The organism is Ruegeria sp. AP7, assembly GCF_056539905.1.
The window spans coordinates 115,108-172,778 of sequence record NZ_JBQFVT010000010.1 but is presented as its reverse complement, the minus strand read 5'-3'; the positions used below and the strand labels follow the sequence as shown (position 1 = coordinate 172,778).

The following is a 57,671-nucleotide window of genomic DNA, read 5'->3' as shown; positions in this document are numbered from 1 at the left end:
CTTAGATTTGAGCGCGAGTATCCAAATTCGGAACGGCGTTCGCGACTAATATCGCATTCCGATGCGCCATATATCGCCATCGCGACGGATGAAGAGACTGATCGGGAAACACTTGGAGCTATTGCATCGGACTATTTGGATAAAGTTGAAGATTATCTAACAAGTCATGGGCAATCGTTGAATTGGCCTGAAGGGTGGGGCGGAAATCAGTTTAATGACAACGCCAAAGCTGGAAACTGGGACTTGGTTCACTGGCTGAATATCTGGCCTCCGGTTGACAGCGGTGCGAATGACAACCCACCTCAAATTGCGTCATGGAACCTGTCCCGCGATGAACTCCACAGATTGCCAGCAACGATAGTCATGGTGGCGACAGAATTCATAAATGATCAGGGGGAACCTGCCGAGTTCTCTATCGGTGTCAGCATTCCTATGCTGGTGGAGGAAACAGATGGTGGTAAACTCCGCGTCATCATTCGCTCGTTCACAGCAGAATACCCGGTTGTATCGCAGCAGAGTTGGTCGACCGTGGATGCCAAGGCCGCATTTCCGTCTCGAGAGGAACGACAGATCGAACTTGGGGCACTTACAAATGATTTGGTAAACTATCCATCTGATATTCTAAATCAAATTGGAGCCGCGGCTTCTGTTGAACCGAGATCCATCGATCTAGAACAAATCTTTATCTTGTCCGATGTTGACCCGGATTTTCTGGAAGAACCGGTTGTGATCGAAACAGTTTCGAAAGCGCTTGGGGAAATTGAGCGATTTCCAAATCGCTTGAGCTATTCGGTGACCAACAAGATCAAGGCAATACCAATTGGCGGTGCGCAACAGCGACAATTCCACTTCGAATTGCTATCCACTGAAACCTGCCCACTGATCACCCATGTAGGTGAGGGCGAAGCAAAAATTTGGACTCAAGTTCCGCCTGCTTCGAAATTACCTTTTGATCCTGCAAATCCTGCATTGCCCTACGATTGGGATCGAAGGCGACCCACTCGTACAGATGATTTCCTTAATCGCTTCAGAGAGTTGGGGAAACTGACGAACGGGGATGAATTGACGCTGGAAGATCTGGGGTTTCGTGTTCGCCGATGCCCAGATTTTGTTCCGGGAGACCAGGATGGACTTGGCAATCCAGGACCGACCAAAGTTTTGAGACTACCTGCGAACAAGGAGATTTTACTACGAAGTAATGAGTATTCAGCGCTACTTGCCTATGTTAACTGCGTTGAATTTTTCGATTTGTTGAGATCGTTTGGAATTATCTTGGACGATTTCGTTGTTCGGGCAGAAAGGGACATTCAGATCTTTTACCGGTACGGTATTGCTCCGGGTCCCGGCAAAGATGGGCGAACGGTGAACGCGCAGGTCGCCTATGACTGCAAATCTGATGCTGCGACGTTGCCGACAATTCGAATGAATCTCGCTCTGGCGGAACTAACGCGTTGGGACCGGCCATTGAATAGCGACGGAGAGCGTACCTGGGCGCAACCTCTCGGCCTCGCGACTGACAAGCGCTGGATGCTTCATGAGTTTGGGCACTATTTGTTGGCTGCGCGTCTTGGGAAGCTTGAATTTGATTTTGCGCACAGCGCCGGTGACGCAATGGCCGCTATTGTTTGTGATCCGGATTCTAGGCTGGCTGACCCACGAAATGGCGTCGCTGAAAGCTATCGTGGAATCACATTTCCATTCGTCTTTTCAACGCGTCGCCACGACAGATCCCCCACGTTAGGTTGGGCGTGGTACGGAGAATTGAACCGGTCTGTTGTTGAGTCACCGCCGACTGGTTGTGATGACCTGAAGGGTTATTTGACAGAACAAATTCTTTCGACAACGCTCTTCCGGTTTTATCGCGCACTGGGTGGAGATTCGATGGATGCGGACGCACCGGATGTTTATCTACGCCAACGTGCCTCCTTTCTGACGATGTATTTGTTGGTAAGGGCAATCCAATCATTCGGACAATCACCATCAAGGGCAGAAATGCTGGAGCTCGCGATCGAACAAATTGACCGTTTGCAGGCTGGAGTGATTGAAATGCCTCCAAGCCCAGATCTACCAAATAACCTACCCCAACCGGATGGTTGGAAAGGGGGTATGGTCCACAAAGTGGTACGGTGGTCATTTGAAACGCAAGGCATGTTTGTCGAGAACCTTGAAGAGACGCATAATGGCATGGGCAAAGCGCCTGACGTCGATGTCTATATCGAAGATTCCCGCCCGCTTAGAGAAATGGTGAACGGCAGTTGGTTTATATTCGGTGTTGGCAGTTATTGTCCGGTCTCGCTAGATTGGCGTGATGATGCGCAATGGATAATGCCGGACCAGGTGATTTTCGGTAATCGTGGATCGGTAACGGCTGAGGGCTGCATGCTTCGCCGATGGTATGGGGTGGTCTTTAATCCAGAAGAGGATTGGGGCCTTTCCTCCATTATTATATGGCTTCCGCTCTTTTCACAGGAAGACAATTTGCCGGACATTGGAGCAGGCGACAGGCGGGTTCTGCCGTTCAACGATGAGGGCGAAGCCCTGGCAGAGATTGAGCGAATAGTGAACGCCGACCGACCGCAAGGTAGCACAGCATATGGTCTGGCGCTTTATGAAATCACTTGTCCAGACGATCGTGCCAATACAGATCCGCTGCAAAGCCTTGGGGTTGCTGTCGGGACAACAGCCAGCAACCTACCCAAAACACCCCGAGCGTTGACCGACCTCGTAGCTAATGACAACAACCTTGGGTTGCGGGTTATTCAGTTTATATGACTTCCGGCACAGGATCACTGTCCCATGGCGTGGGCCATTCGACTTTTGACGCGTCCAGCACCGTCATCAGCGTCGGACAATCGATACCCGCTATTGGATTTCCCTCGACGTCTGTGTCGTTGGCTCTATCAAACAGGGAATCCCAAATACCTGCAGCCAGATGGCGACTGGCCGTACTGTCGGTCGGGTAGTGCACGCCAATACGTTCTCGGTTCACTGCTATTCGATGCGCAATTGCAAGCAGTGGTGACTTTATGGGCGCGGTCCCTCGCAGGTCACTCCATCGTGGTTTCCGAAGCAGGTGCCCATCCTCGGGACTTGGAACAATATCCGCACCATCAATCGAAACTTTATCTTTCAGCACACCGTAGCGATAATAAATTCCCGGTATTTCAAGCAAAAGAAGCGAAATGAAATGCGCAAGAAATGAATGTCCGCTTGGGAATGCCGGATGTGCGGGTGGGCCGAACGGTACAGTCAGGCCGGGGCGGAGGATCGATGGTCGCGCTCTTTTGTAATATGCTTTGTAAGCCATGTAGATCACGTTACCGATTGCCAGCCCGACGTTTATCAGGTCGAGCGTATTGGGGTGATCAAACGAATTGATGCCCAGAAAATGAATGAGATAATCCGGTAGACCATCTGCCTGTACGTCGCTTTCCACAAGATAGTTCCACCTATCGTCCTCCATATAGATTTTGAGTTTCTCCAACTCGCCCTTGATAAAAAGGAACGCGGCCAAATTCTCAGCGGCTGTATCTCCGGGTTGCCATTTCAGGTCGTTTGCTTCCAGCCAACGCAGCTTAATCGGGTCGATACCTGGCGGGATGCGGCCAGGGGAAATCGGTAGCCATTTCCCGAATTGCCCGGCGATCTCAAGGGCTGCGAGCGTACCGGGCTCACTCCGGTCAGCGGCGCGCAGCCACTCACCCAATTGCGGATCAAACGGAAGTGTCCAGAAACGCAAATCCGGATCCCAGTCGGCGGTCGTCCATTCCAGCGGGTCACTGTTAGGTTGGTAGGGATTGATTATGAATTCGAGCGGAAATGGAGTTTCACCGGAATTGTCCGGTGTAAAGTTAAGCGACCAAGGCAACAGCGCCAGTTCAATGGGGGTAGCATAGTAGCTACGGACAAAGCCGATGCCACCGTCAGCTCCGACCGGGATCGCACCCATGCCCGTGCCGTTACCCATGCCCATGCCGTTACCCATGCCCATGCCCGTGCCGTTACCCATGCCCATGCCCATGCCGTTACCCATGCCCATGCCCATGCCGTTACCCATGCCCATGCCCATGCCGTTACCCATGCCCATGCCCATGCCGTTACCCATGCCCATGCCCATGCCGTTACCCATGCCCATGCCGCGACCCATGCCCATGCCCATGCCACTACCCATGCCGTTGGCTGTGTCCTTTCTAGAAGTCATTGGAAATCCCCCTATCGAATAATATGGACTTGAGATTTCGTCGGCTCAAAGTCCTCTAACGCGGCAAACCCGCAATAAATAACCCACTTTTTAGGGCCAATTTGTCTTCTCTACGTACAAATGGATACCACGAAACAAACCGATCCACCGAGAAATCTTTGTCGAGCCTTAGAAGCTCGGCTCCAACGGCCCGTGCCTTTTCCTCTTGACCGTTCATTGCAAGACTGGCCGCCAGAATTCTCAAGGTCGCAATAAAGCGAGAGTTGACCTGACGCGCCTTCTGCAACCAGGAAATCGCTTCAGAATAATTTCCGGAGGAAAACTCGGCGATTCCAACCCCGGTCCACCAAGTAAAGTTCAAGGTGTCAAACGGGCTTAGTTTAAATGCATTCTGAAACCGGGGTATCGCCTCGTCTCTTCGGCCTAAATACGACAATGTTACTCCACTGGTTGCCCAGCCGAGTGCATTATTTTGATCGAGGGACAGGGCCAGATCAAACATCGACATCGCTTGATGCGGATCACCCTCAATGAGGCTTGTCAGATGCCCAGCGACCACTTGGCAGAAAGGATCATCAGGATCCAATGCGATGGAATGTCTGGCATGCTCAACAGCCAGCAGTTTGTCGCGCTCAGGATTGTCGGAGCGTTCCTCGCCAACGAGGTAATTCAATCGCCAAGCGGAGTAAGCATAGGCTCTGGCATAGGTAGGATCCAGTTCCATAGCCCTTTGCAGCGCTATTCCGGATTGATGATACCCCTCATCTGTGAACCGATACAGTTCTGATGCCGCCTTGAGAACGCAATCATACGCATCAAGGCTATGGGTGGAGCGATTTCGAACGCGTTCAATTCCGTGCGCGTTCAGGCGGGGCTCGAATGAGCCGACAACTGCGGCAACTATTGTGTCTTGAAAATCGAACAGATCTTCGGCGGTCCCGTCGAACGACTCGGACCAGATTGATCGGTTCAAGGCAACATCAACCAATTCCGCTGTAATCCGAAGCCGATTACCCTGTCGGCGCACGCTTCCATCCATTACGTAGTTGACACCCAACTGCGACGCGATTTCCTGAAGATCAATCGAGCGTTTGGCAAAACGTAATGTCGACGCGCGAGCGATTACGTGAAATGCATGACTACGGGATAGACCGCTGATTATATCTTCGGTGATCCCTGATCCAAAATACTCTTCCATTTCATGGCCAGAAGACGCGCGAAATGGCAAGACGGCCACTGTAGGTCGCGATGTCCATTCAATAAAAGGTTGGTGCAGACTCGCGCTTTCTGAGGAAGAAGATTCCAATGGCACGACCTGAAACAAGTGGATAACTCGATTGATGTTTTTTAGCCGCGGCGTCCCAATATCTCTAAAGCGGACGTTGATCTTACTTCCTGCCAACTCTCGAACCAGCCCTGTCGCAACGATTTGACCCGGCGCTGCAGCGTCATGAATACGCGAGGCAATGTTGACGCCGTCACCCAATATGTTTCCGTGGCTCACCAAAACATCTTCGACATTTACTGCAATCCTTAGTTGCAGACTTTCACGTGTGCCCCTTTGCGCCTCTGGATGTGGTTTCTTCTGAGCGTCGACAGCCCATTTCAAGGCAGCCACCACGCTGCTGAATTCAACGAGGATCGCGTCTCCGATAGTTTCGACCAATCGGCCATCATATTGCTTAAGCAGTGGCAACAGCAACTCTTCTCTGAGCGATTTCCACTGGTTGCTTGTCCAAACATCGTCTTCTGCCATTAGGCGAGAAAAACCGGCAACATCTGCGAACGCGACAACTGCAAGCCTGCGCGTTTCAGAAATTGGAGGTTCGTTTTCACCCGCCATTGAAAGTCTTTCTGAAGAATCCTGTTCGTTGTTTATGAATGCTAACTTGAAGGCAGAGTAACGATAGGATTGTCTTCAGTCTATTGCCCCATCTAATGAATGGCGTCTTCTAACGGCTCTGACATAATCGATATGCTTCTTTTGCCGAACGTTTCGGCTTCTTTGACTTCCTGTTTGGTCATAGGGCGGATCATCTTGGAATAGAATCTAATTCTATAAAATCGTGCTGAGGCGGCGCGAGTACCTTCGACTAGCAGACCGATGCTTGAAGAAGTGGTCGGGGGCTTTTTGATTTGAGGCTTTAAGCCAGACATTGCAACCGTATTCGACAACGGCAGTTGCACCCTCCCGCAACCAAATTCCGAACAACCCGTTCGATCTACAAACAGTCCACCAAACTGCTTGCTTCACGATCAATCCTCCTCAGCACCATAATCTGAAACTCAGGCGGGCAAATGTAAGCGTTGCCTCTGCCCCCTTTGACAACTGACCTATCTCGCGGCATCGTCTCGCAATGGGCTATCCCTCCAACCACCCCCAACGACCCGACGACGCCGCCGCAGGTATTGATGTCACGAATGACTTTGAACGCTTCAACCAGCGTAATGATATATTTACCCGCGCTTTCTGGGATGAGCGTATCCGCAGCAAACAAACCGACGCCTTCTTTGCCTCGTACCGCATGGAAGCCATTCCGCGTCGTGGGGATGGTTTCACCCAACGCGACTTTGCGCTTAGAAACGCGGCTTGGTTGATTTCAGACTTGATCTCCGAAAGAGGAGGCGAGACCGGCAGGCGCGAGGGCTTCCAAGCCCCCATCAACAATGACACACCTGTGGCCCCGACACAGCACCCGATAGACGACCCTGTCGCGATGGCAAGGGAGGTCAAACGAATTGCGAAATTCTTTGGGGCCGATCTCTGTGGCATCACCTATATGGATGACCGTTGGCTTTACGCGGCCCGAGTTGACACTCGCGACTTCTCTGATGCGCCCAACGACCTGCCAGAAGGCACGACGTCCGTCATCGTGATGGGCCATCAGATGGATGAAGACCTTGTGGCTACATATCCGTCTGCCCTCGCGGGGGCTGCCACTGGACGCGAATACTCCCATGAGGCCAGTATCGTGATGCAGCTTGCAGCCTACATCCGTAATCTGGGCTATGAGGCCACGGCCTCTATGAATGACACCGGTCTCGTGATCCCTTATGCGATCAAGGCGGGCTTGGGAGAATATGCCCGCAACCAGATGGTGATAACACCTGAATATGGCCCGCGATTGCGGTTCTCCAAGATATTCACCAATCTGCCACTGGCACATGATCCCCCCAGGCCTTTGGGCGTACGTGCTTTCTGTAGCATTTGCACCAAATGCGCAGATGCCTGCCCGGTCAAAGCGCTCCCTTACGGAGAGCCGGAGACAACCGAGGATCCCTCGGCCATAAAGGGTGTGCGCAAGTGGACTTCCGACGCGGCTAAGTGCTTTGGGTTTTGGGCCAAACTGTCCTCCGACTGTGCAATTTGCATGCGCGTCTGTCCGTTCAACCGCGACTTTACGCTATTGCGCCATCGTTTCTGGTTGGCACTGGCGCTTTCACCCTTGCGCAGATTTGCCCTTTGGCTTGACCGTAACCGCGGCAAACGCGCCAAGCCGACCGATTGGTGGGAAAACCCCTGAGTTCAACATGAAATTTGGCCGATCACTGGAGCAATCGAATTGTGGTCCGCTCCGGTGCTCCCCAGACTGTTGGACACGTATTCAAGGGCGAAAGTCAGCAGTTTTGATCCGGGAACGAGGAGCCGACCGCCTCGAATACAATTAGCTCAAAGACTTAGCGGCAAAATTTTTTCCACGAGCCCGTTAGATATGATATCATAAAAATCGAATATATTAGAGTCACAACAGACTCTGGGAACTCGCTGAGTATTTTTTGCTTTTTGGGGGCACTATGTATCGAATTTCTGCTTGTTTTCTAACTCTTATTCTTGCGCCGACCGTTGTGCTTTCTGACGCTGTTCCAAGCGAACAGGCAGTCGAAGGTTTGTTTTCCAATCAACCATATTCGCCGTACGCACAGCGTTCTTTCCCTGAACGCCCGCTTTGGGGTGATACACATCTACACACCGGGCTGTCATTAGATGCGGGAGCCTTTGGAAATACCCTGCTACCCGATGAAGCTTGGCGTTTTGCAAAGGGAGAGCAGGTCATTTCCTCCACAGGGCAGCCCGTAAGGCTGGCTAGACCATTGGATTGGATGGTTCTGACAGACCATACGGACCTCATGGGCTTTGCTCCGGATTTGCAAGCTGGTAAACCCGGTGTTCTGGCTGATCCAAAAGGGTTGGAATGGTACGAAGGCTACAAAGCAGGAGGCGAGGAGGCCGGGAAAACAGCCTTCGACATAATTACCAATTTCTCGCAAATGACCCTGCCAGAAGTTCTGTTGGAGTCTTACAGCCCCGGTGCCGACGCATTTTCCTTTACCTGGGAACATATTGTCCTTGCGGCCGAGCGGCACAACGACCCGGGTAATTTTACTGCATTCATCGGGTTCGAATGGACTTCGGTGCCTAAGGGTTTCAACCTGCACCGGAACGTCATGCTGCGCGATGGGCCGATCCGTGCCTTGCAGATGGTGCCACCGGTCACACAACCACCCTACGGCGATACCGACCCAAAAGCACTATATGCTTGGCTTGAAGAATATCAGGAGAAAACCGGAGGACGCGCAGTTGCGTTTGCGCATAACGGCAACCTTTCAAACGGGTGGATGTTCCCAACCGAAGATACCTATCACGGTGGCAAGGTCGACGCGGATTACGTAGCCGCCCGCGCAAAATGGGAGCCTCATTATGAAGTCACCCAAATCAAAGGTGACGGCGAAGCGCATCCGTTCCTGAGCCCAGACGACGAATTTGCGGATTACGAGAACTGGGACGTCGGCAATCTCGACATAACCGAGCTGAAGACCGATGACATGCTAGCAGGGGAGTACGCCCGAGAAGCTCTGAAACGAGGATTGCTGCTGGAAGAAAAGTTTGGCGTGAATCCCTATAAATTTGGCATGGGAGGCGCGACGGACAGCCATACGTCTTTGGCCACTGCCGAAGAAGACAACTTCTTTGGCAAGTCGGTCAGCGTTGAACCGTCGGCCTCGCGGATCAAGCACCCTTTCATTGCGAATGATCTCGGTGAAATACCCGGCGACCTTTTGGTGGCATCCGGATACACGGCAGTTTGGGCCACCGACAATACGCGTGCTGCGATTTTCGACGCGTTTAAACGACGTGAGACATACGCGACAACAGGTCCTCGGATCGGTCTGAGGTTTTTTGGTGGTTGGGATTTCAGTGAAGCTGATGTTGAGACCCGTTTTCTTGCTAATGTTGGTTATACCAAAGGCGTTCCAATGGGTTCGGACATGCGCCCACGCGAGGGAGATGGTGCACCTTCATTCCTGATCGCTGCGCTGCGCGACCCTGTGGGTGCTAACTTGGATCGTGTGCAGGTGATCAAAGGCTGGCTTGATTCTGAAGGCGCCCTGCAGGAAAAGGTCTACGACGTTGCGTGGTCGGATGATCGTGTTGCAGATGATAGCGGAAAGGTTCCCGCTGTGGGAAATACAGTGGATGTTGAAGCCGCCAGTTGGGCCAACACAATCGGTGCCTCCGAGCTTGTGACCGTTTGGTCCGACCCTGAATTCGACCCAAATGCACGGGCATTTTATTATGTACGCGCATTGGAAATTCCGACTCCGCGTTGGATACTGTATGACAAGCTAAGATATGGTATCGACTTGCCCGAGGATGCGGTGCTGACGCATCAGGAACGCGCGTATTCATCACCGATTTGGTACACGCCGGCAGATTGATCAGCATTAATCACATTAGTATAAGTCGAGGTGGCGATAGTTACCTCGGCAGTTTCCTACACTTCTGCAGCGCGACAAGAGCCCACTTTATTGCAAAAACTAACTCGCTGATGTCAGCATTGGTACGTAGAACCAGATGCATTTCACGCAGGAGCCTGCATGCGCCTATTGAAAGAACCTTTGTTCCATTTCTTCCTGATTGGGGCGGCTATATTCATTTGGTTCCATATAGTCGCGCCGGAAAATGAGACCACCGAAAATCTCGTGACAATATCAATCGACAAAGATGATGTCGCGCTTCTGGTTACTCAATTTGAGGCCAGGTGGAAACGCCAACCAAACGAAGCTGAACTGCAAGCGTTGATCGATGCATCAATTCGTGAAGAAGTTTTGGTCAGAGAAGCAAGAAAGCTTGGGCTGGATCGCGGAGATAGCGTGATCAGATCGCGGCTAAGCCAAAAGATGGATTTTCTTACTGAAGCGATTGCTGCATCAGTTACCCCTGAAGACGAAGATTTGGAGGCCTATCTTCAGAAGAACCGTGAAAGATACGCGACGTCCAAAAAGGTAGCCTTCAATCAGATCTTTCTTGGCGAAGCGCCAGGTGACGCTGCGATCGCAAACGCGTTGAGCGCGGTGCGTGAGGAACAAGAGCTTCCTGAATTTGGGCGTTCAACATTACTGCCTGCCTCAATGCCTTTGACTGCAACTCGGGTTGTCGACTCGGTGTTTGGCGCCGGGTTTTCGAACGGTCTAACTGAACTCGAACGAGGTCAATGGGGAGGGCCGATCCAATCAGGTTACGGTGTTCATCTTGTTCAAGTGGTCGCTATCGAGCCTGCTCAAACACCGCCGTTATCAGAGATACGAAATGCGGTCCTACAGGATTGGCGTCGCACCATGAGTGCAGATCTGGCGCAAGCGCAATATGAGGCGCTTGCTGATGCCTATGAGATTGTGGTGCCCGACATCGCGGGACCAACCAAATGAGACATTTGGTCTGTATGTTAATTGCGTTGCTGTTCGTGTGGCCCGAAGCCGACGCCAACGCACATGCGCTTGATCCGGGATACTTGGAAATCCGCCAAATCGCGTCAAACACATGGAGCGTTCATTGGCGAAAGCCCGATGTGAATGGTCAGCCAATGGCGATTGATGCAGTGCTGCCAAATGGTTGCGCTCCTTCACGTGGTCCGGAAGCAACACTTGACAGTCGGGCCTGGGTTTCATCATGGGTCATGGAGTGTCGTGAAGATATTGCGGGGAAATCCATTGCGATTGATGGCTTGGAGGCGCAAAGAAACGATGTTTTGGTGCGCTTGCACCCCTTAGAGACCGCACCGACGACCCTTCGTCTCACCTCAGATACAGCAATCCAAACTATACCTCCTGAACAGACGACATGGTCAGTTTTCGTATCCTATTTTCAATTGGGATTTGAACACATACTGGAAGGCTGGGATCACCTTTTATTCGTGTTCGCGCTGTTTATTCTGGTCCGAGATGTCTGGAGACTGGTAGGAGCCGTAACAGCTTTTACACTAGCGCATTCAATAACTCTGGCGCTGGCGACCTTTGGTATTTTGAATGTTCCTGGGCCACCGGTCGAGGCAGTAATAGCGCTCTCAATCGTGTTTCTGGCGATGGAGATTGTCAAAGGTGGCGAAGGTCGCTTCCGACTTTCCAAGCAAAAACCGTGGATCGTTTGCTTTGGGTTTGGCCTTTTGCACGGCCTTGGTTTTGCAGGTGCCCTGGCAGAAATTGGACTACCACCAAACGATATTCCGGCAGCGTTGCTGGCATTTAATCTCGGTGTTGAGGCTGGTCAGTTGAGTTTCATCGCTGCGCTGGCCGTCTTCACTGCGATTTGGCGCTTGGTTGCCTCGCCGACTGATCGAGGACCGGTCGTTCTCACCGCCTATGGCATCGGATCGGTTTCAATGTACTGGCTTATCGAGCGCTTAAGCGGTTTCTAGTGTCTACGACCCCAATCAAGACGTCACCCTAGAAGTGCGGGTCAATAAGTAACACTGTAGGCTTGAACAAAGGACCACTCTCAGGGCGCTGAACACCAGTAGGCGATCCCGGAGGCCGACAATTCGAGAGAGCTGAGGCAAACGAGGGTCGAACAAGCAATTTAGCATCGCCAATTAAGACCATTGACAGATCGCAGGTGAAGCAAATGCATGCCCTGATCTGCGCAACAAACCCCGGCAAACGGCCGTACTATCCCATTGTTTTCGTTTTGGCGACAACATTAACCGAACATGAACAATGTATTTTCGCGACGTTCAACCGAGATGAGCCATAGTGCTCTATAGAGTTGAACGAGCGAATTATCGTTCAATTGCAAATGAGGGGAAACGCATGATCAAGTCTGCCTTTATGACTGAAGAGTCCGACACTGTTGCTGTGATGCCAACCTCTGGCAGTATCGCTGCGGACAAGTTGCCAACCAAACGCCCTACAATCAGCGGTCGCTTCCCTCCTATCGAAAATGCACTAACAGAAATTATAAAAAACAAGCGACTTTCTGATGCGCAAACCAACGTCTGAAGGTAGTTCAGTCGACCCTTGTTCAATTCCTGATACTCGTCCTAAACAACGGAATTGACAACAGAATCCCGCCTAACTTAGGCGGGATTCTTTCGTTTGGTACTATAAGAAATCGTGGGTTGTAGCTCACAAAGCATAGTTAAATGCCAGTAAACCAAGGGGCGGCCATTCCGCTTCTGATGAAGTAAATGACCGCCCCGGCTTATGGTGCTTCCGTGAGTTGTCTGCACCGTAAGAAAATTATACCTGAGATTTGAGGCTTCGATTACAAACCCAGAAGCGACTTGACCTCTTCTTCAACGGCATCGGTAACAGGTTTGTTGGCCGCCGCTTCCAAGGCTTCGCGCTCGGCTAATTCTTGTTCTTCAACAAGTTCAACCAGTTCCCGAACCTCTTCTGTCGCTTCTTCATATTCTAATGCTGCCTGACGTTCCTCATTGAGGTCCTGCGCCTCCTCAATTGAACCTTCCAGATCCATCCGTGCTTGTTCGAGTTGCTCTTCGATCACAGGGTCCTCTCCGTCGGCATCTTCCAAAGCCTGTTCAAGTTCTTCAACAAGCTCTTGATTGGTTTGAACATCATCCAATGCGACTTCTAAATCTTCTTCGATTTCTGCGACAGTACGCTCTGGTGGCTCCAGTCCGGTAAGCTCTTCCAACTGTTCTGCAAGATCCTCCCGCAAGAGATCTCCGGCCAGCACCGTGTCACGATATGTCGCTATTCTTCCGACACGTGAATTAGGTGAAGCATTGGCCAAGGCTGTCGCACTTGCGTTCGCAGCATTAAGCGCACCCAGTTCAGAAGGGTGGGCACCAAGAAGCGCCGCCATCCTGTTTCCCGTGGGCCGAATTGCAGGGCGAACAGATTCTTCGACAATCAAATATTCTGTAGTCTGCTTGTAGGTCTTGGATAATTGCTTTCCACCGCTGGTGGTCGTGCGCGTCCTGGAATTTGCAGCGCCTTTTGCTTTGCCGCTTCCATTAAAAAGATCTTTTAGTGAAAATCGACCGCGGTTCTCTGAAGTGGAACGCGAAGACTTGCTCTTTGAGTCGCCGAAAATGGATTTCCCGGAATTTCCAACATTGCGGTTTCCGTCAGACCCTTTCTTACTGTTATTGTTACCAGCTGAATCGCGATCGCCTTTGTCGGCACCACCATTGTTCCCGCTGTTCCCGTTTCCACCGGAATTGCCGCCGCCATTACCCCCGCCGTTGCCTTTTCCTTCTTTGGCAATGGCAACATCCGGCATTGCGACTGCAACAATAACGGCGGTCGATCCCAGCAAAGCGATAGCCACTGCAGAGGCTTTAATAGGGCTGAGGATAGAGGTTTTCATATCAGTCTCCTTGGTGGAACAACAGCGGCGCTTTATTCTAAGAAATGGCGCGCTGTGTTCGAATGCTGCAATTCACGTACGAATCGTCTGATCTCTCAATCATTTAACTTGAGAGCGCTTGAACGCAGGGCTAACTGCTTGTTCATCACCGGTTCACGTCGATTGACGTATCCTCTGACCTGCAAGAGTGAGGAAGTTGATGCGTGTAGCGGTTTTACTGGCGGTGGTAAGTTTGCTTGTTGCTTTACCTGTTAGGGAAGCAGCCGCCGACGTCCGTGAGCTTAAACAGAGCGAACTGCGCAAGGCGACCCTATCGGGAAATACAATTCGGCTTGCGCGGGTCATCAAAGGCGTTGCAAAAACTTACGGAGGCACCCCAGTTGATGCCCGCGCGTTTCAAGCGGGTGAGATCTATTATCGGATTCTTGTAAAAAAGCCGGATGGAAAAATCGTTAGCGTGATTGTGAATGCGCAGACGGGCGCCGTTGTGTCCAACCGGTCTGGGGTGGGTAACCAGATTTCGAAAGTTGCGCGCTCCAATTCGACCAAAGCCAATAGCAATCGTGGTAACCGCAATGGGCGCGGATCTGCTGCAAATCGTGATAATGGGAATGCGGGTGGCAATGGAAATGGTTCCGGAGGCGGCGGCGGAAATGCCGGTGGAAACAGCGGCAGTAACAGCGGTGGAAATTCTGGCGAAAACGGCGGAGGTAATGCTGGCGGGAACAGCGGTGGAAACGGCGGCGGCAATTCCGGTGGGAACGGGAAAGGCAGAAATTAGGACTTAAACCAACGCGAATGTGCCTGTAGTTTTAAGATATGAGAATACTTCTGGCTGAAGACGAATCCCAACTCTGCGAACAGATTAAAAAACTTCTGGGGGTCGAGGGTCATGTGGTGGATGTGGCCCATAATGGAACGGACGCTCTTCATATGGGCGCGACCGAACCATATGACATGATCATACTCGACATTGGGTTGCCTGAACGGGATGGAATTTCCGTTTTGCGCGAATGGCGCAGCTCAGGTGTTAAGACGCCGGTATTAATACTGACGGCCCGTGACGGTTGGAGCGAGCGTGTCGATGGTCTTGATGCGGGCGCGGACGACTACATGACCAAACCGTTTCACATGCCGGAACTGGCCGCGCGTGTGCGGGCAATTCTACGCAGGCAGAGTGGTCAGCTCAATCCGGTTATCGAAATGGGAGACGTCTCGCTGGATACCAGGAACGGGCGGGTTAGTGTTGCGGGGATTCCGGTCGACCTAACCGCGCAGGAGATTGCGGTTCTCACCTACCTTGCGCACAACTTGGGGCGCATGGTTTCCAGAACTGAATTATCGGAACATATATACGAATACGACGGTGACCGAGATTCAAACACTATCGCCGTATTCATTACCCGGCTACGCAAGAAATTGGGACCTGATCTCATCACTACGGTCAGAGGACGCGGCTATATGATCGATACCGCCTGATGCTATCGCTGCGCCATCGCGCCCTACTTAGTGGGCTGGCGTCTGCCACAGTGTCGGTAGGTGTCGGAACGTTAGTCGTTTTCTCCTACATCAATACGAGGGTGCTCCAGCAGTTTGATGAAACGTTACGTGACCGTCACACTCAGTTAGTTGTCGGACTAAGTGTCACCACCGACACTCCGGATGTCCTGAGAGAGCTGATATTCGACCCCGCATATGGTACGCCTTATTCAGGCAGATATTGGCAGGTGACGAATAACAAAGGCGACATCTATACATCGGCCTCATTGTTCGACGAAACGATCGCAGAGCCCACGCGTACTGGCAACGAAGCAACCATTTGGAACACGCTGGGACCAGACGATGAAGCTGTTCGCAGCATTTATCAGAAAATCAGCTTTGAAGACGGAACGGAATGGGGCGTGAGCGTTGCGGAAAGCAGGCTTGAACTGCTAAGCGAACGCCGGGCTGCACAATCAAACCTGCTTCCAGTCTTTGGGCTGGTTGGGCTGATTGGTGTTGCGGGCTCTCTTTTGTTGATGTCTGCGGTCATTGGCCCGCTCAGGAAATTGCGTGCTGACGTTGCCCATCGCTGGGACAACGGAGACGACCTGAAGCCGGATGATTATCCTGAAGAAGTATCGCCGCTTGTGGAAGACCTCAATCAGCTGTTGCATCGAAATCGCGAGATCGTTTCGAGTTCTCGACGACAGGCCGCAGATCTGGCCCATGCACTTAAGACGCCAACATCGATTCTCCGAAACGAGTTGTTGAACTTGTCGGAATCCGGATCCGATACCGGGCCGGCGGAAGAGGCGCTGACGCGTATAGATTCCCAACTTGGTCGAGCACTTGCACGCATGCGTGCGTCAAATACCGCCGAATTGACCCATTCGCGAACGGATATCTCGAATTCGGTCGAAAGGCTGTCTAAATTTTTTTCAATTATGGCAGAGCGCGAAGGCAAATCTCTAACTTCAGACTACAAAGCCGGTCTTTGGGTCAGCATCGACACTCAGGACATTGAAGAGGTGTTGGGTAACCTTCTCGACAATGCCCTTAAGTGGTGCCGAACGACAATTCACATCTCGGCACATCGTAGTGGGCGCAACATAAAAATCTGTATTGAGGATGATGGACCCGGCATTCCAGAAGAGGCGCAATCAGCCGTGCTACGATCTGGCGAGCGCCTGGATACCTCTGTCAGCGGGACTGGTTTGGGATTGGCTATTACTGTCGATCTGCTGAAGGCTTATGGTGGTACGCTTAAACTTGGCGTTTCGGAACGTCTCGGCGGTCTTGGTTGCGAAATACTGATACCTGAACGGAAGGACGACCGACATTTGAGTCGCATATAGCTTTCACTTTCAGGTATGAAATTCCACTCGCGCTCTCGATAAACAAGATACTTGTACCGAGGCTTGGATGAGCGGCGGCAGGTTAGGGGAGACTGGTAAGATTTTCGTATCTCGGGTCTACCGCTCCTTGCCCATCACAGATATATCCCCTCGCAACTGCATATCCACATGAGGCCCGCCATGAACTTTGACCGTTCCATCAAGATCGCACCGTCGATCCTGTCGGCAGATTTCGCAAACTTCGGACAAGAGATTCAGGCCATTGAAACGCAAGGCGCCGATTGGGTTCATGTGGATGTTATGGATGGGCATTTTGTGCCCAACCTCACATTTGGCCCCCCGGCGGTCAAAGCATTCCGACCACATGTGAAGACGGTTATGGATGTGCATCTGATGATCTCACCGGTCGATCCATACATTCAGGCTTATGCCGATGCTGGGGCTGATGTGCTCACAGCTCATGTTGAGGCCGGGCCGCACTCGCATCGCACGTTACAGGCCATTCGCGCCGCCGGGATGAAAGCAGGTATTGCCTTGAACCCGGGAACACCAGCTGAGGCGGTAGAGCATCTGCTGGATCTGACCGATCTGGTTTGTGTTATGACCGTTAACCCCGGTTTTGGCGGGCAAAAGTTCATTGATATGACCGCCAAGGTGCGCCGTTTGCGTCAGATGATTGGTGACCGCCCGGTGCATATCGAAATAGATGGTGGTGTCGATCCCAGCACCGCACCTCTGGTTGCAGCCGCCGGTGCAGATGTGCTGGTCGCTGGCTCGGCTGTTTTCAAGGGCGGGTCAGTTTCAAATCCGTCTGTTTATGGCGACAATATTCGTGCAGTTCGCGCAGCTGCTGAAGGTGTACTGAACTAATCCCAAACGCACCTGTCAGGTATTGGCGTTTCTTTGGAAACGCCTTCTCTTGCTCCGCCCGGCAACATTGGCAATTTCAATGTCGGGCGGGCAAGGAGGCCTAGATCTCAACTTGCTTTGTTGAGATCGTCAAAACAACGACCTTCGGTTGCCAGTTGTTCAAGCAAAGGCGCGGGCTGCCAATAATATGGATCTTCTCCACACCATCGGCGAATGTCATCCACCACGTTTGACAGTCCCTGCAAGTCGGCCCATTTCAATGGTCCGCCCCAGTATCGTGGGAATCCATAGCCATAAAGCAGCGTGATATCCACATCCAGTGGTCTGCGGGCGATCCCCTCACCAACTACCTTTGCCGCCTCATTCACCATCGCAATCATATAACGACGCACGATCTCTTCGTCGGTGAACTCTCGTGTAGAGATACCTTTGGCGGCGCGCTCGGCTTCGATCAAAGGCATGATTTCAGGGTTGGGTCTTCTGTTTCGATTCCCCTGCTCGTAGACATAATATCCTTTGCCGGTCTTCTGACCAAAATTCCCTGCTTCGCATAGTTTATCGGCATAGATGCTGTCACGCGCACGTGGGTCCAGGCCCGCAGCCCGTTTGCGTTTGCGCGCGGCCCAACCGATGTCTAGCCCGGCAAGGTCGGAAACCGCAAATGGCCCCATTGCAAATCCAAATCCGGTCAACGCGGCATCAATCTGAAAAGGGCTTGCCCCATCCAGAACCATGTGATCAGCGCAGGTTCGGTAGGCGTTGAGAATACGGTTACCGATGAAACCGTCGCATACGCCAGCCCTGACGGATACTTTCCCTAACCGTTTGCCCAAAGCAAATCCTGTCGCAATAACTTCGGGCGCAGTGTGGTCCGCAACAACGATCTCAAGCAATTTCATCACATGTGCAGGTGAGAAAAAGTGCAGACCGATCACGTCACTGGGCCTGCCTGTGGATGCTGCAATTTCGTTCAGGTCGAGATATGAGGTGTTTGTTGCCAGCACGGCACCGGATTTACAGGTCGCATCCAGTTTTGCAAAAACCTGTTTCTTGATCTCCATATCCTCAAAAACGGCTTCTATCACCAAATCAACGCCACTCAGCGCATCATAGTCCGTGGACAGGGTTATCCTATTCTCCAGAATTTCCACTTGCGCGTCCGGGCTCAGCTTTCCGCGTTTCACTGCACCCGCCAGATTTGCTGCGATCCGGTCTTTTGCAGCCTTGGCTGCGTCCACCGACATTTCAAGCAATACAACCGAAAGCCCTGCCAGCAGAGCGGATGTGGCGATGCCTGCGCCCATCGTACCTCCTCCGACAACACCTATCTGATGAAGCTCGCGGGGGTTGATCCCTTGTAGTTCCGGGAGTTTGGAGACAGCGCGCTCGGCAAAGAAGGCATGGATCAGCCCTTTTCGCTGATCTGACGCCATCAGCTCGGTGAACAGTTCTCGTTCGCGAGCCTGTCCTGCTGCAAAATCATGGGCTTCACAGCTGGCTTGTACAGCACGCACGGCAATCGCAGGCGACAGCTGCCCCCGTCCTTTCTTCAATACGGCATCATAGGTCGCGTCAAAGTCGATCGGCGTTGGTTTAGCCATTTCGCAGACAGGTCGGCGCGGTGCGCCCGTATCAAGTAGATCTCGTACGAAGGCCAGCCCAATCTCGCGCGGATCTCCGTCCTGAACCTTGTCCAGCAAGCCCATCTGTAACGCTTCAGAGGCCTGCACATGGCGGCCCGTCGTTATCATTTCTAATGCGGCCTCGACGCCAGCGACCCGTGGCAATCGTTGGGTTCCACCCGCGCCGGGGATGATGCCAAGGTTGACCTCGGGCAGCCCGACTTTTGTTAATGGGGTCGCAATACGGTAGTGACAGGACAGGGCAACCTCAAGCCCGCCGCCAAGGGCTGTTCCGTGTAAAGATGAAACCACCAGAAGCGGTGATGCTTCAATGCGATCGCAGAGCGCGGGTAACCAAGGATCCTGTGGTGGCTTGCCGAATTCGCGAATATCAGCGCCGGCAAAGTAGGTTCGCCCCCTACCGTAAATCAAAACGGCCCGTACGCCATCAGCTTCAGCACGCTCAATCCCTGCTAGGAGGCCTTGGCGTACTTCTGCAGCCAGAGCATTTACCGGCGGGTTATTCGCCGACAAAACCGCGATGTCGCCCACTTTTTCATAGCCAATAACCTGGGACATTTGTTCCTGCCTCCTGAAAAGATATGCGTTGTGGTCCATTCAACCCGATTTGCCACGCAGTCAGAGACTGAACCGTACTGAGACAGTATTCAACCCTATAATCGACCAACCGTTCGGTTTTTGAGCTACGGTCGCAGCGTTACGAACATGTGAAACGCACATCATCAGCGTCGGGCTAAACTGAACTTAAGGGGGCTGAATTGGACTCAGTCAAGCATGTCGGGCAGTATTCCGCTGTCGGTGTCATTTAATAAGGGAGCTACAAGATGTGTGATGTATGCGTAATGAATGCGGTAAAAGATCGGATGCTATCTCGGCGTTCTTTCTTTAAAGCCGGGGCCGCAATGGTGGCTGGAACCGCACTAAGCTCGGCTGCGACGACACCTGCAATGGCGATGGGCCATGGAGAAGTCGTAGACATGACACATATATATGATGCTGATTTTCCGACCTATTTTGGCGAACCCGGAATTGAGGCAACTCAAGCCTTCAACTTCAAGGACCACGGTTTCAATCTATTCAATCTCGCTGTAAATGAACACACAGGCACGCATATCGATGCGCCGCTACATTTCTCGGCCGATGGTCAGTCGGTTGATGAAATTCCTGTATCCAATCTGGTATGCCCACTTTGCGTAATTGATATCGCTGCGCGGGCAGCAGAGGATGCGGATGCTCAGGTTACGCCTGACGATCTTGAGGCCTGGATCTCTGCAAACGGTCCGATCCCAGACGGCGCTTGCGTCGCGATGCATTCAGGGTGGGGAGCTAAATCCGCAACGCCAGACTTCCGCAACGCAGACGCCGAAGGCAAAATGCACTTTCCGGGTTTCCATGTCGAAGCCGCACAGATGCTGATGGATGGCACAGGCGCTGTTGCCTTGGCGGTGGATTCCCTATCCCTCGATCACGGACCATCAGCCGATTTTGCTACTCACTACGCGTGGCTACCTACGAACAGGTATGGCATTGAAAATCTTGCAAACCTGGACAAAGTGCCAGCCAGTGGAGCGACATTGATTGTGGGTGCGCCAGCTCATCGCGGGGGGTCTGGCGGTCCGGCCCGCATATTTGCGATGGTCTGAATTTCTTCGTCATTCATGCCAAGTATTAAAGCCCGCAAATCTGCGGGCTTTAATAATTTAGCCGCCCTAATATGTTACCATTATCCTCAAAAACTTAAAATCATGTTACATTTTTCTTGCTGCGAATCGTGGCGTTGCTTATTAACCGACCTATCGGTCACTTAATCACGCGACATAACTCTCGGAGCCCTCGCCCAATGGACGCCTTTATCTGCGACGCGCAGCGCACACCAATCGGACGGTATGGCGGCAGCCTCAGCCAGGTTCGCACGGATGATTTGGCAGCGATCCCAATTGCTGCGCTGATAGCGCGAAACCTTCAGGTTGATTGGACAGGCATAGACGACGTGATCTACGGCGACGCCAATCAGGCTGGGGAAAGCAACCGCAACGTGGCGCGGATGGCGGCGTTGCTGGCGGGGCTGCCGGTGGATGTGCCTGGAACGACCATCAACCGACTTTGTGCTTCTGGTATGGATGCGGTAGGTATGGCGGCCCGCGCGATCCGCGCCGGGGACTATGACATGGCCATCGCCGGGGGTGTCGAAAGCATGTCGCGCGCACCATTTGTGATGCCCAAAGCGATGTCCGCCTTCTCGCGCGCTAATTCAGTCTACGACACAACGATCGGCTGGCGTTTTGTGAATCCCAAGATGAAGCAGGAATTCGGTATCGACTCGATGCCCGAAACAGCAGATAACGTAGCGGAAGCTTACGGTATCAACCGCTCCGATCAGGATGCGTTTGCCGAACGCAGCCAGGCCCGCTGGGCCGCGGCGCACCAGACCGGGGTGTTTCAGGAGGAGATCACCCCGGTCACAATCCCGCAACGTAAGGGCGATCCTGTGGTGGTCGATACGGATGAACATCCGCGTCCTGGAACCACAGCCGAGAAACTGTCGGGCCTGAAGGGCATTAACGGGTCTGAAAAGACTGTCACGGCTGGTAACGCTTCGGGCGTAAACGACGGCGCGGCGGCGATCTTGATGGCGAATGAATCCGCAGCGGCAAAGAACGATCTGACCCCAATCGCCCGCGTTGTCGGAATGTCCGTTGCCGGGGTCGAACCTCGCGTGATGGGCATCGGTCCTGTTCCAGCCAGCCGCAAGGTACTGGCCCGCGCGGGTCTCAGCATCGATCAGATGGATGTGATAGAATTGAATGAGGCATTTGCCTCGCAAGGCCTTGCCACGCTTCGCGAACTGGGGGTGCCCGATGATGCGCCCCATGTAAATCCGAACGGAGGCGCCATTGCGATCGGGCATCCGCTTGGGATGAGTGGTGCAAGGTTGGTTATGACCGCTGCTTATCAACTGCGCCGCACGGGCGGGCGCTATGCGCTCTGCACCATGTGCGTCGGGGTGGGGCAGGGTGCCGCACTTATTCTTGAACGCGTGTAAGGGAGGAGACCTCACATGTACGCTCAGATGATCAAGACAGCCGGAACAGGCGTGAAATCCCGCGAGGAGATGACCGAGCAGGAGCGCACCTTTCAGGACAAGATTGATGCCGATATCAAAATCGAGCCCAAAGACTGGATGCCCGATGACTATCGCGCGACTCTTATCCGTCAGATTGGCCAGCACGCGCATTCCGAGATTGTCGGCCAGTTACCCGAAGGCAACTGGATCACGCGCGCTCCAACACTGGAGCGTAAGGCGATCCTATTGGCCAAGGTGCAGGATGAGGCCGGGCATGGGCTGTATCTCTATTGTGCGGCCGAAACGCTGGGCGTCAGCCGGGACGAGATCACCGAGATGCTGTTGGATGGCCGCATGAAGTATTCGTCGATTTTCAACTACCCGACATTGAACTGGGCCGATATCGGCGCGGTCGGATGGCTGGTCGATGGTGCCGCGATCATGAACCAGGTTCCGCTGCAGCGGACGTCCTTTGGCCCCTATTCGCGCGCTATGATCCGCATCTGCAAGGAAGAGAGTTTTCACCAGCGTCAGGGCTATGATGCGATCCGCAAGATGGCAGAAGGCACGCCAGAACAGCGCAAGATGGCGCAGGATGCATTGAACCGGCTCTGGTATCCGTCGCTGATGATGTTTGGACCTTCCGACAAGGAAAGCGTGCATTCAGCGCAATCTATGGCTTGGAAGATCAAGATCAATACCAATGACGAGCTGCGCCAGAAATTCGTGGATCAGACCGTGCCGCAGGCCGAGTATCTCGGCCTGAGCATTCCCGACCCCGACCTGAAGTGGAACGAAGAGCGGGGCCACTACGACTACACCGACCCGGACTGGTCCGAATTCTTCGATGTGATCAAAGGCAACGGCCCCTGCAATGTCGATCGTTTGGCCGCGCGTAACAAGGCGTGGGACGATGGAAAATGGGTGCGCGACGGATTGTTGGCCCATGCCGGCAAGAAACGAACACGAAATCTGGCCGCAGAGTAAACCCAAGGAGGATACCAAATGAACAATGAATGGCCCCTGTGGGAAATCTTCATCCGTGGTCAGCATGGGATGAGCCACCGCCACGTCGGCTCGCTGCATGCGCCTGACGCGGAGATGGCAATCAAGAATGCGCGCGACGTCTATACCCGCCGCAACGAAGGCGTGTCGATCTGGGTGGTCGAGGCCAACAACATTTCGGCCTCTTCGCCTAGCGACAAAGGCCCGCTTTACGAGCCCAGTGAGAGCAAAGTGTACCGTCACCCGACCTTTTTCGACATTCCCGATGAAGTGGGGGCAATGTGATGACCCGGGACGAAGCATTCCTGCAGTTTCTGCTGCGGATGGGGGATAATACCCTGATCCTCGGCCATCGCGTTAGCGAATGGTGCGGCCACGCGCCGGTGCTGGAGGAGGATATAGCTCTGGCCAACACTGCGTTGGACCTGATCGGTCAGACCCAGATGTGGTTGGGCCTCGCCGGTGAGATCGACGGCGGCAAAAGCGCCGATGACCTGGCCTTTTTGCGCGACGCATGGGACTTTCGTAATGTGTTGCTGGTTGAGGTCCCGAATGGCGATTTCGGGCGCACTCTGATGCGCCAGTTCCTGTTCGATGCGTGGCATTCGATCATGCTGGGGCGATTAATGAAATCATCCGACGAGCGGGTCGCGGCGATTGCTGCCAAGGCCAGCAAAGAGGTCACCTATCACCTCGAACGCTCTGGCGATACGGTTGTGGGGCTCGGCGATGGAACCGAGGAAAGCCACACCCGGATGCAGGAGGCGCTGTACTATCTCTGGCCCTATGTAGGCGAGATGTTTGCCAGCGATGATGTTGATGCTGAGATGGTTGCGGCGGGGATTGCTCCGAACCCGACATCTCTGCGAGCAGAATATGACGCTCTGATCATGCGGGTTCTGAGCGAGGCAACGCTGACCATTCCCGAAAGCCACTTTGCCCATAAAGGTGGGCGTGACGGGCGGATGCATACCGAACATCTGGGCCATTTACTGACACAGATGCAGTGGCTTCAACGCGCCTATCCCGGCGCCTCTTGGTAAGAGCGCATGAGGGCCTCGACTGATCAGGTATGGGAGTGGCTGGACGCTGTTCCCGACCCCGAGATCCCAGTGATCTCGGTCGTCGACCTAGGCATTGTGCGTGATGTGCAGTGGGACGATGACACGCTGTTGGTCACAGTCACCCCGACTTATTCGGGCTGCCCGGCGACTTCGGTGATCAGCATGGATATCGAAACCGCGTTGCGTGATCACGGGATTGACGATTTGCGGATCGAAACAAGTATTGCGCCCGCGTGGACCACCGATTGGCTCAGTGACAAGGGCCGCGCCCGGCTGGAGGAATACGGAATCGCTCCGCCCCAGCCTGCTGGCGGACCCGAACGTTGCCCACTTTGTGGCAGCAAAGCGGTCGAGAAGGTCAGCCAATTCGGCTCGACCCCGTGCAAGGCCCATTGGCGCTGTACCGACTGTTTGGAACCTTTTGACTATTTCAAGTGCATCTGAGGGAGGATCGCCGGATGGCACGCTTTCATGATCTGGAAGTCACCGACATTCACAAAACCATCCGCGACGCGGTGGTGGTGACGTTGAAACCGGTAAACGGTTCGGCTGAGGAATTCGATTTCACCCAAGGCCAATACCTGACCTTCCGCCGCGATTTCGATGGGGAGGAACTGCGCAGATCTTACTCGATCTGCGCTGGTAAGGATGAAGGTATTCTGCAGGTGGGGATCAAGCGCGTGGATGGCGGGGCGTTTTCGACCTGGGCCAACACCGACCTGAAGGTGGGCGATAAGGTTCAGGCGATGCCGCCGATGGGCAGCTTTCACACTGCGATCGATCCGTCCGCCGAAAAGCAGTATTTGGGTTTCGCAGGAGGGTCAGGAATCACCCCGGTTCTGTCGATCCTGAAAACCACGCTCGCCCGGGAGCCGCATTCCCGCTTCACGCTGGTTTATGCGAACAAGGGCGTGAACACGATCATGTTCCGGGAAGAGCTTGAGGATCTCAAGAACCTCTATATGGGGCGCTTGAACGTGATCCACATTCTGGAAACGGATGCGCAGGAGATCGAGTTGTTCACCGGTTTGGTCACGCAAGAGAAATGTGCCGACCTGTTCGAACACTGGATCGACATCAAGAATGTCGACACAGCCTTTATCTGCGGACCCGAGCCTATGATGTTGGGCATTGCAGCTGCTCTACGTGCGCACGGGTTGAATGATGGGCAAATCAAATTCGAGCTTTTTGCCAGCGCCCAACCCGGTCGGGCCAAGCGCAAGGTAAGCGGCGCGGATACGGCGTCTCAGGCCAACCAGACCAAGGCCTCAATCACGATGGACGGGGCAACGCAGACAATCACCATGCCTAAGGATCAGTCGATTCTGGATGCAGCGCTGGAGAACGCGATGGACGCGCCTTACGCCTGCAAAGCTGGGGTGTGCTCGACCTGTCGTTGCCGTGTGCTCGAGGGCGATGTTGAGATGGTCGCCAATCACGCATTGGAAGATTACGAGGTCGAAAAAGGATACGTCCTGAGCTGTCAGGCCTATCCTCTGACCGACAACGTGGTCGTGGACTACGATCAATAGACCGGAGGGAATGATGGCTGAAGACATGACAATCGAGAGCTATCTGGCCGCAGGTGGCGTACTGAGCAATCCGACCAATGTTCCACCGCGTTACCGCGCAGAACTCATGAAGCTGATGGCGACCTTTGTGGATAGTGAGCTGGCAGGTGCTGCAGGCTTTGCCGACATCATCAATCAGGGCCCCGGCATCAAGGAACGCATCGCGGCGGCAAAGATTGTGTTGGAAAAGACCGACAATGCGGATCGTGTGCTGAAAATCATGGGCGAGTTCGGGGCCAACACTGATCGCTATGCAAACCATCACCCTTGGACCAAGCGTCTGGATCGCGATGCGGATATTGGGGCGACCCGGTCCGAGCATGATATGCGTCTTGCGGTCTTTAACTATCCGATCGAAGGGTGGGGCGATGCTGTGGTGATGAACCTGCTGATGAGCCAGGCGGTTGCGGTTCAACTAGCTCAATTCTCTCAGATATCTTATCAACCTTTGGCCGAAGCCTTCCGGGATATCGCTCCGATCGAGGCGCGCCATGGAGAACTGGCCCTTGAAGGCGCGCTCAAGCTGATCGAACAGGGGAAGGCTGCCGAGATGCAGGCGTCAATTGACTATTGGTGGCCCCGCGTGGCGGCCAGTTTTGGGGCCGGGGATGCGGAGAAAATCGAGACGCTGCGCAAGCTGGGGCTACGGCAACTGACCGGAGCCGCGATGAGAGATCAGTGGGTGGCGAAGGCGACTGAGCAGGTCGCGAATCTGGGGCTGAAAGCGCCCTGACTTTCAGGGCTGACGCTTGCGGCTAAGCAATCCGTATTTCACGGCCAACCCACGCAGAGATCGCCGTTTGCCTCGGTCTTTCTTCGCTGATTGTGTCTGCGCGCCAGCCTTCCGGTTGAATTCGAACACATCAATCACGCGTTCGGCGCAGCCACAGGCTTCGCCTAAGCCCACTTTGGCGAAATAGAATTTATCGAAACGATCAGGGCGTTGCATAAGGGTCCTCCGCCCTCATTCAAACCTATTTGGGTGGAAGAACCAAATTAACTCTGTTCCAGCCGCCTGTCAAAGACCGTCAACACCCGACAAAGTCAGATCACTTACCAACGCAGCATAATCGCTGCGCGCATCAGAATCTGCGCCGGCGTTCCACATGTAGAACCAATTCAGCATACCAAAGACAGACATGGTGGTTGCCCGCAGTTTTGCCGCGTCATCCTCGAAAGTGGCCGGTGATATACTGGCAATGATGTCACTGACGAACTCGACCAAATCCCGCTGATAGCCACGCAGTAGTTTCTGCTGTTCCTCGGGCAAAGCAGACATACCGCTGGTTTGCACCCGGTGTTCATCATCCACGCCCTGATAGGCCAGCAGGATTTCCCGCACCACCCGTCTCAGGCGATCCGCTGGCTCAAGCGCTTCAAGGTCCAACCCACAAATCTGATCACGCAGTTGCAGCAAATAGCTGTCGAGTATGTCAAACAGGATCGCGTCCTTGCTGTCATAGTAGTGATAGATATTGGCCTTGGATATTCCACACTCGCGCGCCAGCTGAGACATTGACGCCCGGTCAAACCCTTCTTGCGCGAAGACGCGGGCGGCGGATTTCAGAATACGAGCCCGCTTGTCGTCGTGGTCTTTTGCTATCGTCCGCGCCAAGGGCCGACCCTCCGTCTCTTGTTTAACTATCCCGATTGTCGATCACGCGCCGCGCCTTGCCCTGCGAGCGTTCGACCTCGCCCGGCTCGCCTATATCGATCTCGGTCGAGATTCCAACCACCTCTTTGATCCGTCGCGACAACATCCGGGCGGCAGCGGTTTTGCTCAGCTCATCTGCCGCGTCTGGGGTCGCCTCGACATGTACGCGCATCGCGTCCATTCGTCCGGCTTTGTAAAGTTCGATCTGGTAATAGGGTGCTAGACCGCCGGTTGCCAAAACCTGCTCTTCGATCTGGCTGGGGAAGACGTTTACGCCGCGCAGGATGATCATATCGTCCGAGCGGCCGGTGATCTTTTCCATCCGCCGCATCGACCGCGCCGTACCGGGCAACAGCCGCGTCAGGTCACGGGTACGATAGCGGATCATCGGAAGGCCCTCTTTGGTCAGCGTGGTGAAGACCAGTTCACCGATCTCACCGTCGGGCATGACCTCACCGGTTTGGGGGTCGATGATTTCTGGATAGAAGTGATCTTCCCAGATCACCGGTCCGTCTTTGGTTTCGACGCACTCATTGGCGACGCCTGGTCCCATGATCTCGGACAGGCCGTAGATATCGACGGCATGCATGTCGAAGGCCTGTTCAACCTCGGAGCGCATGGAATCTGTCCAAGGTTCGGCGCCAAAGACGCCGACAGCCAGAGAGCATTCGCGCGGATCTAGGCCAACCTTATGATACTGTTCAAGAATATTTAGCATATAGGATGGCGTAACCATGATCCCGTCGGGCTTGAAATCAGTGATCAGATCAACCTGCTTGGCGGTTTGCCCGCCGCTCATCGGGACGACCGTGGCCCCCAGACGCTCAATCCCGTAATGCGCGCCCAAACCGCCGGTGAATAGGCCATAGCCATAGGCGTTGTGGACCATGTCGCCGCGGCGCAACCCGCTGGCCCGCAATGACCTTGCCACCAGATCGGCCCAATTATCGATATCGCCTTGCGTATAGCCCACCACGGTTGGCTTGCCCGTGGTTCCTGACGAGGCGTGAACACGGATGATCTGCTCACGCGGAACGGCAAATAGGCCGAAAGGATAGTTTTCCCTCAGATCGTTTTTGTAGGTAAACGGAAAACGCGCGAGATCACTGAGAGATTGCAGGTCATCAGGATGCACCCCAGCCTCATCAAACCGCTGCCGGTACATAGGTACGTTTTCATAGGCATGGCGCAGCGACCATTTAAGCCGATCCAACTGTAAGCTGCGAATTTCATCAACCGAGGCGATCTCGATCGGATCAAGATCCGCCTTATTCGGAGTAAGATCCTTCATGCCATCCCCCTCATCTCAGGTCTCGTCAAACACTGGGCCTTTGACCGCGCGGGAAAATCCCCGAAACTCTGCGATCTTTTGGCCGGTCTGGTTGGTTACTGTTACGTCATAGATGCCGCTGCGCCCGGTCAGGCTAAGTTCCGTTGCACAGGCCGTCAGCAGGTCACCGGATCGCGCGGGCGCGACGTAGCTGATCACATTGTGCTGCGCGACTGTTGATTGGTTGCGGCTGTTGCAGGCAAAGGCAAAGGCACTGTCGGCCAGCATGAAGGTCACGCCGCCATGGCAAATACCGTGCCCATTGCAATGATGGTCCTGAACGGCGAGCGTCAGGATCGCGGTCCCTTCGTCAACTTCGCCTAATTCCATGCCCGCCCATTTCGAGGCATTGTCGCGTCCCCACATGGCAGCTGCGGCTTTTTGGGCGCGCTCCTTTGGCGTCATCTTATACTCCCCGAAAGACCGGCGCGCGTTTTTCCAGAAACGCTGTGACACCTTCGGCATAGTCTGCGCTTTCACCGCAGGTTTTCATCGCGTTTGCCTCAACCTCCAGATGGTCGGTCAGGGAATTCGTGGCTGCTGCCTGAATCGTCTGTTTCGTCAAGCCAAGTCCCAGCGTTGGACCATTGGCGAACTGTTCCGTCATTGCTCGCGCCTCAGTCATCAGGTCAGCGTCGGGGATGGCCTTCCAGATCAGCCCCCAATCCGCGGCCTGTTGCGCGGGCAATGGCTGCCCGGTCAAAGCCAGCCCCTTGGCCCGTGCCTCACCCAGCAGGTGGGGCAGATGCCAACTGCCCCCGGTATCGGGGATCAGTCCCACTTTGGAAAACGACTGTATGAACTTGGCAGATTCGGCGGCCAGTACCACATCACATGCCAAGGCGATATTGGCACCCGCGCCTGCCGCAACACCATTGACGGCGCAGACGACGGGGAAATTCAGCGACCTGATTAGGCGCACCAGAGGTGCATAAAACGTGCGCACCGTGTTGCCCAGGTCTGGCGGGCCCTCCATTGTTGCAGGGTTTCGATCCCCCAAATCCTGCCCGGCACAGAACCCGCGTCCGGCTCCGGTCAGCAGCACGGCGCGGGTTCCACCATCGCGCGCGGCTTCAAGCGCGGCGCGCAAGGCATAGTGCATCTCATCCGTGAAACTGTTCAGGCGATCTGGGCGATTGAGTGTGATTTCAACCCATTGCCCCATATTCTGCGAAATAATCGTATCAGACATGCCCGGTTCGCTTTTCATAAGTTACAACAAACTTCTTGCATAAACCGAACGGTTGGTCAATAAATTCTATAGCCGTTTGTGACTCGGCGATCAGAAATGCCCTCTGGCCTACGCGCTGAACTGCTTTTCTCGTCGTTGATAGTTACAAAACGTACCATTAACACATTCACGACTTGCGCTTTTGAGGAGGAGACCCGGTCATGAAATTCACCAAGCTCACCACGCTGCTGGCTTCGGCAACATTGGCGGTGTCAGGCACCATTGCTTTTGCAGCCGACTACACCCTGACAATTTCCAGCTGGGCTCCACCCACCCACGGCATCAATGCGAAGATGTGGCCCAAATTCGTCGAGATGGTCGAAGAGGCCACTGACGGGCAGGTTACTGCAGAGCTCAAGCTGGGCATCGCTCCGCCACCGGCACAGATGGACCTGATCATGGACGGCGCCGCCGATGCCTCGATTATTTTCCACGGGTATCAGCCCGGGCGTTTTGTCACCACCAAGCTGATCGAACTGCCAGGCTATGAAGGCTCGGCCGAGGACGCTTCGGTTGCTTACTGGCGCACCTACGATCAGCATCTGAAAGCTGCTGACGAGCATCGTGGTGTAAAAGTCATCGCCCTGCACACACACGGGCCTGCGCAGCTGCATTCCAGTGCGCCGGTCACCACACTGGATGAGGTTTCGGGCCTGAAAGTCCGCATCCCAGGCGGCGTTGGCGGAGACGTTGGTGCGGCGCTGGGCGCGACCGGCATTCAGGTGCCCGCCCCAAAAGTCTATGAAACACTGGCGTCCAAGGCGGCTGACGGCGTCGTTATGCCCTTGGAATCGCGCAAGGGTTTCAAGCTGACCGAAGTTGCACAGAACGTCTATGAGATGCCCGGTGGCCTTTATCGTGGCTCGTTTGCCTTCATCATGAACGAAGACACCTTCGCAGATCTGCCGCCCGAGCTGCAGACGGCGTTGGAAGAAAACGTATTCGGTGAACCGCTGAGCCGTGAGATCGGCAAGATCTGGGATGAGATTGATGCCACAGGTCGCGAGGCAACCGAGGCGGCAGAAGGTAATGCCATCAACGCTGCCACGGACGCGGACATGGAGAAGTTCTCGGCCATCGCCGAAGACATCCGCGGCAAGGTCATCGCCGAGGTTGACGCAACAGGTGTCGACGCTCAGGCCGCCTATGACATGATCAAATCGGAAATGTCCTCGAACTGATCCAACTTCAGGGCGGCCTTTGCGCTGCCCTGACTTACCCTGCGCGAGTTTTCCATGACCCCGATAATCCAGCTTGTGCGACGCGCCAGCGCCCTTCCCGTGATCGTGGCGTGCATCGCCCTGTTCATCCTGATGGCAATGACATTTTGCGACGTGATCCTGCGTTCGGTCTTCAATGCGCCCATTGAGGCCGCAACCGAACTGACGCGGATATTGATGGCCATTCTGGTGTTTTCAGTCCTCCCGATTGTCTCAACCACCAACGGCCATATCGCGGTCGATCTGACGGACGGGTTCTTCCACCGTCTGCACCTGTCACGTGCGCGGGACGTGGTGATCTATGTGGTCAGCGGCATCATGCTGTTCTGGCCGGTCCAACGCGTCTGGGTCCTGGCCGAGCGGGCGCGGGATTATGGGGACGTGACTGAGTATCTTTCAATCCCCACCTACCTGATCGGCTGGTTCATTACCCTGTCCGTTGCCACCACCGCACTGGTGATGATCGCCACTGGGCTGCTAAAGGCCTTCGCCCCAAATACTCTGTCGGAGCCTATGTAATGACCGCAGCGCTGATCGGATTTGCGATTGTATTGATCCTGGTGCTGGTGCGCCTGCCCATCGTCTTTGCCATGGGACTGGTCGGCACATTAGGCTTCGCCTACGAACGTGGCGGCTCGATCTTTGATGAACGCGGGTTGAAGGCTGCCATGTCTATGGTGGGCCGCCAGATTACTGACACTGCTCAGGATTATGGTCTGTCGGTGGTGCCGCTGTTCATCCTGATGGGCCTGTTCGTGAACAAAGGCGGTATGGCGCGCGAGCTTTATGCGGTGTCCAACGCTTTCTTGGGCCACATGCGCGGCGGAATCGCTATGGCCACGGTCGCAGCCTGCGGCGGGTTCTCGGCCATTTGCGGCTCGTCTCTGGCCACTGCCGCGACCATGTCAAAGGTCGCGATGCCGCAGATGCGCCGCTATGGCTACTCCGATGAACTCTCGACCGCGTCGATTGCCGCCGGTGGTACGTTGGGCATTCTGATCCCCCCATCGGTCATTCTGGTCATTTACGGGCTGTTGACCGAAACCTCGATCGGGAAACTGTTCATGGCGGGAATCATACCCGGCATTCTCGGTATCCTCTTCTACCTTTTCGCGGTGCGCTGGACCGTTTGGCGCAACCCTGAGGCTGGGCCAGCCGGGGAACGCGCCACCTGGCCGGAGCGTATCCGTGCGCTGGGTTCTGTCTGGGCCGTGCTGCTGCTGTTCTTTCTGGTGATCGGCGGGCTCTACGGCGCCTTCGACTTCGAGCCGCTTAACCTGACTTTCTCACCGACCGAGGCCGCAGGCATGGGCGCCGCCGGGGCCTTTCTGATCGCCCTGTTTCGCGGTGGCTTGACTGTCGGCTCAACCTTCGAGGTGCTGAAAGAGACCTGCTTTACGGCGTCTGCATTGTTCGCAGTTCTGATCGGCGCGCAGATATTCTCGAATTTCATCAATCTAGCCGGCTTGCCCGAAGCCCTGATTGCAATGGTCACGGCCTATGATGTGGCACCGTTTGTCGTGATTCTGATGATCCTCGGCATCTACATCATTCTGGGCTGCGTCTTCGAATCCCTCTCGATGCTGTTGCTGACGGTCCCAATCTTCTTCCCGCTGGTCACGTCGCTGGGATATGACCCGATCTGGTTCGGCATCGTTGTGGTGGTTGTCACCGAAATCTCGCTGATCACCCCGCCCGTGGGCCTGAACGTCTTCATCCTGAAAGGCGTGGTGGGCGACGTCTCGACCGGCACCATCTTCCGCGGTGTTACACCATTCTGGGTTGCCGATATCTTCCGCCTTGCGCTGATCGTGCTGCTGCCCATCGTGGTTCTGTACCTGCCGCAGCAAATGGGCGCGCTGGGGCACTGAGCCCCGCCTCATCAAACAGGAGAACATCATGTCCCTGCATCAGATTTCCAGCTTTGCCGCTGGCACTTGGGTCGCGCCCGGAGAAGGCGCACGCACCATCGCATCCGCCATCACCGGCGCACCGTTTGCCAGCGCTGGCAACGCGGCGCTCGACGTGCAGGCCATGCTGGATTACGCGCGCTACACCGGCGGCCCCGCCCTGTGCAAGCTCACTTTTCATGATCGTGCCCGGATGCTCAAGGCACTGGCGCAAGAACTTTCGGCGCATAAACAGGCACTCTACGATCTGAGTTTCGAGACCGGAGCCACCCGGAAAGACCACCTGATCGATATCGACGGTGGCATCGGCACGATGTTTGTCTTCGCCTCCAAGGGTAGGCGCGAGATGCCCGACGCGCAGGTCTACCTGGATGGAGATATCGAACAACTGTCGCGCAACGGCACGTTTCTGGGACAACATATCTGCAGGCCATTGCAAGGCGTGGCGGTCCACATCAACGCATTCAACTTCCCGGTCTGGGGCATGTTGGAGAAACTCGCTCCAACTCTTTTGGCGGGTGTTCCGGCCATCGTGAAACCGGCGACCAACAGTTGCTATGTCACCGAACTGGCGGTGCGGATCATGCTGGAAAGCGGCATCCTGCCCGCCGGTGCGCTGCAACTGGTCTCGGGCGGCTTGGGAGACATGCTCGATCACTTGGATTGTCAGGACGTGGTCAGCTTCACCGGTTCGGCGAACACCGCGTTAAAGCTACGGCAGACACCTGCGATCTTGCAAAACTCGGTCCGGTTCGTTGCTGAGCAGGATAGTTTGAATGCTTCAATCCTCGGCCCGGATGCAGAGCCCGGCACGCCGGAATTCGATCTGTTCGTTAAGGAAGTCTCTCTTGAAATGACCACCAAGGCGGGCCAGAAATGCACCGCCATCCGTCGTATCATCGCGCCCGATAGTCAGCTCGACGCCGTGATATCCGCACTCTCGGAACGGTTGGCGAAGATTACCGTCGGCGATCCGCGGGCCGAGACCACGCGCATGGGTGCGCTTGTGTCGAACGGGCAGAAGGCTGACGTGCTGGAAAAGGCCGCTTTGATTGGGCAAGAGGCTGAACGGGTTTATGGAAACCCCGACGCGTTCGACCTGAACGGCCCCGAAACTGGGGCCTTCGTTCCCCCAATGCTGTTTCACTGCGCTGACCCCGACAAAGCGCAGCGCGTGCACGATACCGAGGCGTTTGGCCCGGTCTCAACCCTGATGGGTTACCGAGATCTGGATCATGCGGTGGCACTGGCCAATCGCGGGCAGGGGTCTCTGGTCACATCACTGATCACCCACGACACTGAGGTTGCGCTGGACGTGGTTATGGGGGCTGCGGCCTATAACGGGCGGATTTACATTAACGACCGCGACTCGATGGCAGAATCGACCGGCCACGGTTCTCCGCTGCCGCATATGGTGCATGGTGGGCCGGGTCGAGCGGGCGGCGGTGAGGAAATGGGCGGCGTGCGCGGTGTGAAACACTATATGCAACGCACCGCCATTCAGGGCTCTCCGCGCATGCTCAGTGGTATCAGCACCAAATGGGTGCCCGGGGCGCCTGAAATCCAAGGTCCGGCACATCCGTTCACCCGTAAATTCGGTGAGTTGCAGGTCGGAGAGACGCTGCACACAGCCTCGCGCGTAATCACGCTGGAGGATATCGAACACTTCGCCAATTTCACCGGCGATACGTTCTACGCTCATATGGACGAGGACGCGGCGGCACGAAATCCGTTCTTCCCCGGTCGTGTGGCGCATGGCTATCTTTTGCTCAGCTTCGCGGCTGGCTTGTTTGTTGAACCGAACGAGGGGCCGGTGCTGGCCAATACCGGGCTGGATGGGTTGCGGTTCATGAAGCCGGTCGTCGCCGGGGACAGCATCAAAGTGCGTTTGACCGTCAAACAGAAAACCCCACGCAATGACGATTATGGCGAGGTTCGCTGGCACGTGTCCCTGACCAATCAGGATGACGAGCCGGTCGCAGAATACGAACTTTTGACAATGAATGCCCGCTAACTCGTTAGCGTAACCTGTTTTTCTTATTCGGCCTAATGGGTTAAACTGGTCCCATGACCAATCAAAGCTCGTGGTTCGAAACGGCCGTAGCCGATCTAGTGGATCCGCAAGACCAGCGGGTCTGGTCGATTATTGTCTCTTTGTTCGGAGATATGGCACAGGAACCGGGCGCGCAGATTTCAGGCGGTGCACTGACCCAGATTATTGAACCGATGGGCATAAAACCCGAAGCGATCCGGGTGGCGCTCCACCGATTGCGCAAGGACGGTTGGATCGAGAGTGACCGGATCGGTCGCGTCTCGCGCCATGTCCTCTCGGAATTTGGCAGAACCCAATCAGCGGCCGTCACACCGCGCATTTATGCGCGTGACTCGGCGCCTGTTGAACATTGGCATCTGCTGATTGCCGAGGACGGAACGGGTACGCAGGTGCTTGACGATGTAATGCTCAGCGATGACTACATTCCAATCGGACGCAACATAGCAATGAGGGCAGGTGCGGCTCCGCTTCAGGCGGAAGGATTACTCGCGCTGGATATCTCGCCGCAAACAGCCCCGAAGTGGATTCAGGATCGGTTATGCCCACCCGAGCTGCGCGCTTCGTGCCGGGCATTGCTAACTGCAGTCCAGAACGCAGCAAAAACTCACCCCGAGGAATGGACACCAACACCATTGCAGAGCGCCACATTACGGACTCTGCTGGTGCATCGATGGCGGCGTGTGGTGCTGCGCCAACCGGACCTGCCCGCAGCCTTTTACCCACCGGATTGGGTCGGCGCTGCCTGTCGAAAGAGCATTATTCGCATGCTTGATCTGCTTCCAAGGCCCTCAGCTGCCATTCTAAGCGGGAGCGGTTGACCAAACGGCACTCTGTTCAAAATGCGTTTGCGACCTTTATCATCTGATCAGCCGAGTGGAGCGCCAACGGAGGAGGCCGAAGGATGATGAAGCAAACAGATATGCTTATCATCGGTGCAGGTTTTTCCGGGCTAATTATGGCAATTGAGGCGCGAAAGCGCGGCATCGCAGATATTGTCATATTGGAGAAAGCAGCCGACATCGGCGGTACATGGCGCGAAAACACTTACCCTGGCGTCGCTTGCGATATCCCCTCGCATCTCTACTCGATGGCGACACATCTAAACCCGGATTGGAGCCGCGCCTATGCAGGTGGCGCCGAAATCCAGTCCTATTTGCAGAAAATCACGCGGGATGAGGGGCTGTACCAACTCTGTCACTTTCATCGGAAACTCAAATCTGCGCGGTGGGATGGTACGCGATGGCAGGTCGAGACAGAGGACGGCAACCATTGGTCAGCGCGGTTTCTGGTCTCGGCTATCGGCGCGCTGCACGTGCCGCGTATCCCGCATATCCCCGGCGCTGACAGCTTTCCAGGCCCTAGCTTCCATTCCGCAGAATGGGATCACGATGTTTCGCTTTCTGGTAAAAGAGTCGCTGTCATCGGCACTGGAGCTTCAGCCGTTCAGTTCGTCCCCGAGATCGCTAAAACTGCGGCGCAGGTCACCATCTTCCAACGCAGCGCGCCCTATGTTCTGCCTCGCCCGGACGGCCCGATTGCACCATGGGTGCGCCGCTTGTATCGGTACTTCCCAGTGCTGCCCCGCATACGGCGCCAACTGATCTATATGCTGTTTGAGTTTCGTCATCGCGTGTTTCGGGGCGAACCGCGGGCTGTCGATTTTGCAATGAAAATGTGGCGCCAGGCCTTGGACAGCGCGATCACCGATCCAGACCTGAAAGCCGCGCTGACGCCTGACTACACAATTGGATGTAAACGCATCCTCAGCTCAAATGACTGGTATCCGGCACTGGCACAAAACAACGTGGATGTGGTGCCGCATGCCGTCTCCAGGGTTGAAGGTGATCACATCATCGCGGGTGACGGCCGCGAGTTCATCGCTGATGTTCTGGTCTGGGGAACCGGATTCCATGTCACTGATGTGGTCGATAATCTCGACATAACTGGAACCAATGATCTGACACTGAAACAGGCCTGGTCAGGGGGTATGCAGGCCAACCTTGGCACCGCAATTGCCGGGTTTCCTAATTTCTTCATATTACTCGGCCCGCATACCGGGCTGGGGCACAACTCTGTCGTGCTTATGATCGAAGCACAGGTGGCTCATATCGGTCGTGTTCTAACAGAAATGCAGGAGGGTGGTCTTCGCACCATCACCCCGAAAACCGACAAACAGGTGGCGTTTACGAAAGAGATGCAGGACCGTCACCTCGAAAGCGTTTGGCAATCTGGGGGCTGCACCTCATGGTATCAGGACGCTGAGGGGCGCAATACAACGCTGTGGCCTGGCACTGTGTCCGAGTTCAGAAAACGCATGGCGCGATCCGGGCTCGAACAATATCATCCTGTGAGAGAAACGATCGGAGACCCATAATGTCGATCCTGCTGACGATTGTCCTGCTGCTGGTGGCTTTCCTGCTGTGCATGAACTTCTGGACGCGCCGCCTGACCCGTCAAGGGATCGAGATGGTGCCACAATTGGGACAAATCGTGACCGTTCAGGGAGGCAGCATCCACTATGTCGAAAAGGGCGACCCCGTTAATCCGACCATCGTCCTGATCCACGGCCTCTCGGGCCAGTTGCAGCATTTTACATACGCATTGATGGATGATCTGGCAGAGGACTATCACGTTCTCGCGGTCGACCGACCGGGTTGCGGTTACTCAACCCGTGATACCGCTGCGCTGGCCGCCCTGCCTGAACAGGCCCGGATGATCCACGCGTTTCTGGAAACCAAGAACGTCGACCAGAGCATACTGGTTGGCCATTCGCTTGGCGGCGCGGTATCGCTGGCAATGGCATTGGACTATCCCGACACTATCTCGGCGCTGGCACTTCTGGCCCCTCTCACGCAGCAGATGCCCGAACCGCCTGCCGTCTTCAAACCACTGGAAATCCGCTCCGATTGGTTGCGCAGCCTAATCGGAAACACCATCGCCGTGCCGATGGCCCGTAAAACAGCACCGCTGGTTCTGAAAGATGTCTTCGCCCCTGAACCCGCGCCTGCCGATTTTCTAAACCGCGCCGGGGGCGCTCTCGGCCTGCGACCTTCGGCCTTCATCACCGCGTCGCAAGACGTCATCGGCGTAGAAAGCAGCATGGGTGAATTAACCCAACGATACAGTGATCTGAAAACGCCCGGAGGCATCCTGTTCGGCACCGAAGATCCGATCCTGTCGGCTGAGACACACGGTGCATCAATGACGAAATTCGGCCTCACCTTCGAAAAACTGGAACATCGAGGTCACATGATCCTGATCACTGAACCTAATATCTGCGCACGTTTCATCCGCCAAATCGCCGGCATGACCCACGCCGACATGAAAAAACAAAACCCTCACTGAAAGCGCACACAAAGAATCCCATCAGACCTTCAATTCCCTCTTGACCCTCTCCGGTCCGTCGCTTACATCGCCTCTCACTCGTGGCGGAGTAGCTCAGTTGGTTAGAGCAGCGGAATCATAATCCGCGTGTCGGGGGTTCAAGTCCCTCCTCCGCTACCATTAAAACCAATCACTTAAATGAATGCTGGCTCGTCCCGTACCCTCTGCGCTGATTGCTGGGGGGCATATGGGGGACAAAGTGCGCGATTTTGATGCTTTATTGTGGCTGGAAGCCCATGTGTGCGATTCCATGCCCAGCGCTCTATTTTCCATCATTATCAGATGGCTACCTGCCACCGAGCCCTTCTTGCTTCAGGGTTTCCCAGCTTTGAGGGCATTAGAGAATGTTAACGTAGCGTGAGCGATGCATTCAAATTTGGTTCAATCTCGTTCAAGTAATTTGGTATTGCTTGCCTCAATTTTGGCCAAGTGTTTATCCGACTATTTTTGGGGGAATATTATGTCAAAATCCAAACTTACTATCATCAGCTTATTAGCGGCGACCATGGCTTTCTCGGTGCCTGTTTACGCCGAGGACGTACCTGATGACCCTGACCCGCCCACCCAAACGAAGAAAGGGGATAACGGCTGGGGCAACGGTGCCGATACCACAAATGCAGGGAGTTTCTCAGGCGGCACAAGTTCGTCAAAGAGCACAAACGGAGGCTCGCGGGACGATAGAAACTATCCTTCGGCGCTTGATAGGTTCGAAGGACGGTAACACAGCCGGAATTGAGAATCATTGTGGGCGGCGCTGGCCGCCCATTTCACGTCTGACCGGACCAATTTTGCAGGAGCAGCCAGTGTTTACGCTGGCGACCCAAATCTCAGAGTACTCCAGCATTTCGGATGTGGCTCTGTGTAGCGCCATCAGAGCACAGGTCGCCCACATAGAGATGTAATAGTCTGAATTGGAGCGTTTAGGCGGGTTACCGATGAGGAGGCGGAAATCCGGCGTAGATGCCGTGAAGATTTCCCTTTGGCTTTAATCCCTCTACAAACTCTTATCTAACCACCGCATAGCATCGTTAGTGAACGCTTGCATTTTTTCTACATCTTCTCCTGAGAATACGTCCTTACTAATCGGTTGTGGCACCGCCATCAGACTAGATGTCCCGATGGTCTAAATTTGTCGGTCCCCCAAGCTAGGAAAAGCATATCTCTCAATCGCCAAAAGCCAAATTTCCCCATACCGTTTGCTATGCCACATTGGCAGCAGATATGCGTGCGTGCGCAGGGCGGCTTCGCGACACGTCAGCGTTTCCCGTTTTCTGACGGTATCCGGATCGCTGCCAGACCGAGCCACTTTTCTTTACTCACGCGCTAACTCTCTGGCCTCGGCCAGCCTGACCAACGAGGCGGACCCCAACCCTAGGTTTCTTCTTTTCCCGTATACGACGGTCCTAAGTATCCAAGACTTACCCCGGCTTTGCCAATGCGCAGATACAGACCGCCTCCATCGCCATGCATCCCCGGCTCTTTGAGGCTTTGAACTTTTCGTACTGTATGAGAAGGCATCGTTTTTCTGTCCCATCATTTGACCGATCAAAAAACATAAGACAGTGCGAGATGGGATGAAAAAGGATAGGACGAAAAGCTGGATATTTTTCTTAGTTTACAGAATGAAGTGAGAATTTCAGGAATCACATGAGAAGATAGTTTGGCAGTCTCCTCCGCTACCAGCATCCCCAAAGTACGGTACACTTGCTCATTTTGGTGACCAAATTGCTTGTTGATCGCTTGGAGCAGCATATGAAGTTGCATCAGGCGCGATAAAACAGATAGCGATCAGGTGCGATGGTTTCAGGGCCCTGTATCGGGGTGAAACCTACCAGGGGTTGTCCTGATATCAGCAAGCCGCCGGGGCACATCACCTGTTTGACCAGAGGGCTCAGGCAGGCTGCTTCGGCAACGTCGTCTGACTTGATCCCGCGACCAAAATCATAGTGCGCTAGTGCGATAGTATGGCCAGCTTCCGCCAATTTCAGTAACATCGGTTCCGCTTCGCCTTGCAGAAAATCTTCTGCAGGAGGCGTGCTGTCAGGATGGCATTGCAATACGCGATCCATTACCCAAATTCGGCGCAAAGGCAGGATCTCGCGTAAATGGTCATAGGTACGTCCATTGCCCAGCCCCAAGTCTAGAACATCTCCGTCCATGGCGTCGATCTGTGCAGCGGCCCAATTCAACCCGTCGCGTTGCGCGGTCAGGCGTCGCAGCATGGAATCCAGTCGACTCATTCGGGTTCTCCTAGAATTTCGTTGCATGGCGCAGTCCAAGGAATTCCTGGCCCATCAAGCAGCCTGTGCAACAGGTCTTTCGTAAACGTCCAGATGTCCTGATCATGGACCAGATGATGCGTCAACACCCCAAATGCTTCTGCATTGTCTGCGCGCCCCGTGCGTCGATCCTGTAGCAGCACGACCACCTGCGAAATCAGCGTATTCGGGTCAGCCAAGCCGCGTGTTCCGCGCCAGTCGATGGGATCGAGATGCGTATTTACCTGCTCGAGACCAAGAGCGGCGAGTGTTGTTTTCCGAGGTGTTGCGGTCGATACTATCCGAAAACCCAGCCCTCGGAGATGAACTGTAACTTCAGGATCAATCCGGTTCCAAGGCGGTACAAACATCGGACGTAACTGATCACCGAACAGGTTCTGTAGCCGATTCAGTCCGGCCCTTGCGTCAGAAACAATGGCGTCGATTGGCCGGTGCAAACGGAACTCGGCTTTCTTTTCACCTATGGGTGCGTGGTTCTGATGCGCCCAGCCATGCACAACCGGAATCAAGGCAGCCTGATCACGTACATATTCCGCCAATGACACCTCAGCTGGTTGCGGGATCACAGCCAGATGGACAGGTAATCCCAGCTCAACGGATATCAATGTGAGTTTTTCGAGCTGTGGCGTCACCGTGATCGCGTCGTCATCGCGCCACCACAAGGGTAGCGTCAAATCCGCTTCTTCCCAGCGCTGCAACTCAATCATCAAGGGTTGCCAATCAGGGCTCATCGGCGGGCCTCATACAAGTCTGTCGCAATTTCCACCGATCGACGGGCGCCATCGAACCCTTCAGCCATTGAGTGACGAGTAAGACCCGACATGACACGATCCAGTGCGTTCAGCAGTGAGGGTCCGGATAGTTCAGAACTGTTTAGTACCTCAACCCCATCCAATTGCGAAAGTGCCCGCGCACGCAATCCCTGCTCGACTTCTTTGCCGTCGTCGAATGGGATCAACACAGCAGGGGCACCGCATTGCAGCAGGTCCATGGCTGTATTGTAGCCGCACATACTAACCGAGGCCGCAACAAGCGGAAGCATTTGGCGAAAATCGGGGCGAACGCGTTCCAGAATAACCGTTGTCCCCTCGGCCAACTGCGAAAGCTCGGCGATGCGCGCTTTGGCATCCTGTCCTCCCACCAACAGGCGCCAGCGCCTGTTGGGCATCTTTCGGGCGGCCTCAATGGCCGCCTGAAAGATCGGTTGGCCAACTGATCCGCCACCGGCACTTACGATGATCTCGTCCCGACCTGTACCCTCCGGATGGCTTGGCGGTGCGCTTGGTGCGACGAAACCCGTGTAGTGCAGCCGTGCCGCCAGCTGCGGTGAAACAGGCCAACTGACGTCGAGCGGTGTGATCCGAGGGTCGGCATGGACCAGAACGCCGTCATAATACTCTGCAATAACTTCGTCCGTTCGGATCGCTTTTGCAGGCTTTGATGGCGGCGCAAGAATATCGCGGATCGAACTCAGTATGACAGGGGGGCGAGAGATCCCCCGCGCGGCTTTTATTGCCGCTTGGAATTCTGCTGCGAGCGAACGTCGTCCAAACGGATATAGCTCGGTGATCAGAACCTGCGGCCCGAAGCTGCGTACTGCCTGAACCAGTCCGGTCGCGCGTGCTTCTAAATAGGCGGCGTCTGCAACGGTACCATTCTGATCAAGCAATCGGATAAAATCGGTGCCATCCGACCTCAGTGGCGGCAGCCCCAGCAGAGACATACCGTCCGTATCCAGCTGCGGTGCGGGCATACCTCCGGAGACGACAAGAACCTCATGGTTCTGAACAGCGAATGCGCGCCCTAATGTCAGTGCCCGGCTCAGATGCCCGGTGCCCAACAGGTGGGTAACGACGATCATCACCTTCATTTTCAGGCCTCACGCGCAAGCAGGCGGACGGGTTCGGGCTGGGCCCGCATCGGATTCAACTCGATGACAAATAACCTGTTGCGTTTGATTTTGAACGGGGCGGGGCCTGCAAAGTTCCAGCCCCAGGCCTTGGCCAAAATCACCCGCATGATGCCGATATGGCAGACAGCAAGATTATCGCCCATTAGACCATCCAGCCATGGCGCGATTCTTGCCCAAAGTTCAGCCGGGCTTTCACCGTTAGGTGGTCGGTAATCCCAACCCCACGCTTCAATATGACGATAGCCGCTGTCGGGAATCGCGATCAGTTCCACGCCGCGTTGCCCTTCCCATTCTCCCCAGTTCATCTCGGTCAACGCTTTGGATATTTTGGGGGCTTTGCCAGATACAAGTTCAGCGGTTTCAGCCGCGCGACTTAGCGGGCTGGACCAGATCGATGCAGTGTCCCACGGCGATGGCAGACGATATCCTGCAAGCTCGGCACGGGCATCAATATCCAGGGGAATGTCGCTGCGACCCTGAATGCGACCTGCGCGGTTCCATTCGGTATGTCCGTGGCGCAATAGGGCGAGGCGGGTCATTCTTCTTTCTCCAACAAGGGGCGCACGGCAATCCAGAACCGATCCGTCGCCGACGGGATCAGATGGCGTTGCGCGATGTAGGCGCGGGCGCGATCACCCTCGGTTCGCCGAAGGTCGGGATCATCCAAGAGCAACTGTATACGAGCGGCCAGCCCTTTGGTGCCCGAACTTACATTGGGATGATCAGAGGGCATCAGTACATCACGCACGCCGGGGCGATCTTGTGCCACGACCGGAACACCGCTGGCCTGGGCCTCAAGATAGACCATGCCATAGGCCTCGTTGACGCCGGGCCAGACAAACATCGATGCCTGACGGTAGTGCTCTTGCAATGTGTCTCGATCAAGCTGACCCAGAAACCTGACGCGGGACCCGAACTGCGCCATCAGCGCTTCGACTTTGGGACGGGCAGGGCCATCGCCAGCGATGTCCAGCACCCAATCGCCTGTGAGATGCCCCAGCGTCTCGGCCAGAATCGTGTACGAGGCCAACTTATCCCCAGAACGCATCATACCCACCGTCAGCATCGGGCCATCGCGGGCAGATGGGGAAGGCAATTCAGCAACTGGCAGAAACGGAGGCAATTCTACCAATGTCTGTGTGTGGAATTTCTCGCGCTCCAGCGTGATCAGATCGTTGGCTGTGTGATAAAATATTATCTGCGCGGCATCACAGGCGTCGTGCGCCGACTGGGCAAACCCGGCCCATGGACCCGAGAGCCGACTGGTGGCACGAGTGCTTTCCAGCTGTACATATGGGATACCCCGCGCGCGACATACTACGGGGCCCAACAGGTCCGGCGCTTTGTAGTAGTTGTGATATGTCACCCAAAGGTCTGTGTCCGATGGCAGTTCCGTGATCAGCCGCGTAGCTTCGACCATCGCTTTGTCTCGCAACTGATTCTGAAGTGGGCACTCACCCTTCTTGTCGTAAATCCGCAGGTCTGATGCGAGTTCAACAATGTTGTTTTGGGCGCGGATTGCGGTGATCAGGTTGCGTGCCATTTCGCGGTCGCCCGAAGGCTTGGGGCTGTCGGGGGATTTCATCGGCGCATAAAAAGCCACCCGAGCCATCACCGACCATCCGTGCACAATGCGTTTAACCGCTCGGACAGGCGATGTATGCCCGGATCCATACGAAAGTCGGCGATCAAACGGTCATACGCTGCCTCTGCCATTTGCGCGGTTTTGGCCGGGTTCTGGGCAAGGTTGGAAATGGCGGAGGCCAAGGAGGCCGGGTCGTCGTGCGATAGAATTCCATGGACGCCAGTTTCGATGAACTCTGGGATCGCCGATATCGGCGTCGACAAAATCGGAAGGCGCTGAGACGCCGCCTCCATCAGCACGTTCGGCAAGCCATCTCGGTCACCATCTTCAGCAATCCGGCTGGGCAGCACAAACAGGTCAGAGCGGCGCATCTCGGCAATGACCTCAGGCTGGTCGCATGCACCCATCCAGGTGATCCGATCTGACAGCCCTGCGGCATCGGCCTGTGCACTCAGTTTTTTGGCCAGAGTTCCCCCGCCGATATGGGTCCAGTGCCAGTCTAAAGTTTGAGGGAGCAGAGCAAACGCGTCGATAAGGCGATCAAAGCCCTTTTTCTCGACCAACCGCCCGACTGAAAGCATATGAAAGGGTGCGTCGGCCGCCCACTGGCCACGCTTAGGAGGGGTCGGAAAACGGGACAGGTCCAGACCGTGGTAAATCAACTCAATGCGCGCAGGATCATCAGCCAATTCGCGCAGATGCGCTGCACCGATTGCGGTGCAGGTTGCCCCAAAAGTGGCTCCGTGACTTTTCAGGTGCAGTTTTTCCTTCTTTTCCCAGTCTGGCGAGGTCCAAATATCTTTGGCGTGCGCTGAAAAACTCCACGGCAGGCCGCGCATGATCGCGGCGTAACGGGCGACCGACGATGGCGTGTGCATGAAATGCGCGTACAGCGCTTGCGTTTCCTCAGGTAACTCGGCAGCTAGCACGCAGGCCTGTCCGAACCGGCGAATGCGGTTATGGGTTTGGTCTCGGCGCAGGTCTTGCCGCCAGACCCGATATGCCTCTGGGTATCCGGGCAAACCCGAAGCGACGGCGCGTGCAGCGGCAAGCCGTTCAGGTTCGTCATAAAGGTATTCTGGCAGATAGCGTACTTGCCCATTGAAACGATCATGCAGCGGGTGCCGCTTGGCGTCGGTCGGATGGCGCAAAGACCAGATATCGAAGTTGTGGCCAGCCTCCTGCAAGGCAACGAGTTCTTGGGCAATGAACGTCTCGGACAGGCGCGGCCAGCCTTTGACTAGCACCGCAAGCCTGGGGTGTGTTTTGATCATCCTATCGCGCGCTCTTGTTCTGCGGCTAGTAGTGCGGTGATGCGATGGGTGACGTAGTTCAGACCATCCAGCAAACCGGCGCTTATGGCTTGCGACGGCAAGGGCTGAAGGGGAAGATTACGGATCGCGTGGATCATCGCGTCCGCCGTCAGACCGTCACGATTTTCATCGAGCATTCGCACCAGTCCCAGATCTTCCGCGCGAGAGGCGCGTATCCATTGTTCCAGACGGGGTGTTGTGCGCGGGACGATGACCGCGCGCTTGTCGAAGGACAGTACTTCGCAGAATGTATTGTAGCCGCCCATGCAGACCACACCGGCTGCTCCGGCGAACAGCGTTTCGATCTGGGATTCAAAGCCTACAGCTGTGACCCGGCCATCAAGTGCGGCGACGCGGGTTTCAAAATCCTCGCGCAATTCACCTGACAGGAATGGCCCATAGACTAGCACGGCACGAGGAGAAAGGTCCGGGTCTTTCTCATAGGCGGACAGCACGAGGTTGACCATCGCTTTACCATCGCCGCCACCGCCGGGCGTAATCAGGATATAAGGTTGCTTGGGGGGCTCTCCGACAGGCCCCAGATCACGCCTTAGATATCCGGTCCAGTGCATGCGTTGTTGCGCTGCCGGACTGAGGGGTAGACCTTGGGTCGGGTCATAGATCGAGCGCAAGCCATATACCCAGATCTCATCGTAGAAACGCTCGGTTGCTGAGATCGCTTCTTTGCGTTCCCATTCGGCGGCCAGTACATCGGGTTCGTCCAGAACATCGCGCAGACCCAGAACCAGCTTGGTCGAACCCGAGCTCTCAAGATATTCCAGCGTCGGCAACAATTCACCGCGAAACCCGGTCGGTTCTTTGTCGACGATCAGAACATCTGGGTCAAATTGCGTGACAGCTGTTTGGATAAGGCTTGCACGCAGCTCGGTTACATCATCAATCCCCATGCCAATGGTTTGTGAGGCGTAAGAACCGTCCGCGCGTTTGGTGACGCCAGGCAGCCGAACATGGTCAACCCGCCGTGGAAAAGTAAAACGACCCGCTACCGGAGAGCCGGTCAAGATCAAAGCCGAAGCGCGTTGATCGGCCTGTGTAATCGCTGCCGCCAAAGCTCGAGACCGGCGCAAATGGCCCAGACCGAACGTGTCGTGACTGTATAGCAGGATACGAGGCGCGCGGCCGTGATGTTCGTTTTTGTTACCTCGGCTCATGCCTTCGCCTGTTTCGGTTCCGATGCAACTCCGCGCGTTTGCACCTGAGTATCCTATTTCATTCGCGCCTGCGCGCAAAAGGTGGGAATTTTTCCCTGCAAATGCGCCAAACATTGCGAATTGGCAACAGCATATTCGTTACCTTGTCGTCAATGTGACGCGGCCCCTTTGTTGGCGATTGCCCGCAATGAACAAGATTGCGTGCGATCCTAGGGCTCAGGCCGTCATATTCAATTTTTGTTTGCTTGAAAATACCTTATCCAGACGTTTGCGCCGAGGCCACTGGCCTCACGCAAAGATGCCTTTGCGTGCGCGGATGATTTGAACAGCAGACCAAGCTTCTGTAGTCTTGCCGGCAACTGTGATTTGGGTGCGAGACACTATGAAAACGAATATTCTGGCCGGGCTGTTTCTGGTGCTTTGGGCCGCAATGCTTGCATGCGTACCCAGAGCAGAGGCGCAAACCTCGCTGATCCCAGGATATCCAATTGGATCGTCCGAAGAAACCAGCACATCAAGTTCGGCAGAAGAGGGCGATCTGGCAGCTGCGATCCGCGCGGCTTCTGAAGCTGGTGCGAGTGTCATCGTAATCGACAGCGCGGGACAGGTGGTTTCGTCAGCCAATAATGGCGGGGCAACATCTGATCCAGAGGTCGCTGACCCGATGGCGGAAGGGTCTCAACTGATGAAGGCTCAGGAGCGGTTCTCGAAATTTCGGGAATCTGTGCGCTCGCGTTTAGAAGCGCTTCCGTATTCGGTTTTTGAGGTGCAGTACGTTCTGAGACAAACCAGCCCGGATGGCCGTATTCAGACCTATTTCGAGGTCTTGGCCTGGAACATTGTTTTTCTTCTGCTGGGACGCTGGTTATCGACCGAGATTTACGGAAAGCGTATCGCCAAGCGTTGGGTTGTTGCCCGCATCAAGGAAAACCCCGTTGGCTATCGCGAGAAAATGCCTTTCTTGGTTTACCGCTTCGTAATGGGCATCGGTGGGACGATCTTTGCGATGCTGATGGCGCTGATCGTGGGGTATCTGTTCTTTGGCGAAGCCGAGGATATATCCATTCAGTTCACTGTCACCGCGATTTTTACTGCGTTCTTCCTGTCGCGCACGGTTGCGGACTTGTGGCGGATGATCTTGTCACCGTTTCTCAGCCAGTACCGTTTGCCCCCGTTTTCCGATCGGGACGCCAAGCGGCTATACCGGTGGGCGTCGGCAATCGCGACGTTTGATATCTCGGTCGTGCTTTTCTCGACTTGGGTTGCGGATTTTGGGCTGAACTACAATGTTTATGCCTTGGTTTATGGCAGCCTGACTTTGGCCGGTGCGCTGGGCAATCTCTTGATGATATTGTTCAATGCCCGCGCGATTTCTCATGCGATCCGTGGCGGGCGTATGCCCGAACAAGTTTCGTGGATATTACGATTTATCTCGTTCGCCTGGGCGCCGGTATTGATGCTCTACATTGTGTTCAGCTGGTTCAAGCTAGCAGTTGATCTGGTTTTGGAGATCGAGGATTCCGTCCCGATCGTAGCCAGCAGCTATGCAATATTTATGTCAGTGGTCGTTGCATATGGTGCGATGAACTATCTGCTGGAACGCTACTTTGATCGCAATCGTCAGATCGCGGAACTGAATACCGAAGCAGATGAAGCCGAGGCAGGTGAGGCTGCAGCGCTTGTCACACCCGAGGCTGAAAAGCGCAAACACGCCATATTGACCTACGAAGATCTTGCCCGAAGGGTGGCCGGTATTCTGGCCTTTGTGGTGGGGCTATATGCGCTGGTCGTGATCTGGAATCCGCAAGCCAACTGGAGCGATGATCTGCCAATCGAGCGAGCGCTTGATGTGATGGTGATCTTGTTCATCGGCTATATTCTGTTTCATTTTTTCCGGGTCTGGATCGACAGCAAGATTGCAGAAGAGGTTGACGATGGTGCCGCCGATGCCGAGCTCGGCGACGAAGGGGGCGAAGGTGGACAGAGCCGGCTTGCGACTTTGCTTCCCCTGTTTCGCGGTGCCATCCTGGCTGTGGTCGTTGTCACTATCGCGCTGATTGTATTGATGGAACTCGGGATCAATGTCAGCCCGCTGTTTGCGGGTGCTGGTGTTGTAGGATTGGCCGTAGGATTTGGGTCGCAAACGCTGGTGCGCGATATCTTTTCGGGTGCGTTCTTTCTGATGGATGATGCATTCCGTAAAGGTGAATATATCGATATCGGCGATGTGAAGGGAACGGTTGAAAAGATCTCGGTTCGGTCCTTCCAGTTGCGACACCATCTGGGCGCGCTCAACACGATTCCCTTTGGTGAGATCAAGGTGCTGACCAATTACTCGCGCGATTGGGTGATCATGAAGCTTCCGTTGCGTGTGACGTATGACACGGATGTCGAAAAAGTACGGAAGCTGATCAAAAAATTGGGTCAGGAATTGTTGAGTGATCCGGTGATCGGAGAAAACTTTATCCAGCCTCTGAAATCTCAGGGCGTGATCGAGATGCAGGATTCGGCGATGATTATCCGGGTCAAGTTCATGACCAAACCAGGCGATCAGTGGCTGGTGCGCAAGAAAGTATATCAAGATATCCGTGAACTGTTTGCCCGCGAAGGTATCCGGTTCGCGCATCGCGAGGTCACCGTAAGGTTGGCAGACGGCAAAGAGGCCGAAGACTTAACGCCAAAGCAGCGCGAAGCGGTTACAGGCGCTGTTCAAGCTGCGATTGACGAGGATTATCTGGATGATATCGGGCCCGGCGGCGACGATCGCTAAGGCGGCTCCCGCCTCTTTGAGCGGCGTCTCGAATGAGACGCCATACAAAACGTTGGGCGGGGCCGCGCTCCGCGCGGCGGTTGGTCTACGTGGCGAGTGAAGGCCAGACTGGTTCTGATGATCCAAGCTTTGAGGCGGGCAGAGACCATCGCATCTTGGAAGTGCCTACAGTCAGTGCTGGGTTCAAACGGTGACCTGCTCCCCATCCGGAATGTTCTTGCACATCCGAATAATCTGAAAGTGACGCACCGGTGATATCTACTTCAGTATCGCTTTTGGCGAGAGTGGCGAGCAGTTCTGCGGTTCGTGCAAGTGAAAGCCGAGCATCCATGACCGCTTGACCGGATGCAGCCTCGGCCAGAGCCGAAAGAATAGCAGCAGCCATCAAGTATCCAGTCGCGTGATCGAGTGCCTGCACAGGTAGCGGGGTTGGCTCGTCGACCCCGGCCCATTCCATTCCTGCGTGCGCGATCCCGGCGCTCATCTGAACCAGACTGTCAAATCCCCGGCGTGAGGCCCAAGGACCTTGCCAGCCATAGGCGTCCAATGTGACCTCGACCCTGTTGGGGGCAAGCTGATCACGCGTGGATTTAGCCAAACCAAGCGCGTCTAGGGCACCGGGGCGATACCCATGAACAAATACGTCAGCTTGTTTGAGAAGTTCCTGAAGTTGTCCAATTCCCGCGGGCGATTTCAGATTCAGATAGGCGCAATGCTTGCCCAGTGAGATGTCAGGAATGACGCCGGGCTCATCCCAGCCAGGAGGGTCGATCCTAAGGACTTCGGCCCCAAAACCCGCAAGTGTTCTTGTAGAAACCGGCCCTGCCAGTATTCGTGTGAGGTCGAGCACGCGTAGCCCTGCAAGGGGGCGCTCGACGGTCGCCTGTGGCCGGTCGCGTAGCTTGATATTCCGTGGGCCTTGCCAGCCGATCAATGGTTCACGTGCGAGTACACGTCCCTGCGGATGGTCATGCCATTCTGCACGACTGCGCATCGCGGAAGCAACCCCACCCTCTGCGACAATTGCGGCTTCGAGTTCCGAAATGGTCCTGTCTCGGATCGAGCGTTCAACCGATGACCGATCAGGGTTGACCTCGAGTACCTTCAAAGCAGCAGTGCGATGATGCGGCAGATTGGTGTGCAGTCTGATCCAGCCATCTGAGGCCTGATAGTCTCCTGCGATCGCGTCCCAAAGGTTGGGCATGTCCCATCCGTCGGGTTTGAATGAGAAGCCATACCATAGAGAAGCCAACCGATGGTCCACGGAAACATCCGGCGGTTCTGGCGACAGATTGAGCGCAGTCACAAGGCGTGACATTTCCTGACCAACAGCAGCAAAACTGGCCGTTGCCAGTTCCGAGACTGCAAAAGCGCTGGGCCGCGCACCCTCCCCGTTGACCCGATATGTGTCAGTTGAAGGGAGGGCGGATAGCAGGCTCATTGCTGGTAGGGGTCCAGACTGTCGCGCAGTCCGTCGCCAAGAAAGTTGAAGGCCAACACGACTACGATGATTGGTAGCATCGGAATCGCCGTCCACGGGTAGATCTCGATCGAAGCAAGGTTCTGCGCGTCATTTAGCATGACCCCCCAGCTGACCGCCGGGGCGCGCAGGCCAAGACCAAGGAAGCTGAGCGCGGTTTCTCCAAGGATCATCGCTGGTATTGACAGTGTGGCTGAGGCAATCAGGTGCGACATGAAGTTCGGAAGCAGGTGCTTGCGGATCACGCGACCCGAGCTTGCGCCCATCATCTCGGCGGCGCGAACATATTCCTCTTCCCGTAACGAAAGGAATTTGGCGCGTACGGATCGGGCAAGGCCGGGCCAGTCGAGTATGCCGAGAATGATCGAGATGATGAAGAAGACAGCAACAGGACTCCAATTCGAAGGCACGGCTGCAGATAAAGCCAGCCAAAGTGGGAGTTCCGGCAGAGAACGCAGAATTTCGATCACACGGTTTATGACCCAGTCGATGCGCCCACCAAAATACCCGGCCATCGATCCGAACAGGATGCCGAGGAAGAAAGACACTGAGATGCCGATCAGGCCTACGGTCAGCGACAATTGGGCGCCGTAAAGAATTCGACTGAAGACGTCACGTCCCAAGCGGTCGGAGCCCCATAGGAACAGCGTGGCGCCTTCAGGTGCACAAAACAGGTGGGTGTCGGATTTTATCAGGCCTGCCAGTTTGTACTCGGAGCCCTCACAGAAGAACCGGATCGGGCGCGGGTCTTCTGTGTCGGGTACGAACTTCCATTGGAAGGTTTCAAGGTCCGCTTCTGCAACAATGGGATAGACATAAGGACCTATGAATTCGCCCTCGTGGAACCAGTTGATAGACTGGGGTGGGGCATAGAGGTGCTCACCGTTTCTGTCGTTCGGCCCATAGGGTGCGATGAATCCCGCGAAGGGTAGCATCAGATAGCACAACAGCAGGAATATACCTGAAATCAGACCCAGCTTGTGTGTTCTGAACTTGCGCCAGACCAAGACCCAATTTGGGGCATCGAGATCTGCGCGCTCAAGCTGCTGGAGCGAGGCTTGCGGATCAAACGGGGCTTCGTCGACATAGCGACCATCGGGGCGTTCACTCATGCTTCTCGCCCCTCATACCGAATGCGCGGGTCAAGCATGACCAGCAGGATGTCCGAGATCATGGTACCGATCAGCGTCAGCAAGGCCACGAACATCAGAATGAAAGCAGACAGGAACTGATCCTGTGTTTTAAGCGCGGTCAGCAATGTTGGCCCGATGGTTTGCAGACCCAGAACAACCGAGACCAGAACCGAACCTGAAACCATCGAAGGCAGTAGGTTGCCAATATCGGCAACAAAGGGGTTGAAGGCCACCCGCAGCGGGTATTTCGTCAACATCCGCGACGGGGCCATCCCCTTGGCGATAGCGGTTTCAACATAAGGCTTGCCCAACTCATCTAGCATGTTGGCACGCAGGCGCTGCATCATTGCCGAAGCGCCCGAGGTGCCGATGACGAAGGTCGGAACGATCAGGTGAACAAGAATGGATTTCAACTTGTCCCAGCTCATCGGTTGACCCTCAAAGGAAGGGTCCATCAGGCCGCCAATTGGCAGGTTAAAGTAGCGATGGCCGTAGTAGAAAAGTATCAGCGCCAGCAGGAAGTTTGGCGTCGCAAGGCCCAGATACCCAACAAAAGCAGAAGTATAATCGATCCATGTTCTTGATTTGGCCGCCGCAAGAACGCCCAGCGGCAGGGCCACAGCATAGACGAATAGAATGGCAGCCAGATTAACCACGACAGTCAACCAGAGCGTATCGCCCACGATCTCGCGCACGGGGCGGTCAAATTCGAATGACCAGCCATAATTGCCCTGCAAGAGGCCCTCGAACCCGTGCGGGCCGGGCCAGAAACCTATCCAGATCAGATATTGTTCCGGCAACGAACGATCCAGAGAATACTCTTTGCGCAGAAACTCGGCCTTGGCCACGCCCGCAGACTGGCCCGAGGCCTGCAACTCAGCGATCTGATTGCTGAGGTAGTCGCCTGGGGGAAGGTTGATGATCACGAAGATCAGTACCGACACCACCAACAGCGTCAGCAGCATCGTGAAAAAGCGATACACCGCATAGCGCAGCATGACCATTTAGCTGCTCCTGATCAGTCGGCGAAGAAAAACTCGTCGGGACGATGAATGCCGAAATGCGCACCGGGCTCCCAGGCCCACATGGCCTGTTCGGGCACGTTCTTCAGCCGGTTTGACACAACGATTGGTTGCGGTGCGCCGTTAAGAATACCAATGGCATACAGCTGATCCGCGTGAATTTTCAGCATCTCAGTCCAGACTGCCGCGCGCTCTTCATCGGTTGTGGCGATTTCCCAGTCATGCGCGAGTTTCATGAGAAGTTCGGCTTCGGGCATGTCTGGTGGCTCGCCTGATCCTCCAGCTGTCTGGTAATACTGCCCCCACTTGGGCCAGGCCAGAAAGACCTGATCGGTAGGCGCCAGATAGGCAGGCGAGGTGTGCAATTGCGGGATGCCGTCATCCCAGCCAAACCAGACTGAGGCCATCGTGTTGCCCGAGAAGACCCGATTACGCAGAATGTCCCGATCCAGGGGGCGCATCACAAGTTCGACACCGATCTCGCGCCAGGTATCTGTAACGATTTGGAGGGCATTTTCTACTTCCTGCCTCTCGCCTGCAGTTTCGATAACCAACTCCATAGGACGTCCGTCAGGCAGTAGGCGAATGCCGTCTTTATCCCGCTCGGTCAATCCAGCCTCATCCAACAGCGCATTCGCCATATCGACGTCGTAGTCTGCCCAAGCCTTTGCATTTGCTTCGTCATAGAATGGCGACGCAGGCAAAACTGACATCGCGCCGGGATGGGCCAGCTTAAAATAGAGCGCTTGATTGATTGTTTTGCGGTCTATCGCGAGGGAAAGGGCCCGGCGGACGCGCACATCACGTAGTACGTTGCGCCAGGCTTCGTCTTCGAAGTTCAGGTTTGGATAGATGGCGATTTGGGATGCGACTCCGGTCTTCCACAAGAGCGTTTTGTAGTCTCCTTGCGCTTCGCCTTTTTTCAGGATCGACGCGTCGCGGAATGCCAGCCCGCGCCCTTGGAGGTCACTTTCACCCGCGTTAGTCTTGGCCGCGACAAGACCTGGGGCAACAATCTCCATCTCGACCACATCGATATAAGGGAGCTGCACCCCCTTTGAATCAACCCTGTGATAGTAGGGGTTGCGGATGAAGCTGTGCCGGATTTTCTTGCCCGAGCTTGCATTGAGCCAGGGCTGCAATGTGGGCAATTCGTGATTGTCATATTTGTACAGGTTATCCAACTTGTTATGCAGCGCCGCCCAGCTTTTGACCCGCGCGTCTTCGACCTGAAAAGCCAGTTCTTCAGGATCGGCAAACTTCTCGTGGTATTTTTTGAGAAATTCTGATGGGCGGTAGATAAACGGCGGGCGTGCCTGTGCAAGAGATTGCAGAAAGTCAGGGTTCGGATTTGCCCACTCAAACACGACGGTCGTTTCATCAGGGAAAGTTACCGTAGGCGCCTTACCTTCAACCAGCAAAAAATCAGGTGGGCCTGAAGGGCTGAGCAACTCGTTATTGGCGACGTCTTCCCACCAATATCGGAAATCCTCAGACGTAAACGGAGTGCCGTCCGACCATTTGTGGTCAGGGCGTAAATTCAAGGTAAACTTGCGATTGTCTTCGTTTTCGAAAGAGGCCAACAGATCGGGCACGATGTTGTATTCATGGTCAAAGCCGACAAGCCGCGCATAGCCATAGACCACCATCTGGCGGATGTCCTTGGACCGGGTAACCATGGTTCGCAATGTTCCGCCGGGGGCTCCGAAATCGCGCCCCTTCGCGGCCAGATCAACGATTAGCGGGTCTTGCGGAATGCGGTCGGCGACAGGTGGCAGCTTTCCACCTTCAACTTCGGCTTCCCAGTAGGGGATTTCCTGAAGATTGGCCGGGATTTCTGCCGTGGCGGGCAGACCTGCTGCAACGACCAGCGCGGTCGCCAGAAACAAACGATGAGTGGTCTTAAACATGGCAACGTACCTTATGGCCGGGCTCCAACTCTACCAGCGAGGGTATCACGGTGTCGGAAAATCGAAAGGCGTCATCCCAACTGTCGGGCGAACCCGCGCCCAAAGCAACCAGTTTCAGGTCTATCGGTCGATTGATATCCGGTTCAGGCTGGGCGGCAATCAATGCCTTTGTGTAAGGATGACGTGGGTTATAGAAGAGAGTTTCAGGCGGGGCTTGTTCAACCACCAGCCCCCGACGCATCACGGCAACTTCATCAGCGATGCGCGCGACAACGGCGAGATCATGCGAGATGAACAGGTAAGACAGGTTCAGACTGTCTTGCAGGTTTTCGAGCAGGGTTAAAATTTGTTCCTGCACAGAAACATCTAAGGCCGAAGTAGGCTCGTCACAAACGATCAAAGCCGGGTCCAACATCATCGCGCGGGCGATAGACAGACGTTGCCGCTGCCCGCCTGAGAACGCGTGCGGATAACGTTTGAGCATGTCTGCGTTCAGTCCGACCCTCTGTAACATTTCGGCTGCTTTATCGCGCTGTTCTGCTACTGTTCCGAGGCGGTGAATTTCCAACGGTTCGGTCATCGCATCCTGAATGCGCATTCGGGGACTAAGTGAGCTATACGGATCCTGAAACACCATCTGCGCCTTGCGCTGGAAGGCAGTACGCTCGGCGCGCGTCATGTTGTGAACCGTGAGCGGCTCGGCTTCCTTGTTTGTCCGGAACAGCACTTCTCCGCCTGGGTCCGGCAGTTCGGCGCCCAGAGCGATACGCGCTGCGGTGGTTTTGCCCGATCCGCTTTCGCCAACGATCGCAAGTGTTTTGCCGCGCGCCAGCTTCATATCGACGCCGCGGCAGGCGTGGATCAGCTTGTCCGCTCTCCAGCCTTTGCTGGACCGCATCGTGTAGGTCTTCGAAACCCCGGTCATCTGCAATATCAGGTCTTCATCGGGCATCGGTATGCCCACCGCATCCTGGTCAGGTATTTCTGGTGCTGCATCGAACAGTTGCTGGGTGTAGGGATGCGCCGGGTCGTTCAGGATCAGGGCGGCTGGACCGGCCTCCATCACACGACCTTTGTGCATGACAACAACCTGCTCGGCCATGTTGGCGACGACACCCAAATCATGCGTGACCAGAATTAGCGCCATACCGGTTTCACGCTGCAGTTCTTTGATGAGCCCAAGAACCTGCGCCTGAGTTGTTACATCCAGCGCAGTGGTTGGTTCGTCCGCGATGAGCAATTCAGGTTTGGAAACCATCGCCATCGCGATCATGGCCCGCTGTCGCATGCCACCGGACAATTCAAACGGATAGCTGTCATAGGCGCGGGCCGGGTCGGGAAAGCCCACCCGTTCAAATTGCGTCAGTACTTCTTTGCGTGCCTCAGATTCAGATGCGCCGCGGTGCAGCCAAAGAACTTCGCTGACCTGGTTTCCAATTTTGTGAAGCGGAGAGAGCGAGCGCATCGGCTCCTGAAAGATCATCGACACCCGATTGCCTCGAATGTCACGCATTTGACGTTCACTGAGTTGAGTTAACTCCGCCGTGCCTCTGGAATCGTTCAGGGTAATCGTACCGCTACGGATTTGAGCAGTACGGGGCAGGATCCGCAGAGCAGCGCGACACGAAATCGTCTTGCCCGATCCAGATTCACCAACCAATGCAAGTGTCTGTCCAGGCTCGACATCAAAGCTGACATCTTGAACCACGGAAGGACCCTTGCCGAAGCCGATGCTGAGATTCCGAACGGACAACAACGCACTCATGCGGGTTTTCCACCCGTCTGGCCGCTAGGTAACATCGGCTTTGTGAACTCCCTGTCTTTTTTTCGTAGTTTCGCGCGGTTCGGGCGGGGTAGTCAAACACCTTCTGCACCTGAAACGTCGCGGAATCGTGAATTCTTGGCGGTGCGCCTACACATTCCCTTGAGAATTTGTCACTACCTGATCGAAAGGCACACGTAATGTGCGGTGTCTGCTAATAGGGGTAATCGTTGTGCCGGAAGCTCAAAGTCGTCTAGATTTGTTTATTGATCGCATGGTCTCGCAGCGTGCTTGTTTGGATTATGCAATCGCGCAGACCACTGGGCATGAAGGCCCGGTATTTGAGCTTGGGCTGGGAAATGGGCGCACTTATCATCACATGGTTCAGCATATAAAGGACCGCCCAGTTTATGTTTTTGAACGTGCGGTCGCCTCGCACCCCGATTCAACACCGCCCGATGATCGCGTAATTTTGGGTGACGTGCGTGAAACGCTGCCCGCATCGGTCGCGCAGTTTGGCGCGTCGGCCAGTCTGATCCACGCCGATCTAGGGGGACATAACCGGCAAAAGAACGATACATTTTCCCGTCTCATCTCACCTTTGATTGAGCCGCTGTTGGCGCGTGGTGGGTTGATGGTCTCGAGCGATCGCATGTATTTCGAGGATTTGACCGAGCTGCCGCTGC

At 55.1% G+C, this 57,671-nt stretch carries 49 protein-coding genes and 1 tRNA gene (2 of these 50 only partly in view); 29 read left to right on the top strand and 21 right to left on the bottom strand.

Features of this window, described 5'->3' with window-relative positions:
- Window positions 1–2,772 carry the 3' portion of a hypothetical protein gene (locus ACR0KN_RS17075; protein ID WP_480655239.1) on the top strand. The gene continues 66 nt to the left of window position 1, outside the view, so only the last 2,772 of its 2,838 coding nucleotides appear in the window; its start codon lies off the left edge, out of view; its stop codon occupies window positions 2,770–2,772.
- Here the strand turns inward: ACR0KN_RS17075 and ACR0KN_RS17070 are convergent.
- Together ACR0KN_RS17070 and ACR0KN_RS17065 are read right to left on the bottom strand one after the other, a co-directional pair.
- Window positions 2,765–4,201 (bottom strand): phosphatase PAP2 family protein, encoded by a 1,437-nt coding sequence (locus ACR0KN_RS17070; RefSeq protein WP_480655238.1) that lies wholly within the window; start codon window positions 4,199–4,201, stop codon window positions 2,765–2,767. The genes ACR0KN_RS17075 and ACR0KN_RS17070 overlap by 8 nt on opposite strands.
- A 55-nt stretch (window positions 4,202–4,256) precedes the next feature.
- Window positions 4,257–6,044, bottom strand: coding sequence for an adenylate/guanylate cyclase domain-containing protein (locus ACR0KN_RS17065; RefSeq protein WP_480655237.1), 1,788 nt, complete (start codon window positions 6,042–6,044; stop codon window positions 4,257–4,259).
- 514 nt (window positions 6,045–6,558) lie between these two features.
- Here ACR0KN_RS17065 and ACR0KN_RS17060 point away from each other — a divergent pair.
- From ACR0KN_RS17060 to ACR0KN_RS17040, 5 genes are all read left to right on the top strand, one after another.
- A complete protein-coding gene (locus tag ACR0KN_RS17060; RefSeq protein ID WP_480655236.1) occupies window positions 6,559–7,725 on the top strand; it encodes a 4Fe-4S double cluster binding domain-containing protein in 1,167 nt (388 codons plus the stop codon).
- Between the two features lie 271 nt (window positions 7,726–7,996).
- Window positions 7,997–9,919 carry a DUF3604 domain-containing protein gene (locus ACR0KN_RS17055; RefSeq protein ID WP_480655234.1) on the top strand — a complete coding sequence of 641 codons (1,923 nt, stop codon included), beginning with the start codon at window positions 7,997–7,999 and terminating at the stop codon, window positions 9,917–9,919.
- A 159-nt stretch (window positions 9,920–10,078) separates the two neighbouring features.
- Entirely contained in the window at window positions 10,079–10,909 is an 831-nt protein-coding gene (locus ACR0KN_RS17050; RefSeq protein ID WP_480655232.1) for a peptidyl-prolyl cis-trans isomerase, read from the top strand.
- Between the two features lie 14 nt (window positions 10,910–10,923).
- On the top strand, window positions 10,924–11,895 hold the full coding sequence (locus tag ACR0KN_RS17045) for a HupE/UreJ family protein (protein WP_480655230.1): 972 nt from the start codon (window positions 10,924–10,926) through the stop codon (window positions 11,893–11,895).
- A gap of 391 nt (window positions 11,896–12,286) precedes the next feature.
- Window positions 12,287–12,475 (top strand): hypothetical protein, encoded by a 189-nt coding sequence (locus ACR0KN_RS17040; RefSeq protein ID WP_480655228.1) that lies wholly within the window; start codon window positions 12,287–12,289, stop codon window positions 12,473–12,475.
- 265 nt (window positions 12,476–12,740) lie between these two features.
- Here the strand turns inward: ACR0KN_RS17040 and ACR0KN_RS17035 are convergent, their stop codons facing one another.
- Complete coding sequence (locus tag ACR0KN_RS17035) at window positions 12,741–13,811, bottom strand: hypothetical protein (RefSeq protein ID WP_480655226.1); 1,071 nt, start codon at window positions 13,809–13,811, stop codon at window positions 12,741–12,743.
- Window positions 13,812–14,386: 575 nt separating this feature from the next.
- Here ACR0KN_RS17035 and ACR0KN_RS17030 point away from each other — a divergent pair.
- From ACR0KN_RS17030 to rpe, 4 genes are all read left to right on the top strand, one after another.
- Complete coding sequence (locus ACR0KN_RS17030) at window positions 14,387–14,599, top strand: hypothetical protein (protein WP_480655224.1); 213 nt, start codon at window positions 14,387–14,389, stop codon at window positions 14,597–14,599.
- 31 nt (window positions 14,600–14,630) lie between these two features.
- Window positions 14,631–15,290 carry a response regulator transcription factor gene (locus ACR0KN_RS17025; protein ID WP_480655222.1) on the top strand — a complete coding sequence of 220 codons (660 nt, stop codon included), beginning with the start codon at window positions 14,631–14,633 and terminating at the stop codon, window positions 15,288–15,290.
- Window positions 15,290–16,648 (top strand): ATP-binding protein, encoded by a 1,359-nt coding sequence (locus ACR0KN_RS17020; RefSeq protein WP_480655220.1) that lies wholly within the window; start codon window positions 15,290–15,292, stop codon window positions 16,646–16,648. Before ACR0KN_RS17025 ends, ACR0KN_RS17020 begins: the two co-directional genes overlap by 1 nt.
- Before the next feature lie 180 nt (window positions 16,649–16,828).
- A complete protein-coding gene (gene rpe / locus ACR0KN_RS17015) occupies window positions 16,829–17,518 on the top strand; it encodes a ribulose-phosphate 3-epimerase (RefSeq protein ID WP_170545820.1) in 690 nt (229 codons plus the stop codon).
- Between the two features lie 107 nt (window positions 17,519–17,625).
- On the opposite strand, the gene ACR0KN_RS17010 is transcribed toward rpe, so the two are convergent.
- Window positions 17,626–19,719 carry a 3-hydroxyacyl-CoA dehydrogenase NAD-binding domain-containing protein gene (locus ACR0KN_RS17010; RefSeq protein WP_480655218.1) on the bottom strand — a complete coding sequence of 698 codons (2,094 nt, stop codon included), beginning with the start codon at window positions 19,717–19,719 and terminating at the stop codon, window positions 17,626–17,628.
- Window positions 19,720–19,985: 266 nt separating this feature from the next.
- Here ACR0KN_RS17010 and ACR0KN_RS17005 point away from each other — a divergent pair, with 266 nt between their 5' ends.
- The 8 genes from ACR0KN_RS17005 to ACR0KN_RS16970 all read left to right on the top strand — a co-directional run bounded on the left by ACR0KN_RS17005 (window position 19,986) and on the right by ACR0KN_RS16970 (window position 26,598).
- Window positions 19,986–20,804, top strand: coding sequence for a cyclase family protein (locus ACR0KN_RS17005; RefSeq protein WP_170545814.1), 819 nt, complete (start codon window positions 19,986–19,988; stop codon window positions 20,802–20,804).
- 197 nt (window positions 20,805–21,001) lie between these two features.
- On the top strand, window positions 21,002–22,204 hold the full coding sequence (gene pcaF / locus ACR0KN_RS17000; RefSeq protein WP_480655215.1) for a 3-oxoadipyl-CoA thiolase: 1,203 nt from the start codon (window positions 21,002–21,004) through the stop codon (window positions 22,202–22,204).
- Window positions 22,205–22,219: 15 nt separating this feature from the next.
- Window positions 22,220–23,212: a 1,2-phenylacetyl-CoA epoxidase subunit PaaA gene (paaA, locus tag ACR0KN_RS16995; RefSeq protein WP_480655213.1), complete on the top strand. Its 993-nt coding sequence runs from the start codon at window positions 22,220–22,222 to the stop codon at window positions 23,210–23,212.
- 18 nt (window positions 23,213–23,230) lie between these two features.
- Window positions 23,231–23,515, top strand: a complete 285-nt coding sequence (paaB, locus tag ACR0KN_RS16990) for a 1,2-phenylacetyl-CoA epoxidase subunit PaaB (protein ID WP_010437865.1) — start codon at window positions 23,231–23,233, stop codon at window positions 23,513–23,515.
- Window positions 23,515–24,273: a 1,2-phenylacetyl-CoA epoxidase subunit PaaC gene (gene paaC / locus ACR0KN_RS16985; RefSeq protein ID WP_480655211.1), complete on the top strand. Its 759-nt coding sequence runs from the start codon at window positions 23,515–23,517 to the stop codon at window positions 24,271–24,273. The genes paaB and paaC overlap by 1 nt, the downstream gene beginning before the upstream one ends.
- A 6-nt stretch (window positions 24,274–24,279) precedes the next feature.
- Entirely contained in the window at window positions 24,280–24,738 is a 459-nt protein-coding gene (paaD, locus tag ACR0KN_RS16980) for a 1,2-phenylacetyl-CoA epoxidase subunit PaaD (protein ID WP_010437869.1), read from the top strand.
- 14 nt (window positions 24,739–24,752) lie between these two features.
- Window positions 24,753–25,826 (top strand): 2Fe-2S iron-sulfur cluster-binding protein, encoded by a 1,074-nt coding sequence (locus ACR0KN_RS16975; protein ID WP_480655209.1) that lies wholly within the window; start codon window positions 24,753–24,755, stop codon window positions 25,824–25,826.
- Window positions 25,827–25,839: 13 nt separating this feature from the next.
- Entirely contained in the window at window positions 25,840–26,598 is a 759-nt protein-coding gene (locus ACR0KN_RS16970; RefSeq protein ID WP_480655207.1) for a Phenylacetic acid catabolic protein, read from the top strand.
- Between the two features lie 3 nt (window positions 26,599–26,601).
- Here ACR0KN_RS16970 and ACR0KN_RS16965 read toward each other — a convergent pair whose 3' ends face one another.
- The 5 genes from ACR0KN_RS16965 to paaG form a co-directional block, all read right to left on the bottom strand.
- Entirely contained in the window at window positions 26,602–26,814 is a 213-nt protein-coding gene (locus ACR0KN_RS16965; RefSeq protein ID WP_170477700.1) for a hypothetical protein, read from the bottom strand.
- 69 nt (window positions 26,815–26,883) lie between these two features.
- Window positions 26,884–27,480 (bottom strand): TetR/AcrR family transcriptional regulator, encoded by a 597-nt coding sequence (locus ACR0KN_RS16960; RefSeq protein ID WP_170477697.1) that lies wholly within the window; start codon window positions 27,478–27,480, stop codon window positions 26,884–26,886.
- 22 nt (window positions 27,481–27,502) lie between these two features.
- Complete coding sequence (paaK, locus tag ACR0KN_RS16955) at window positions 27,503–28,810, bottom strand: phenylacetate--CoA ligase PaaK (protein ID WP_480655204.1); 1,308 nt, start codon at window positions 28,808–28,810, stop codon at window positions 27,503–27,505.
- 15 nt (window positions 28,811–28,825) lie between these two features.
- Window positions 28,826–29,254: a hydroxyphenylacetyl-CoA thioesterase PaaI gene (gene paaI / locus ACR0KN_RS16950; protein WP_170477690.1), complete on the bottom strand. Its 429-nt coding sequence runs from the start codon at window positions 29,252–29,254 to the stop codon at window positions 28,826–28,828.
- 1 nt (window position 29,255) lies between these two features.
- Window positions 29,256–30,041, bottom strand: a complete 786-nt coding sequence (gene paaG / locus ACR0KN_RS16945; RefSeq protein WP_480655202.1) for a 2-(1,2-epoxy-1,2-dihydrophenyl)acetyl-CoA isomerase PaaG — start codon at window positions 30,039–30,041, stop codon at window positions 29,256–29,258.
- Window positions 30,042–30,241: 200 nt separating this feature from the next.
- Here paaG and ACR0KN_RS16940 point away from each other — a divergent pair, with 200 nt between their 5' ends.
- The 9 genes from ACR0KN_RS16940 to ACR0KN_RS16900 all read left to right on the top strand — a co-directional run bounded on the left by ACR0KN_RS16940 (window position 30,242) and on the right by ACR0KN_RS16900 (window position 39,368).
- Entirely contained in the window at window positions 30,242–31,261 is a 1,020-nt protein-coding gene (locus ACR0KN_RS16940) for a TRAP transporter substrate-binding protein (RefSeq protein WP_170545786.1), read from the top strand.
- A 54-nt stretch (window positions 31,262–31,315) separates the two neighbouring features.
- Window positions 31,316–31,819, top strand: coding sequence for a TRAP transporter small permease (locus ACR0KN_RS16935; RefSeq protein WP_480655200.1), 504 nt, complete (start codon window positions 31,316–31,318; stop codon window positions 31,817–31,819).
- Window positions 31,819–33,171 (top strand): TRAP transporter large permease, encoded by a 1,353-nt coding sequence (locus ACR0KN_RS16930; RefSeq protein ID WP_480655198.1) that lies wholly within the window; start codon window positions 31,819–31,821, stop codon window positions 33,169–33,171. The genes ACR0KN_RS16935 and ACR0KN_RS16930 overlap by 1 nt, the downstream gene beginning before the upstream one ends.
- Window positions 33,172–33,199: 28 nt before the next feature.
- Entirely contained in the window at window positions 33,200–35,224 is a 2,025-nt protein-coding gene (paaZ, locus tag ACR0KN_RS16925; protein ID WP_480655196.1) for a phenylacetic acid degradation bifunctional protein PaaZ, read from the top strand.
- Between the two features lie 53 nt (window positions 35,225–35,277).
- Window positions 35,278–36,081, top strand: coding sequence for a PaaX family transcriptional regulator C-terminal domain-containing protein (locus ACR0KN_RS16920; RefSeq protein ID WP_480655194.1), 804 nt, complete (start codon window positions 35,278–35,280; stop codon window positions 36,079–36,081).
- An 83-nt stretch (window positions 36,082–36,164) separates the two neighbouring features.
- Window positions 36,165–37,637, top strand: a complete 1,473-nt coding sequence (locus tag ACR0KN_RS16915; RefSeq protein ID WP_480655192.1) for a flavin-containing monooxygenase — start codon at window positions 36,165–36,167, stop codon at window positions 37,635–37,637.
- Window positions 37,637–38,608 (top strand): alpha/beta fold hydrolase, encoded by a 972-nt coding sequence (locus tag ACR0KN_RS16910; protein ID WP_480655190.1) that lies wholly within the window; start codon window positions 37,637–37,639, stop codon window positions 38,606–38,608. The genes ACR0KN_RS16915 and ACR0KN_RS16910 overlap by 1 nt, the downstream gene beginning before the upstream one ends.
- Window positions 38,609–38,690: 82 nt before the next feature.
- Window positions 38,691–38,767 (top strand) — tRNA-Met (locus tag ACR0KN_RS16905).
- Between the two features lie 340 nt (window positions 38,768–39,107).
- Window positions 39,108–39,368, top strand: a complete 261-nt coding sequence (locus tag ACR0KN_RS16900) for a hypothetical protein (protein ID WP_139056590.1) — start codon at window positions 39,108–39,110, stop codon at window positions 39,366–39,368.
- A gap of 1,042 nt (window positions 39,369–40,410) precedes the next feature.
- Here ACR0KN_RS16900 and ACR0KN_RS16895 read toward each other — a convergent pair.
- The 7 genes from ACR0KN_RS16895 to ACR0KN_RS16865 are packed head-to-tail and all read right to left on the bottom strand — an operon-like array spanning window position 40,411 to window position 46,908.
- Window positions 40,411–40,887 carry a class I SAM-dependent methyltransferase gene (locus tag ACR0KN_RS16895; RefSeq protein WP_480655188.1) on the bottom strand — a complete coding sequence of 159 codons (477 nt, stop codon included), beginning with the start codon at window positions 40,885–40,887 and terminating at the stop codon, window positions 40,411–40,413.
- Window positions 40,884–41,657 carry a polysaccharide deacetylase family protein gene (locus ACR0KN_RS16890; protein WP_480655186.1) on the bottom strand — a complete coding sequence of 258 codons (774 nt, stop codon included), beginning with the start codon at window positions 41,655–41,657 and terminating at the stop codon, window positions 40,884–40,886. The genes ACR0KN_RS16895 and ACR0KN_RS16890 overlap by 4 nt, the downstream gene beginning before the upstream one ends.
- A complete protein-coding gene (locus tag ACR0KN_RS16885) occupies window positions 41,654–42,796 on the bottom strand; it encodes a glycosyltransferase family protein (protein ID WP_480655184.1) in 1,143 nt (380 codons plus the stop codon). The genes ACR0KN_RS16890 and ACR0KN_RS16885 overlap by 4 nt, the downstream gene beginning before the upstream one ends.
- Before the next feature lie 2 nt (window positions 42,797–42,798).
- Window positions 42,799–43,377, bottom strand: coding sequence for a histidine phosphatase family protein (locus ACR0KN_RS16880; protein ID WP_480655182.1), 579 nt, complete (start codon window positions 43,375–43,377; stop codon window positions 42,799–42,801).
- Window positions 43,374–44,450, bottom strand: coding sequence for a glycosyltransferase family 4 protein (locus tag ACR0KN_RS16875; RefSeq protein WP_480655180.1), 1,077 nt, complete (start codon window positions 44,448–44,450; stop codon window positions 43,374–43,376). The genes ACR0KN_RS16880 and ACR0KN_RS16875 overlap by 4 nt, the downstream gene beginning before the upstream one ends.
- Window positions 44,450–45,697, bottom strand: a complete 1,248-nt coding sequence (locus ACR0KN_RS16870) for a glycosyltransferase family 4 protein (RefSeq protein ID WP_480655178.1) — start codon at window positions 45,695–45,697, stop codon at window positions 44,450–44,452. Before ACR0KN_RS16870 ends, ACR0KN_RS16875 begins: the two co-directional genes overlap by 1 nt.
- Complete coding sequence (locus tag ACR0KN_RS16865; protein WP_480655176.1) at window positions 45,694–46,908, bottom strand: glycosyltransferase family protein; 1,215 nt, start codon at window positions 46,906–46,908, stop codon at window positions 45,694–45,696. The genes ACR0KN_RS16870 and ACR0KN_RS16865 overlap by 4 nt, the downstream gene beginning before the upstream one ends.
- A 382-nt stretch (window positions 46,909–47,290) precedes the next feature.
- Between ACR0KN_RS16865 and ACR0KN_RS16860 the strand changes: the two genes are divergently transcribed.
- Window positions 47,291–49,678: a mechanosensitive ion channel domain-containing protein gene (locus ACR0KN_RS16860; protein ID WP_480655174.1), complete on the top strand. Its 2,388-nt coding sequence runs from the start codon at window positions 47,291–47,293 to the stop codon at window positions 49,676–49,678.
- 85 nt (window positions 49,679–49,763) lie between these two features.
- On the opposite strand, the gene ACR0KN_RS16855 is transcribed toward ACR0KN_RS16860, so the two are convergent.
- Genes ACR0KN_RS16855 through ACR0KN_RS16835 form a run of 5 tightly spaced genes read right to left on the bottom strand, consistent with a single transcriptional unit; the run spans window position 49,764 to window position 56,988 of the window.
- Window positions 49,764–51,119, bottom strand: coding sequence for a CoA transferase (locus ACR0KN_RS16855; protein ID WP_480655172.1), 1,356 nt, complete (start codon window positions 51,117–51,119; stop codon window positions 49,764–49,766).
- The gene (locus tag ACR0KN_RS16850) at window positions 51,116–52,270 is read right to left on the bottom strand and encodes an ABC transporter permease (protein ID WP_480655170.1); all 1,155 of its coding nucleotides are present in this window, start codon (window positions 52,268–52,270) and stop codon (window positions 51,116–51,118) included. The genes ACR0KN_RS16855 and ACR0KN_RS16850 overlap by 4 nt, the downstream gene beginning before the upstream one ends.
- A complete protein-coding gene (locus ACR0KN_RS16845) occupies window positions 52,267–53,295 on the bottom strand; it encodes an ABC transporter permease (RefSeq protein WP_010437945.1) in 1,029 nt (342 codons plus the stop codon). Before ACR0KN_RS16845 ends, ACR0KN_RS16850 begins: the two co-directional genes overlap by 4 nt.
- 14 nt (window positions 53,296–53,309) lie before the next feature.
- The gene (locus ACR0KN_RS16840) at window positions 53,310–55,223 is read right to left on the bottom strand and encodes an ABC transporter substrate-binding protein (RefSeq protein ID WP_480655168.1); all 1,914 of its coding nucleotides are present in this window, start codon (window positions 55,221–55,223) and stop codon (window positions 53,310–53,312) included.
- Window positions 55,216–56,988: an ABC transporter ATP-binding protein gene (locus ACR0KN_RS16835; RefSeq protein ID WP_480655166.1), complete on the bottom strand. Its 1,773-nt coding sequence runs from the start codon at window positions 56,986–56,988 to the stop codon at window positions 55,216–55,218. Before ACR0KN_RS16835 ends, ACR0KN_RS16840 begins: the two co-directional genes overlap by 8 nt.
- Window positions 56,989–57,217: 229 nt before the next feature.
- Here ACR0KN_RS16835 and ACR0KN_RS16830 point away from each other — a divergent pair, with 229 nt between their 5' ends.
- Window positions 57,218–57,671, top strand: partial view of a class I SAM-dependent methyltransferase gene (locus ACR0KN_RS16830; RefSeq protein WP_480655164.1) — the 5' portion only. The gene runs 44 nt beyond the window's last position; 454 of the gene's 498 nt are visible here — the first part of the coding sequence; its start codon is at window positions 57,218–57,220; the stop codon falls past the right edge of the window.

Excerpts from the sequence above, each read along its gene's own strand:
- ACR0KN_RS17070 (WP_480655238.1), bottom strand. The coding sequence starts at position 4,201 with ATGACTTCTAGAAAGGACACAGCCAACGGCATGGGTAGTGGCATGGGC.
- ACR0KN_RS17065 (WP_480655237.1), bottom strand. The coding sequence starts at position 6,044 with ATGGCGGGTGAAAACGAACCTCCAATTTCTGAAACGCGCAGGCTTGCA.
- ACR0KN_RS17060 (WP_480655236.1), top strand. The coding sequence starts at position 6,559 with ATGGGCTATCCCTCCAACCACCCCCAACGACCCGACGACGCCGCCGCA.
- ACR0KN_RS17055 (WP_480655234.1), top strand. The coding sequence starts at position 7,997 with ATGTATCGAATTTCTGCTTGTTTTCTAACTCTTATTCTTGCGCCGACC.
- ACR0KN_RS17050 (WP_480655232.1), top strand. The coding sequence starts at position 10,079 with ATGCGCCTATTGAAAGAACCTTTGTTCCATTTCTTCCTGATTGGGGCG.
- ACR0KN_RS17045 (WP_480655230.1), top strand. The coding sequence starts at position 10,924 with ATGTTAATTGCGTTGCTGTTCGTGTGGCCCGAAGCCGACGCCAACGCA.
- ACR0KN_RS17040 (WP_480655228.1), top strand. The coding sequence starts at position 12,287 with ATGATCAAGTCTGCCTTTATGACTGAAGAGTCCGACACTGTTGCTGTG.
- ACR0KN_RS17035 (WP_480655226.1), bottom strand. The coding sequence starts at position 13,811 with ATGAAAACCTCTATCCTCAGCCCTATTAAAGCCTCTGCAGTGGCTATC.
- ACR0KN_RS17030 (WP_480655224.1), top strand. The coding sequence starts at position 14,387 with ATGGGCGCGGATCTGCTGCAAATCGTGATAATGGGAATGCGGGTGGCA.
- ACR0KN_RS17025 (WP_480655222.1), top strand. The coding sequence starts at position 14,631 with ATGAGAATACTTCTGGCTGAAGACGAATCCCAACTCTGCGAACAGATT.
- ACR0KN_RS17020 (WP_480655220.1), top strand. The coding sequence starts at position 15,290 with ATGCTATCGCTGCGCCATCGCGCCCTACTTAGTGGGCTGGCGTCTGCC.
- rpe (WP_170545820.1), top strand. The coding sequence starts at position 16,829 with ATGAACTTTGACCGTTCCATCAAGATCGCACCGTCGATCCTGTCGGCA.
- ACR0KN_RS17010 (WP_480655218.1), bottom strand. The coding sequence starts at position 19,719 with ATGTCCCAGGTTATTGGCTATGAAAAAGTGGGCGACATCGCGGTTTTG.
- ACR0KN_RS17005 (WP_170545814.1), top strand. The coding sequence starts at position 19,986 with ATGTGTGATGTATGCGTAATGAATGCGGTAAAAGATCGGATGCTATCT.
- pcaF (WP_480655215.1), top strand. The coding sequence starts at position 21,002 with ATGGACGCCTTTATCTGCGACGCGCAGCGCACACCAATCGGACGGTAT.
- paaA (WP_480655213.1), top strand. The coding sequence starts at position 22,220 with ATGTACGCTCAGATGATCAAGACAGCCGGAACAGGCGTGAAATCCCGC.
- paaB (WP_010437865.1), top strand. The coding sequence starts at position 23,231 with ATGAACAATGAATGGCCCCTGTGGGAAATCTTCATCCGTGGTCAGCAT.
- paaC (WP_480655211.1), top strand. The coding sequence starts at position 23,515 with ATGACCCGGGACGAAGCATTCCTGCAGTTTCTGCTGCGGATGGGGGAT.
- paaD (WP_010437869.1), top strand. The coding sequence starts at position 24,280 with ATGAGGGCCTCGACTGATCAGGTATGGGAGTGGCTGGACGCTGTTCCC.
- ACR0KN_RS16975 (WP_480655209.1), top strand. The coding sequence starts at position 24,753 with ATGGCACGCTTTCATGATCTGGAAGTCACCGACATTCACAAAACCATC.
- ACR0KN_RS16970 (WP_480655207.1), top strand. The coding sequence starts at position 25,840 with ATGGCTGAAGACATGACAATCGAGAGCTATCTGGCCGCAGGTGGCGTA.
- ACR0KN_RS16965 (WP_170477700.1), bottom strand. The coding sequence starts at position 26,814 with ATGCAACGCCCTGATCGTTTCGATAAATTCTATTTCGCCAAAGTGGGC.
- paaK (WP_480655204.1), bottom strand. The coding sequence starts at position 28,810 with ATGAAGGATCTTACTCCGAATAAGGCGGATCTTGATCCGATCGAGATC.
- paaI (WP_170477690.1), bottom strand. The coding sequence starts at position 29,254 with ATGACGCCAAAGGAGCGCGCCCAAAAAGCCGCAGCTGCCATGTGGGGA.
- paaG (WP_480655202.1), bottom strand. The coding sequence starts at position 30,041 with ATGTCTGATACGATTATTTCGCAGAATATGGGGCAATGGGTTGAAATC.
- ACR0KN_RS16940 (WP_170545786.1), top strand. The coding sequence starts at position 30,242 with ATGAAATTCACCAAGCTCACCACGCTGCTGGCTTCGGCAACATTGGCG.
- ACR0KN_RS16935 (WP_480655200.1), top strand. The coding sequence starts at position 31,316 with ATGACCCCGATAATCCAGCTTGTGCGACGCGCCAGCGCCCTTCCCGTG.
- ACR0KN_RS16930 (WP_480655198.1), top strand. The coding sequence starts at position 31,819 with ATGACCGCAGCGCTGATCGGATTTGCGATTGTATTGATCCTGGTGCTG.
- paaZ (WP_480655196.1), top strand. The coding sequence starts at position 33,200 with ATGTCCCTGCATCAGATTTCCAGCTTTGCCGCTGGCACTTGGGTCGCG.
- ACR0KN_RS16920 (WP_480655194.1), top strand. The coding sequence starts at position 35,278 with ATGACCAATCAAAGCTCGTGGTTCGAAACGGCCGTAGCCGATCTAGTG.
- ACR0KN_RS16915 (WP_480655192.1), top strand. The coding sequence starts at position 36,165 with ATGATGAAGCAAACAGATATGCTTATCATCGGTGCAGGTTTTTCCGGG.
- ACR0KN_RS16910 (WP_480655190.1), top strand. The coding sequence starts at position 37,637 with ATGTCGATCCTGCTGACGATTGTCCTGCTGCTGGTGGCTTTCCTGCTG.
- ACR0KN_RS16900 (WP_139056590.1), top strand. The coding sequence starts at position 39,108 with ATGTCAAAATCCAAACTTACTATCATCAGCTTATTAGCGGCGACCATG.
- ACR0KN_RS16895 (WP_480655188.1), bottom strand. The coding sequence starts at position 40,887 with ATGAGTCGACTGGATTCCATGCTGCGACGCCTGACCGCGCAACGCGAC.
- ACR0KN_RS16890 (WP_480655186.1), bottom strand. The coding sequence starts at position 41,657 with ATGAGCCCTGATTGGCAACCCTTGATGATTGAGTTGCAGCGCTGGGAA.
- ACR0KN_RS16885 (WP_480655184.1), bottom strand. The coding sequence starts at position 42,796 with ATGAAGGTGATGATCGTCGTTACCCACCTGTTGGGCACCGGGCATCTG.
- ACR0KN_RS16880 (WP_480655182.1), bottom strand. The coding sequence starts at position 43,377 with ATGACCCGCCTCGCCCTATTGCGCCACGGACATACCGAATGGAACCGC.
- ACR0KN_RS16875 (WP_480655180.1), bottom strand. The coding sequence starts at position 44,450 with ATGGCTCGGGTGGCTTTTTATGCGCCGATGAAATCCCCCGACAGCCCC.
- ACR0KN_RS16870 (WP_480655178.1), bottom strand. The coding sequence starts at position 45,697 with ATGATCAAAACACACCCCAGGCTTGCGGTGCTAGTCAAAGGCTGGCCG.
- ACR0KN_RS16865 (WP_480655176.1), bottom strand. The coding sequence starts at position 46,908 with ATGAGCCGAGGTAACAAAAACGAACATCACGGCCGCGCGCCTCGTATC.
- ACR0KN_RS16860 (WP_480655174.1), top strand. The coding sequence starts at position 47,291 with ATGAAAACGAATATTCTGGCCGGGCTGTTTCTGGTGCTTTGGGCCGCA.
- ACR0KN_RS16855 (WP_480655172.1), bottom strand. The coding sequence starts at position 51,119 with ATGAGCCTGCTATCCGCCCTCCCTTCAACTGACACATATCGGGTCAAC.
- ACR0KN_RS16850 (WP_480655170.1), bottom strand. The coding sequence starts at position 52,270 with ATGAGTGAACGCCCCGATGGTCGCTATGTCGACGAAGCCCCGTTTGAT.
- ACR0KN_RS16845 (WP_010437945.1), bottom strand. The coding sequence starts at position 53,295 with ATGGTCATGCTGCGCTATGCGGTGTATCGCTTTTTCACGATGCTGCTG.
- ACR0KN_RS16840 (WP_480655168.1), bottom strand. The coding sequence starts at position 55,223 with ATGTTTAAGACCACTCATCGTTTGTTTCTGGCGACCGCGCTGGTCGTT.
- ACR0KN_RS16835 (WP_480655166.1), bottom strand. The coding sequence starts at position 56,988 with ATGAGTGCGTTGTTGTCCGTTCGGAATCTCAGCATCGGCTTCGGCAAG.